This is a genomic window from Bacillus rugosus (genome assembly GCF_023238245.1).
GTDB lineage: Bacteria > Bacillota > Bacilli > Bacillales > Bacillaceae > Bacillus > Bacillus rugosus.
This window is the reverse complement of the sequence record NZ_CP096590.1, coordinates 1,910,287-1,967,764: the sequence shown is the minus strand read 5'-3', so window position 1 is coordinate 1,967,764 and position 57,478 is coordinate 1,910,287. Positions and strand designations below refer to the sequence as shown.

The window sequence follows — 57,478 nt, the reverse complement described above, 5'->3', positions numbered from 1 at the left end:
CCTGGATGCCGTCACCTTTTGGTGTTACACTGTATAGTAAGATGATAAACGCTGTAGACGTACATACGATAAATGTATCGAAAAACACGCCTAATGTTTGAATAAAGCCCTGCTTTGCCGGATGCGAAACATGAGCTGTCGCAGCAGCATTAGGCGCACTACCCATTCCCGCTTCGTTAGAGAAAAGTCCGCGCTGTGCACCAATGACGATGATTGCTCCCAGTCCTCCGCCGACAACTTGTTCGAATCCCAAAGCATTTTTGACAATTGTCGCAATAACGCTTGGGAATGCAGAAATATTGGTGAATACAACATATAGAGCAATGAGAATATAAAGACCAGCCATGACCGGAACAATCAATTGTGTTACTGCGACTACACGTTTTAAACCGCCGAAAATAATAAAAGCCGTTAAAGCAGCAAGAACAATAGCCACAACTGTTTTGTTCACATGAAATGCGCCTTCTAACGCTCCTGCAATTGTATTGGATTGAACAGCGTTAAAGATTAAACCGAATGATACAGTAATCAAGACAGCGAATACGATGCCGAGCCATCTGATTCCAAGACCTTTTTGAATATAGTAGGCCGGTCCGCCGCGGAAATCGTTTCCGTCCTTCACTTTATAAAGCTGTGCTAACGTACTCTCAACAAAGCTTGAAGCCATGCCTACAGCAGCTACAACCCACATCCAAAATACAGCGCCCGGCCCGCCTGTCGCAATTGCTAAGGCAACACCAGTCAAATTCCCTGTACCGACTCGGGATGCGGCAGAAATAAAGAACGCCTGCATAGATGAAACACCTTTGTTTCCTTCAGGCTTCTCTCCCACTATTCTGAACATTTCAATAAAATAACGGAATTGGATAAAACCAAAACGAAGTGTAAAAAATAATCCAAGTCCTATTAAAATATAAAATAAATATTTCCAGATAAAATCACTTGGAATATTAATCAAACTGTTGAAAAAAGACTCCATATTTACCTCCCGTTTTCATCAATTCATTGTGAATTCATATTTGATGTTAGATTTTTTAACATACTGAGTCTTATTATATCACAATATGTCGAATTAGGAAGTTATTTCGGGAAGATTATTGTTCTAGATTGAAGTTCACGCCTTCGGTCCCCTCTCTATTATTTTCCTATGAATAAAAATATTTCTTGCAAGCTTGTAAAAAGTGTTCTCTTTTAATATGTAAGAATTGCTTTCCTGACCCTTCCCGTTTCCTTTGATACAGTCATAACTCCTAAACAACAAGCATATCTTTTAAAATGTGTTTTTATTCACACCTTAGACCGGGTATACATACACTAATAAAAGAAATTTCTCTTTCAAAAATAAGCAAAAAGATATATACTTAACAAAGTGAAATTTGTTTTTAAATTTAATAAATCAGGTTTACTTTTAGGATGTATTAGGGTATTATTATAAAAATATTCAGTAATATTAAAGGAGGGGGAGATCATTTGAAAAAAGTAACGATACTGAAAGCGTCCATCTTATTTTTGGCGATTGCCAGTTTTCATTTGTTCTCAATTCCCCACGCCTTTGATATCGGCCATCATTATAAAGCCGTAGCCGACCAGCAGGAAATGCATGAGATGAAAGCCGGCCAAAATGCTGATGATGAGAAGAAATCCATCACAGGGGCATTTGCGCTGACTGCTTTATGGGCAATGGCTGTTCTGCTTCTGACCGCTGAAAGCAAAAGTACGGGATATTCCCGCAGGCGCCAGCGGAAAAAAAGCTTTATACTGGCCAAATTTTATCAATCGTCTTATTTCGGCAAACTTCATGTTCAACATCACCCGATTATATAACGAAAATATGAGGAGGCTGTTAAACATGTTGTTTATCTTAAGAATGGTGATTTTAGGCTTATTTTCTTTCACAGCGCTGAATTTATTTGTATGGCAAGGAATCGAATTTGTTCATGCCTTTACAGATCTTTTCACCAGCCATGAAAGCTAATTGAAAAACGAAACCCGCTCATATCACATGAGCGGGTTTTTTATTATTGTTCTGTATGAAGGCGCCAGACAGCTATGACCTTGCCTGATTCCTCTTCATCAATAAAGAAAGAGCCATTGCTGTATCTGTCGTTTGTCCGCAGGTCTTTAGCCTGCAGTTCTTTTCTGTCGCCTTTTTCTGTTTCCACCATAAGTCGCTGTTCAAGACCGCAAGCGAACATTGCTACGACCCGATGAGGGTTCTTCTTCAGTTCCCTTAGCATCACGACACCGCGTTTTGCACGGGATGTTTTTTCAAACTCGGAAAGACTCATGCGTTTCACCGCTCCCCGCTGTGTGAACAATACAATTGAATCAGATTCTTGAAGGATCTCTCCAGAAACAACAAAGTCATCTTCTTTTAAGTTAATCCCTTTGACACCAGCGGCACGCGCGCCAACTACATTTACTTCGTCTTCTCCAAACCATAAGCCATATCCTAGGTGAGTGGCCATAAAGATCTGGCTATCCCCATTTGTTACATGCACATCAATCAGTTCGTCTTCACCCTTCAGATTTAGGGCCACAAGCGCTTTAGAATAACGCTGTGCTTTATAATGGGTGAGCTCTGTCTTTTTCACCATTCCGTTTCTCGTAAAGAACAAAAGATACGCCGACGGATCAAATTCTTTGATCGGTATAGCCTTTACAATCGTTTCATCACGGTCAATCGTGATCATATTTGAAAAATGCTGGCCCATGTCCTTCCATCTGATATCAGGCAGCTGATGAACCGGGCAATAGATGTAGCTTCCTTTGTTCGTAAAGAGCAGCAGCACATCCGTCGTATTCATTTCAAACTGATGCAGCATCCTGTCCGTATCTTTCATTCCGAAATCCTGGCCGTTGGAAGCGGCAAATGAGCGCTGGCTCGTCCGTTTTAGGTAACCATCCTTCGTAACGGTCACATATACATCCTCAGACGCTACCATAACTTCAAGGTTAATCTTAATTTCCTCAATTTTTTCTTCAATCACGGAGCGTCTTGTGTCTGCATATTTCTTTTTCAATGCTTTTAAGCTGTTTGTAATCACTTTTAACAGCTTTTTATCATTGCTCAGAATGGATTCGAGCTCTTCAATTTTTTTGCCGAGCTCTTCTGCCTCTTCCTTCAGTGCTGTGATATCTGTATTGGTTAAACGATATAGCTGCAATGACACGATGGCTTCAGCTTGAGGCTCTGTAAATTCATATTTCGCTATCAAGTTGTTTTTAGCGTCACGTTTATCGCTTGAAGAACGAATTGTAGCAATGACTTCATCCAAAATAGACAAAGCTTTCATGAGACCTTCTACGATGTGATGTCTATCTTTTGCTTTTTGAAGCTCATAAACGGACCGGTTTGTGACGACTTCCTTTTGGTGGCCGATATATGCATCCAAAATAGACGGCAGGCTCATCAGCATCGGACGGCGATTATGGATAGCCACCATATTAAAGTTATAGGTGATCTGCAAATCGGTATTTTTATATAAGAAATTCAAAATGCCTTTTGCATCCGCTTCTTTTTTCAGTTCAATGACCACTCTCAGACCAGTTCGATCCGTTTCATCGCGAACCTCTGAGATGCCCTCAACTTTTTTATCAATGCGGTACTCGTCCATTTTTTTCACTAAGTTTGCTTTGTTTACTTCAAATGGAATTTCCGTAATGACAATTTGTTCACGTCCGCCTCTGATTCCTTCAATTTCAGCTTTTCCGCGGATAATGATTTTTCCTTTTCCGGTTTCGTAGGCTTTTTTTATGCCGTCAACGCCTTGAATAATACCGCCTGTCGGAAAATCAGGCCCTTTAATGACTTCCATCAGTTCATCAACAGAGCAAGACGGCATTTGAATGCGTTTAATGACAGCATCAATGACTTCACCCAGATGATGAGGGGGAATGTCGGTTGCGTATCCTGCTGATATCCCGGTAGATCCGTTGACCAATAGGTTAGGAAACATCGCCGGGAGTACGACAGGTTCCTTGCTTGTATCATCGAAGTTCGGCACAAATTCAACCGTATTTTTATCAATATCCCGAAGAAGCTCAGATGCGATCGGAGATAATCTCGCTTCTGTATAACGCATGGCTGCCGGGGGATCTCCGTCGATACTTCCATTGTTCCCATGCATTTCAATTAATACATTTCGCACTTTCCAATCCTGGCTCATCCGCACCATTGCTTCATAAACCGAACTGTCACCATGCGGATGATAGTTACCGATGACATTACCGACCGTTTTGGCCGCTTTTCTGAAGTTTTTATCAAACGTGTTTCCATCTGTATGCATCGCATACAGGATTCTGCGCTGTACCGGCTTTAAGCCGTCTCTTGCATCTGGAAGCGCCCTGTCTTGAATAATATATTTACTATAGCGTCCAAAACGGTCGCCGATCACCTCTTCTAATGGTAAATCATGAAATAATTCTGGCTGTGACAACATTAAACCTCCTCAGCGACCGATAAGTTTTCATTTTCTAAAATATTGCTTTCTTCATCTAAGCCAAAAGCGACGTTTTTCTCAATCCACTTTCTGCGCGGCTCTACTTTGTCTCCCATTAATGTCGTGACACGTCTCTCTACACGTGCCGCATCATCGATTTTGACCCTAACAAGCGTACGGGACTCCGGATTCATCGTCGTTTCCCACAGCTGGTCTGCGTTCATCTCTCCAAGACCCTTATATCGTTGAATCGTATAGCCTTTGCCGACTTTTTTCAGGACATCATCCATCTCTTCATCAGACCATGCGTATTCAATGATTTCCTTTTTCCCGCTTCCTTTGCTGACCTTATATAAAGGAGGCAGTGCAATGAACACTTTGCCATGTTCAATGAGCGGCTTCATATAGCGATAGAAAAAGGTAAGAAGCAGCACTTGAATATGAGCGCCGTCCGTATCGGCATCGGTCATAATGATGATTTTGTCATAGTTGATATCATCGATTGAGAAATCTGCTCCGACTCCGCCGCCGATCGCATGAATGATTGTATTGATCTCTTCATTTTTAAAGATATCAGCAAGCTTAGCCTTTTCCGTATTAATGACTTTACCGCGTAAAGGCAGAACCGCTTGGAATCTGCGGTCTCTTCCCTGCTTTGCCGACCCGCCTGCTGAATCCCCCTCAACGAGATACAATTCATTTTTTGCCGGGTTTCTCGAACCCGCAGGCGTCAGCTTCCCGCTTAATGTCGCTTCTGATTTTTTTCGTTTTTTGCCGCTTCTTGCTTCTTCACGGGCTCTGCGTGCCGCTTCGCGTGCCTGGCTCGCTTTGATTGCTTTTTTGACAAGAAGCGTTGCAGTATCCCGGTTTTCCTCTAAAAAGTAAGCAAGCTGCTCTGAAACAATCGCATCAACTGCTGATCTCGCTTCACTAGTACCGAGCTTCCCTTTTGTTTGTCCTTCAAATTGAAGAAGCTCCTCAGGAATCCGAACAGAAATAATGGCTGAAAGCCCTTCCCTTATATCGGTGCCTTCCAGGTTTTTATCCTTTTCTTTCAGCAAAGCCACTTTTCGCGCATATTCATTAAAAGCACGTGTCATCGCTGTTTTTGCACCTGACTCATGAGTCCCGCCGTCTTTTGTTCTGACGTTGTTAACAAACGATAAAATGTTTTCAGAATAGCCGTCGTTGAACTGGAACGCAAAGTCCACTTCTATTGAATGATGCTCTCCCTCAAACGAAACCACTTCAGACAAGACGTCTTTTTCCTCATTTAAGTACGCGACAAACGCCTCTATGCCGTTCTCATAATAAAAGACCTCCTGCTGGTCATTGCGCTCGTCAATCAGCTCAATTTTTAATCCTTTTAACAAAAATGCAGATTCTCTTAAGCGCTCAGAAAGCGTTTCAAAATTATAAGTCGTTGTACTGAACATTGTTGGATCTGGCTTAAAGTGCGTTAGCGTTCCTGTCTTTTTTGTTTTGCCGATCTTTTCGAGAGATGTGACAGGTTTTCCTCCGTTTTCAAAACGCTGCTGATAGACGAAACCGTCCCGCTCAATGGTAACCGTCAGCCATTCAGATAAAGCATTCACAACTGATGCACCAACTCCGTGCAGCCCTCCGCTTGTCTTATATCCGCCTTGGCCGAACTTTCCTCCGGCATGAAGCACCGTTAAAATCACTTCAGGGGTTGGTTTGCCGAGCTTATGCATTCCGGTTGGCATGCCGCGGCCTCTATCCTGTACAGATATACTGTTGTCTTTATGTATTTTGACGATTATGTGATCTCCATGGCCGGCAAGCACCTCGTCGACAGAGTTATCTACAATTTCATAAACCAAGTGGTGCAAGCCTCGTGCGTCAGTAGAACCAATATACATACCGGGCCTTTTCCTGACAGCCTCAAGGCCTTCGAGCACCTGTATGGCATCTTCGTTGTAATCAAATTGCTGTTTTCTAGCCAAACGTACAAACCCCTTTCAAAAACTAACATTGTCTTTCTCTTTTCAGTGTTACACCATCAATTTGTATAAAGTATTTGTTATAAACCTCGCCTCGAGCCGGTACTGCCTTGGACTCCTCATTATAACCAATATGTTTGCAATCGCAACATAGAGCTAACGAATCAGTTCGCAAAACATCGGCTAGTGCTGTTTTCACACTATGAGAACGTATGTTTGTTTATTATATATAAAGCAGCAGACCTTCGCAAATCGAACGGCCGAACCCCAGCTAGACAAGGTATTCAAAAAAAGCTGTTCAAGCTTTATTGTATCTGTTTCACCGTAATACGCAAACAATATCTTAAAATTAAAAAGCAAAAATCCTTGAATTCACAAGGATTTTTGCAGTTCTGCACCTATTTTGTTACAGCGTGCGCCACTTTTATGCACAGATCCATGATAACCGTTCTGTCTTTTTCCTTTAGCATCTGGTAAGCTTCCTCGTTTACCAGCCCCTGCTGTGCCCAAAATACTGGAGCATCTGTCTCCAGAAACTCTTTCGCTACGCCTGGCAGCTGCTCTGAGCGCCGGAATACATTGACAATGTCAATCGGGCCGTCAATCTCTTTTAAAGATGAAACGGCTTTGACACCTAGCGCCTCATCAATTGTAGGATTGACGGGAATGATTTCATAGCCCGCATCCTGCATCGCTTTTGAAACCATATATGACGTTCTATCCGGGCGGTCTGAAAGCCCCACCACCGCGATTCGCTTGCTTTGATCAAGAATCTCTTTAATTTCCGTTTTGGATGGGTTTTGCATCATGTACCACTCCTTTTTTATTTATTCTACACGATCAAAATGAAAGAAATCAAAATATGATGCATGTTTGATTAGATTTGTAAGTAAACTTTATAAAAAACTTATCATCAGATCATGACATCTCATGTTAAAATAGAAAGAAGGGATTTTGAAAAAGGAGAAATGTAGATGTTAATTGCTTTATTGATTATTTTGGCCTACTTGATAGGCAGCATTCCATCTGGCTTAATTGTGGGCAAGCTTGCCAAGGGAATTGATATTCGGGAGCACGGAAGCGGCAACTTAGGCGCTACTAATGCATTCCGTACGCTGGGCGTAAAAGCTGGTTCGGTTGTCATAGCCGGAGATATTTTGAAAGGGACGCTGGCAACTGCATTGCCTTTCCTCATGCATGTTGATATTCACCCGCTACTAGCAGGGGTCTTTGCGGTCTTAGGCCATGTGTTTCCCATTTTCGCTAAATTTAAAGGCGGCAAAGCCGTGGCAACGTCCGGAGGCGTTTTGCTATTTTACGCACCTTTGTTATTTATCACGATGGTCGCGGTATTTTTCATCTTTTTATACTTGACTAAATTTGTTTCTCTGTCATCGATGTTAACAGGGATCTATACTGTTATATATAGTCTCTTTGTCCATGATAAGTATTTATTGGTTGTCGTTACCCTGCTCACTATTTTTGTGATATACAGACACCGGGCGAACATTAAACGAATTATCAATAAAACAGAACCTAAAGTGAAATGGTTATAAACCTTCTCTTTTGACACAGAATAGCCTAATACGTTTATAATAGAGAAAATTCAAATGAAGAACAAAGGGGTGTTCTGTTATGAATATGACAATTAACAAAGACGCACTGAACTGGTATAAGGAAGAGCTCGATTTAGAAAGCGGAGACCAGGTTCGCTTTTTCGTCCGCTACGGCGGCTGCAGCAACGTTCAAAAGGGATTTTCCCTCGGAGTGGCGAAAGACGCCCCGCAAGAGGCTGGAGCCACTACAGAAGCCGGCGGCATCACCTTCTTTATTGAAGAAAGTGATCTATGGTACTTCGATAACCACGACCTTCTAGTCAGCTATTCAGCAGACGCTGATGAACCGGTTTTTGAATACCAATAAAAAAAGAACGCACGTTATGTGCGTTCTTTTTTTATAGATGAAATCGGGCAAGATGATCTGTCAGGTTTTCTTGTTCCAAAATATATTTTTGCGTCTCACCCAGCAGATCAAAGTGAGGAAATTCACTTTTTTTATGTATCCATTCTTTTTTTAAACCATACGCCGCTCCCCACTGAATCAGCTTATCAATATCTGCACAGCCTGCTTTTGTCACAGTTTTTGCTTCCGGAAACCGGTCATCCAGCCAGTAATGTGTTAAAAATGCGATTTCTCCTCTTTTTACTGCTTGTTTCCACCGGTTGAGTTCCTCACGTTTCACTCCAAACGCCATATCTCGTTCACTTCCCTATTTTTTGGCCTTTTCATATGCTGCGTGCCAATCAGGGAAAGCTTTACGGAACTGTATAGGCTTAAAGCTTTCTTTATCTACACAAATATGAGATGAGGTGGCTTCGATGGAAAGCTCATCGGCCGGATTATAAATGTGATAACCATAGACGGTTTTAAAGCCGTTGTATTGCTCTATCCATGTGTGCACAACCGCAGTTTCTCCGTAATGAAGCGGCTTTTTATAGGAAATATTGATATCAACGACTGGAGACAGAACGCCTTTCTTTTCCATATCACTGTATAAAAAGCCTAAGTCCTTAATGAGGGCGGTTCTGCCGACCTCCATCCACACAAGATAATTTGCGTGATAGACAATCCCCATTTGATCTGTTTCTGCATAACGCACTTCTATTTCTGTTTTTGATACATGCAAGATTACTCTGCTCCCTTAACGTCAATTTAGCCCCATTTTACCATAATCAAATCAGAAAGAAAAAAACCAGGTTTCCCTGGTTTTTATGAACGGTATCCGTTTTGTCTCGCTGCGGATTCGTCTTGAATTTCATTACGAAACGCTTCGATACTCTGTTCGCGTCTTTCATTTTTTTCTTTGATACGCTGTTTATCTTCTCCTGAAGCAAACTCCATTGATGCTTCTGCTTCTTCTATGTTTTCAATTGTATTTTGAACCATATCCTGCAATTTTTCTACGTTATCAGAACGATCATCAGGATTAGGCTGTTGATATTGATTTTGATTCTTTGTCATTCGGATGTACCTCCTAGAAAAAATAAACTCGATTCGGCGTTACTCGCCTTTTGTCTGCATGATGATTGGCTGCTGTCCGGAAGTATCATGCATTTTTTCCCCTTTATTGGCTTTATATTTTACAGGCTTAGTACCCAAGTGGCTTGGAGCATATTGAGGCTGACCGTTTTTCTTGTTGTTTCCCATGTTTATCCCTCCTCAACAGATAGGATTCTCAAAAGGAGGGGTAAACATGAATACAAATTAAAGGTTATTTTTGCTTAAATCGCTGTTCAAGCTTTTCCTCAAGCTGATTTAAATACTCCGTATTGGTCATCAGCTCTTTTTTGTTTTCCATGACGAGCTCATGAAAAGAACGCTTTCTCATCTTCTTCACTCTTCTCACCTCCGCATATTCTTTTATTTTCTCCAATTCTGAAAACTTGTAAGCATATCTGAACATAAAAAAACTGAATCTAATCAAGATCCAGTTTTTGTTCCATTTCTTTTTTTGTCATGGTGCCAATGTGTATGTCTTGTATGACGCCTTTTTCATCTAAGATATACGTCGTTGGGTATGACAACACATTATAGTCAGCATTAATCCCTTTTTTATCAATCAGGATGGGAAACGTTAAGTCATACGTATCAGCAAACGCCTGAACCTGTTTTTCGCTTTTCTCTGCTGAAGTGAAATTAACCGCAACAACCGCAAGTTCGTCAGCGTGCTCTTTTTGCAGCTGTTCCATCGCAGGCATTTCCTGACGGCACGGTTTACACCAAGTTGCCCAAAAATTGAGCAGCACTTTTTTGCCTTTTGTGTCTTGCAAGGAACGTCCCTCTCCTGATAGCGTTTTCAAAGAAAAATCAGGTGCTTGCTGTCCCTCTTCAATCCCGATTTCTTTTTTGCTGTATGTTTGATACAAATTCCATCCCATATAACCGGCAAGCATGATAAGCAGGATCCCTGCGAGCCATTTTTTCAGCATATGCCACCTCCGCAGCACACTTTGTCATAAAAAGAAGAGAAAGCTTAATGCCTTCTCTTCATATTGATTCATCAGGACTGCTTCATTTTATCGCGAAGCACCATTTGCAGGATGCCGCCATGGCGGTAGTAATCAATTTCAACTTCACTATCAAAGCGGACAAGTGCTTCAAATGTTTTTGCATTTCCGTCTTCATCAATTGCTCTTACTGTAACGATATCACGAGGGCGTACGCTTTCATCAACATCTACCTCGATGACTTCTTTACCAGTTAAGCCGAGTGTTTCCGCATTTTCACCTTGTTTAAATTGAAGCGGCAGCACACCCATGAATACAAGGTTGCTTCTGTGAATTCTTTCAAAGCTCTCAGCAATTACCGTTCTGATGCCAAGAAGGTTTGTTCCTTTTGCAGCCCAGTCACGTGAAGAACCCATACCATAGTCTTTTCCAGCTAATACGACAAGACCTGTTTTATCTTCTTTGTATCTCATGCACGCATCATAGATGGACGTTACTTCACCAGTCGGCCAGTACGTTGTAAATCCGCCTTCTGTACCCGGTGCAATTTGGTTTTTGATGCGGATGTTTGCAAATGTTCCTCTCATCATAACTTCATGGTTTCCGCGGCGGGAACCGTAGGAGTTAAAGTCACGAGGAGAAACACCTTTCTCTTGCAAATACTTTCCGGCAGGCGTATCTTTTCCGATTGCTCCCGCAGGAGAAATATGGTCAGTTGTGACTGAATCGCCGAATTTACCGACAACACGCAGACCTTTTAAGGGCTCAACCTTACCTGGCTCAACGGACATTTCTTCGAAGAATGGCGGGTTTTGAATGTAAGTTGACTCGTTATCCCATTTATATAACGCTTCATCTGTTGTTTCAATCTCGTTCCAACGCTTGTTGTCATCAAATACTGTTTCATACTCTTTGCGGAAGAGCTCAGGCGTAACAGTTTGCTTAACAAGTGAATTGATTTCGTCCATTGAAGGCCAAATATCGTTAAAGTATACGTTTTTACCATCTTTGCCCACACCGATCGGATCGGTTTTCAGGTTAATGTTAACCGTTCCAGCAAGCGCATATGCCACAACTAGCGGCGGAGAAGCAAGATAGTTGCCCTTAACAAGCGGGTGAATACGCCCTTCAAAGTTACGGTTTCCGGAGAGAACAGACGTAATCAGAAGATCATTTTTTGCAACCGCTTCTTCGATTTCTGGGGAAAGCGGACCTGAGTTTCCGATACATGTTGTACATCCGTACCCAACGAGGTTAAAACCAAGTTCTTTCATGTATGGAAGAAGGCCTGAATTCACAAGATACCCTGTAACGACTTTAGAACCCGGTGCAAGTGACGTTTTTACGTAATTAGGCACTTTAAGCCCTAACTCAACCGCTTTTTTCGCTACAAGTCCGGCGCCGATCAGAACGTACGGGTTGGAAGTATTCGTACAGCTTGTAATCGCAGCAATGGCGATCGCACCCGTTTTCATAACTGTTTCTTCGCCGTTAAGGAGTTTAAACTTAATTTCTTTTTCTTCTTCATCAGCATTTAAACCGAATCCTTGGTTACCCGCAGGGCTGACCAAATGCTTTTTAAACGTTTCCTGCATAGCAGAAAGCGGAATCAAATCCTGAGGGCGTTTTGGACCTGATAAGTTTGCTTCAATTTGAGACAGGTCAATTTCAACCACATCAGTAAATTGAGGGTCTTCCGCATCTGGTGTGTAGAACAAGCCGTTGCTTCTGCAGTATGCTTCTACTACATCAATATGTTCAGGATCACGACCTGTCAGGCGCAGGTAGTTTAGCGCTTCTTCATCTACTGGGAAGAACCCGCATGTAGCACCGTATTCCGGAGCCATGTTCGCAATTGTTGCGCGATCTGCAAGCGGCAGTTCAGCAATTCCCGGTCCAAAGAACTCAACAAACTTGCCGACAACACCTTTTTCACGAAGCACCTGTGTCACTTTTAACGCCAAGTCAGTAGCGGTTGTTCCGTTTGGAAGCTTTCCGACAAGTTTCGCGCCGATTACCTCAGGAACCGGGAAGTAAGATGGCTGTCCAAGCATTCCCGCCTCAGCTTCAATTCCGCCGACACCCCAGCCGAGAACGCCAATACCGTTAATCATTGTGGTATGTGAGTCTGTTCCGACAAGCGTATCAGGATATGTTACAAGTTCGCCGTCTTCTTCAATGGCATGAACGACGCTTGCCAGGAACTCTAGGTTTACCTGGTGCACGATACCTGTTGCAGGCGGCACTGCCTGATAGTTATTAAACGCTTTCTTTGCCCAGCTTAAAAATTTGTAGCGCTCTGCATTTCTTTCGAATTCCAAGTCCATATTAATAGCTAACGCATCTTCTGTGCCCGCTTTATCAACCTGTACAGAGTGGTCGATAACGAGATCAACAGGAATTTCAGGGTTAATTTTATCAGGATCTCCGCCGACAGCTGCCATCGCTTTACGCAGTGAAGCAAGGTCTACTACTGCCGGAACCCCTGTGAAGTCTTGTAAAATAACACGAGACGGTTTAAATGGAACGTCGATTTCCTTTAATTCGGCAGTTCCCCATTTTGCCAAATTTTCCACGTGTTCTTTTTTGATAACGAATCCGTCAACTTGACGCAATACTGATTCTAAAAGAACTTTGATGGAATAAGGAAGTTTCGAAACCTTTCCGATACCTGAATCTTCTAACGCCTTTAAAGAGTAGTAATGATATGTTTTCCCATTAGTAGTAAACGTTTTTCTTGCTTGGAAAACGTCTTTTGCTGCAGTTTTTTGCTCGTTTGCCATTCTCCAAAATCCCCCTTCAGATCAGATCATTCTCAGATGAAGTAAATTCCATCACAATTTTCTCACAATTTCATATTAAAACAAAATCATACATAAGTAAATATCAATGTTTTTATTAAATACAATAAGTTCGGCTTATCGGACAAATGTACCGGTAATTATTACTGTTTATGCTCTCTCATATAACGCAACAAAAGGAGCCATATTATGATTGAGGTGATAATGATGGTCAAAAGAAAAGCAAATCACGTAATTAACGGGATGAATGACGCGAAAAGCCAAGGCAAAGGCGCTGGCTACGTCGAAAACGACCAGCTTGTACTGACTGAAGCTGAACGCCAAAATAATAAAAAAAGAAAAACCAATCAATAACCGGACTCTTTTAAGGAGGTTCTCATTTTATGACCAATAAAAATACAAGTAAAGATATGCATAAAAACGCCCCTAAAGGACACAATCCGGGTCAGCCGGAGCCTCTCAGCGGAAGCAAAAAAGTGAAAAACCGAAACCACACAAGACAGAAGCACAACTCAAGCCATGATATGTAAAAAAAAGCAGACCTTAGTGTCTGTTTTTTTATGCGTTCACCCATTTCTGATATTCCGCATATGATGTAAAGCAAGGTTGATATGTGGAGGAATGCTTCCATGACCCATTCAAAACGTAATGATGCTAATGATTTCGATAGTATGGATGAATGGCTTCGGCAATTTTTTGAAGACCCCTTCGCCTGGTACGACGAAACATTGCCTATTGATTTATATGAAACAAGTCAGCAGTATATTATTGAAGCAGATCTGACTTTTTTACAGCCGACACAAGTAACGGTTACCCTGTCTGGATGCGAGTTCATTTTAACAGTCAAATCGTCAGGGCAGACTTTTGAAAAACAAATGATGCTTCCTTTTTATTTTAATGACAAAACCATTCAAACCGAATGCGAAAATCAAATACTCACAGTTGCAGTGAATAAAGAAACAGAGAATGGTTCTTCTTTTTCTCTTCAATTCCCTCTTAGCTAACATAAAAAGTCACTTTCATCCCCTATTATGAAAGTGACTTTTTTTCCGTCCATTTATCGTCAAATACCCTCTAGTGACTCTCCCATGGCCAAATAGCAGATTCACTATACAATAGAATATGATCTACTATCTCTTTTGACTAGACGTCTATCACTTTTTCTATTCTTTTTTTACTGTGTTCTTCTAATCTTTCTTCGTATACAATATGGTTAGAATAAGGGGGGAATGATTGATGCTGAAAGGCTGGTTTTTGTGGTTTATTCTGTTTTGGGTAATCATGATGGTTGTCTTATTATCAATCGGCGGTTTTTTTATGTTTCGAAAGTTTTTAAAGCGTTTACCGAAAGAAGACGGCAGGTCAGAGCTTGATTGGCAGGATTACTATATTGAAAACAGCAGGCATTTGTGGAGCAATGAAAACAAACAATTTCTTAATGAATTGGTATCGCCGGTTCCGGAGCTGTTCAGAGATGCAGCAAAAGCGAAAATCGCAGGCAAAATCGGTGAACTTGCATTAGAAGAAAAGGTATCAAAGATTGATCAGCAACTGATGATCAGAGGCTACATTCTCGCAACTCCTAAAAGAGACCACACCTTCTTAAAAAGACATCTGCGGGACAAAAAAATTGATCTCGAGCCTTATCAGACTCTTCTTAAATAAAAAACCTTTCCTGATAGGAGGAAAGGTTTTTTAATTCATTTGAATATTAGCTGACTGCAGCTCGTTATGAAGTTTTCGATATGATAAATACATGGCGATTCTCCACGGGACGATCATACCGAATGCCAGAATCCAAAACATTCCACTCAGTGCGCCGTAGTCAATTGATGTGCTCAAGATCGATTTCATCGCGATTCTGATCACCAAAAGGCCGACTAATATAAATACGAATGCTTTAGAGCGTTTCATGTAAATTTCATTATTTTTAATTTCAAACTTAGAAGTTTTGATGAGAAAAATAGAGAAAATCACGCCTAAAGTGATTGATTCTAAAAACTCTGCACCAGTGACCCAAAATACCGGAAATAAAAACATTAACGCTCCCGTACTCATAAAAATCGGCGGAAGAATGATTTTTTTCGGTGAAACGGGCTTGTCAGAGGACTTTATTCTGACCACCATCACAGCTACAGCCATTAACACAGCAATAATCGATGAAACTATAATCATCATACTTATCATTCCTTTGTTTCTAGGAGTGTTGATACTATATACTATACTCCAAAACAATAAAAAAAACCATTTTGAAAAGAAATGACGTTAATATCCCATAACGCGGCTGACAGCTTCCAACACTTTTGTTTCCTCGAACGGCTTGACAATAAAGTCCTTTGCCCCCAGCTCAATCGCTTCCGTTACAATTCTTTGCTGGCGCATGGCGGTGCACATGATGACCTTCGCTTTAGGATCAAAGGTTAAGATATCACGTAGCGCCTTAATGCCGTTTTTCACTGGCATTGTAATATCCATTGTCACGATGTCTGGCCGCAGTTTTTTATACAGTTCCGCTGCTTGCTCACCGTCTGCCGCTTCGCCTGCGATTATGTAATTTGCCTCTTCCAAGATCTCTCTGATTTTCACCCTCATGAACTTGGCGTCGTCTACAACTAAAACTCTTGTCATATTCCCCTCCAACAATCGATTTCCACATATAATAGTCTTATTGTACCAAAAACAAAAGGACTAATAGTAGTACGAAAGTAATTTACCGTCAAAAACCAGTAAATCCTCCAAAAAGATCTGACAGCAAAATAATAATCAGGCTCATCCAATTAAAGAATAACAACACACCGATCACAATCATCAAAACGCCGCCTGCTTTCATGATCAAAAGCTGGTTCTTTCTTATCCACTTCAGCTTTGTGATGAAGAAAGACAATAATAGAAACGGGACAGCAAAACCAAGTACATATAACATCATGTACGGCACCGCTGAGCCTGGATTTGTGCTTGCAAGTGTGATCACAGCAGCCAATATCGGACCTGTACATGGCGTCCATCCCGCCGCAAATGCCATTCCGATTAAGACGGAGCCTAAAAATCCGCTTGGTTTATGTTTAAAATGGATTCTCCGCTCTTTCATCATGGCCTCAGGCCGGAACACACCAAGCGTAATGAAACCGAACAAAATAATAAGCAATGCGCCAATTTGCCGAATCGCATCGTGATAATCCCTAAACAGGCTGCCAATAAAAGATGTTCCATAGCCTAAAGCGATAAAAATGACTGAAAAGCCAAGCAAAAAACATAAAGTATGAAACAAGCTTCTTTTCTGCAGCAACAGCTTTTCTGTTTTCACATCATCCATACTGACTCCTGTAATATATGACAAGAAAGCTGGGTAGAGCGGCAGGCAGCAAGGCGAAATAAAGGATAAAAATCCCGCCCCGAATGTCAAAAAGTAATTCACGTCTCCCATGTCATCATCCCTTCATGATTTGACATTCCTTCAAGTTATGACAAAATCATTTCATTTTTTTAACACTTTCACTTGAAGGATTTCTATTTTCAAAAAAAACTTATATAATTTAATTTGACATTGAGATATTGTACTCCTTCTCATTTGAAAATTAGTATAAATATGGATATAATATAAACATTCACTTTGAAGATCTAATGTATGAAAGGATACATCCCTGTGATTAGAGAGCATCTATTAAATGAAATTGAAAAAAAAAGAGCAGAGCTGCTGCAAATTGTCATGGTGAACGGAATGACATCTCATATTACGATAGAGCTCAGTCAGGAGCTTGACCATCTTCTCATACAATATCAAAAGCAGCGCCTTCGAGCAGTAGCGGGTGATGAATGATTGCAAAATAAAAAACCCGTATAAGGGTTTTTTATTTTATAACCATGTTTCTCTATATCATAATCTTTACGTATTATTTCGTTTGATTATTCATGGCTTTCATCATTTGATTGATTTTCTTTTGAGAAGGTTTCATTCCCATTTGCATCATCATCATGCGTAACATTTGTTCATTAATAGGCGGATTCTTTTTAAGATAGCTCATCATATATTTACGAGCAATAAAAAACCCGAGTGCAACACCTATGAGCAATGCAACAACGCCCACTAGGATGCCAACCCATAAAGTCATTTTATTTCCTCCTTCATGTTGTCTAGTTTAAAGTGTACTAAACCAAAAGCTATTATACAACATTTACATCTCTTTTTCTTCGGTTTTAGACAAAATTTCTTTCTTTCACCGGATTTAGCCATCCATAACGCTTCGAATTGAAATCCATAGCCAGAAAGCAAGGGCTTACTTTTCTCAATACTTCAAAGAAAATCGTTTCTGCCTCGTAATCCCCCGAAGCCACTATTTCTATCATATGCTCCTTCATCATAAGCGTAGCGTGGCCTTTTGCTTTCGGCAAAGCTAATCTATAAATATAATCCAGCTGCCTGTAATCCGTATTGTTTAAATTCATTTTTAATCGCTGATGCATATGTAAAATCGGGATTGGCTGTGTAATATATTGAATCTGTTTCTCTGTCATTTGATACTGCTGCTTTGTCAGGCTAGTCCAATGATAGTCTTGAAACAGCTCAAACATAACCGATTCCCGCCCGAAATAGTGATTAGCAAACTCCTCTTTTATCAGGTGCGTATAGTAGTGACGTTCCATCTTTTCATCCCCTTTTCCAGCAGCATTTCATTTGCTCTCTATTATACAAAAGAAGAAAAGAAAGAATTGTCTATTACTGTTAAACAGCCAATACTATTTTTGTCGGATAAACAAGAAAAAGAGGATGATTTGACTCATCCTCTTTAAAAGACTCTTACTTATTGATTAATGCTTTAACTCGGCTCACTACGTTTGGAACTGAGAAGCCGTATTCATTGATGACGGTTTCACCAGGAGCAGATGCACCGAATCGGTCTATGCCGAGCACGTCTCCTTCAAGCCCTGTGTATTTGCCCCATCCAAATGATGCGCCCATCTCAATCGCAAGACGTTTTTTCACCTCTGCAGGAAGAACAGAGTTTTTGTATTCATCAGATTGTTTATCGAAACGGTCCATTGAAGGCATGCTGACAACAGAAACATCAATATTTTCTTTAGCCAATTCAGCCTGTGCTTCAATCGCAAGACCTACTTCAGAGCCAGAAGCGATAAGAAGAGCGTCAGGTGTTTCGTTTTTAGATTTAGAAACGACATATGCACCTTTTTCTACTCCTGCCAATGCTTCTTCAGCTGTTTGATCGATCGTAGGAAGGTTTTGGCGTGTCAATACTAACGCTGTTGGCTGATCAGTGCTTTGCACTGCAAGCTTCCATGCTGCCGCTGTCTCGTTGCCGTCTGCAGGACGCATCAAGGAAAGATTAGGCATCGCACGGAGTGAAGCAAGCTGCTCAACAGGCTCGTGAGTCGGGCCGTCTTCACCTACAGCAATACTGTCATGTGTGAAGACATAAGTGACAGGAAGACCCATTAATGCTGCAAGGCGAATCGCCGGACGCAGGTAATCAGAGAAGACAAAGAAAGTTCCGCCGAATACACGAAGTCCGCCATGAAGCGCCATACCATTTAAGGCTGCACCCATTGCAAATTCACGAACACCAAACCAGAAGTTTTTGCCTGAGTAATCAACCGCTGTAAAATCACCGGCATTTTTAATTGTCGTTTTGTTTGATCCCGCTAGGTCAGCAGATCCTCCGACAAAGAAAGGAATTTTTTTCGCAAGTCCGTTGAGAACTTCACCAGAAGATGCACGTGATGCCAGGCTGCTTCCTTTTTCATAAACAGGAACCTCTTGATCCCAGTCCTTTGGAAGCTCTCCTTTGATTGCAAGCTCAAGCTGTTCAGCAAGTTCAGGATAAACTTCTTTATATTTAGCGAATTGGGCTTTCCATTCCTGTTCCTTTTTCTCGCCTGATTCTTTAACCGCTGAAGCGAAATGCTCATATACTTCTGACGGAACGTAGAAATCTTCTTCATACGTCCACGCGTAAGCTTCTTTTGTTAACTTGCTTTCCTCTTTACCAAGCGGAGCACCGTGAACACCAGATGTGCCGGCACGGTTAGGTGAACCGAATCCGATTGTCGTTTTCACTTCAATTAATGTAGGTTTCTTTTCATTTTGGCGTGCTTTTTCGATAGCCGCTGTTAATTCTTCAATATTGTTTCCATCCTCAACATAAAGAACTTCCCAATTCATTGCTTCAAATCGCTGTTTCACGTTTTCAGAGAATGAACGGTCGAGATCTCCATCGAGAGAGATGTCATTAGAATCGTATAATACGATCAGACGGCCAAGCTGAAGATGGCCTGCGAGTGAAGCGGCTTCAGAAGAAATACCTTCCATTAAATCACCATCACCGCAAATACTGTATGTATAATGATCGACTACGTTAAATGAATCACGGTTGTAAGTTTCAGCTAAATGGCGTTCAGCGATAGCCATTCCGACTGCCATGGCAATTCCTTGGCCAAGCGGACCTGTTGTCGCATCAACACCGGCAGTATGTCCGAATTCCGGATGTCCAGGTGTTTTGCTGCCCCACTGGCGGAATCCCTTAAGATCTTCGATGCTAAGATCAAACCCGCTTAAATGAAGCATGCTGTATAAAAGTGCTGATCCGTGTCCAGCAGATAAAACAAAACGGTCACGGTTAAACCAGCCAGGGTTTGCTGGACTTACGTTCATAAATTTTGTCCACAGCGTGTATGCCATTGGAGCGGCCCCCATTGGCATCCCTGGGTGACCAGAATTTGCTTTTTCAATAGCGTCTATTGACAGTGTGCGAATGGTAGCAACTGATTTCTTTTCAATTGTATCCATAAAAATCCCCTTCCTTATGTGTTGTACCCTTACATCATAAATGTCTGACGACTTTTTCTCAACTGTTTCAGCTTAAATTTGAGAGAAACTTGTTGAATTTTGTCACATAAGAGTTTTGCTTATAGTATATGCAAAAGAGGAATACGATATTTCCGTATTCCTCTTATATTAGTGAAGTTTGTTATTTCTTTGTTCTTTTTTTAGCTTTTCTGGTGTTACATCATTGCCTTCAGGGTCAATGATTTTCACACTTTTTAATGTGTTTTTCATAGAAGAGCGAAAACCTTTCAGGTACTCTTGACGAAGCTTTTGCTGTTCGGCTTTTTCTTCTTCAGTCATAACGCCAGCTTTAGCTTTCGCAGCAAGTTCATTAATTCTGGCAATTTTTGCGTTTGAAATCATGTTAAACTCCTTTATTGCATTTTGTCTATATAGTACTAGATCAAAAAGAGTTTTACAACTGATTCACTCGGCTGTCTCGTCATTCTCTATGTATTCCTGAAACCGCCGGTGGACGGTCGCTTTAGACACATCATAGCCAAACCCTCTTAGCGTAGCCGCGATTTCTGCGAACGTCAGTTTATTCGCTCTTAGACGGACGATCTCTGAGATTGGGACCTCTATTCTTTCTTTTCCGCTGTTTTCATGTTGATTTTTCAGGTTTTTTTGCGGTTTAAAACCATTTTTTACTGCACGCTTCATTCCCCGCTTGATTTTCATGTTGTGAATTTTCCGCTGGTATTCCTCCACAATGCTGACGATCTCCAGCACCATCGAGTCAGCCTCCGATAGCTCCAGCTCACCTCTGTGAGCCGTTGTATAGACTTTCACACCTTCTCTGTAGATACAATGAAGCAATGCGATTTTTGCATTTCCCCGCCCGAGCCTTGTCTCATCCTGAACCAAAATGACATCAATTCCAGAATTTTTGATCTCATCAAGCAGTTCAAATACACCGTCCCGATCCATTTCGTATCCGCTGGCTTTTTCAGAAATCACTTTGAGGACTTCCATGCCGTTCTCGGCTGCAATGGCCGTAAGCTCCTCCTCCTGCCGCTTTAATGAAGTCTCCTGCTGTTCTTTATTTGTGCTTACGCGGGCATAAATGAGTGCTTTCATTTTTTCTATCTTTCCTCTCTATCTTACAGTTGCCAATTCATATGCATCCTGATGCTTCTTTTTCAACGGAATCACCAACTCATCTCCCGGCTGGATATCAGACGTCTGAAGATGATTGTTATCAGCTACCCATTCAATAAAATCATTTTTGTTTATCTTTTTTGTATCTGCTACCTGATCAGCAATTGACCAAAGTGTGTCGCCCTGCTGGACTTCTATTTTAACATACTGATTAAGCTCCTGACCGCTGCTTGTATATGATAGCAAAAGGATAACCGCGCTCAAAATCACTGTGAACAGACCGACAAAAATAATAGATTCTTTACTCATGATCATAACCTCCAACAGGAATGTTTGTTCGCTTTTTTATAATTTCAGTATATACGAACAAACGTTTCTGTCAATTGTTTTTTCGAACCTATGTTTGTACTGTAAGGAAAATCATGCTATAATCTACTTAAAATCGACGTTTTGAGGTGCGAAAAATGACGAAGCTATCAAAAAGGCAACTTGATATCCTCCGTTTTATTAAAGCAGAGGTTAAATCAAAAGGATATCCGCCTTCCGTGAGAGAAATCGGAGAGGCTGTCGGGCTTGCGTCCAGCTCAACTGTACACGGCCATTTGGCCCGTTTGGAAACAAAAGGGCTGATCAGACGGGATCCGACAAAACCTAGAGCAATAGAAATACTTGATGAAGAAGTAGACATTCCGCAAAGCCAGGTCGTAAATGTACCAGTCATTGGGAAAGTCACGGCGGGATCTCCTATTACAGCAGTAGAAAATATTGAAGAATATTTTCCTCTTCCTGACCGTATGGTTCCTCCTGACGAGCACGTGTTTATGCTGGAGATTATGGGAGACAGTATGATTGAAGCTGGTATTTTCGATAAGGATTATGTCATCGTTAAACAGCAAAATACAGCGAACAACGGGGAAATTGTAGTGGCGATGACAGAAGATGATGAAGCTACGGTAAAACGTTTCTATAAAGAGGATACTCACATTCGCTTACAGCCTGAAAACCCAACGATGGAACCTATCATCTTGCAGAATGTCAGCATTCTAGGGAAAGTGATTGGCGTGTTCAGAACCGTCCATTAACCTATTGATCTATCAGATGCATGAAAAACCCCCTCTTCCTTTACGGAGAGGGGGTTTATTGTACGAAAAAAGCAGGCTCGCCCTGACTTTTGGGTGCGAGCCTGAATAGGAGGAAAAAGAACATCATGTTTACACCATAATTATCCACTAAATAATTGTTGAAGTCAAGAAATTTTCTTTCCTTCAGGAAACTTTTATCATAATAATGTCCGTTTAAAACATTAGACGTTATCTCCTTAAAAATGTTTCATTTTCTTAGGTCGTGGAATGATGTTGCTTCATGTTTATGTAAGGAGCGCGGCAATTGAGTTTCAATGAAAATTTAGTACATTGTATAGTTGGTTCAACATTTTCCAAAAAAACAGCTCACTTCTCTTGATCAACGTGAGCTTCAATTAAAATGAAACATATTGTATACCATAACTGCCCTTTACCCGAACACTTGTACAGTCTTCTGAATGTTCTTCTGCAAATATACGGTAACGGTGAAATGAATCGATAGCAACCTTATCCTGAGCACTAAAATCAAACCAGCTGCCGCTGAATTGCCTCGTACTCAGTGTTGTATATTCTCCCATAAGCCCCATCCGCTGAAGTTTAACCTCAACTGAACAAGTATTGGCTCCCAATATGGTAAACTGATAGCCTAAAAATTAGTCGATCGCCGGAACATCACTGATATTTTCCAGAACAAACGTTTTTGTGCTGTCATTTAAAATAAAGTCTGTTTTGTAATCAAAATCTAAAGCTGACGCATGGGTACTGCTAATGCTAAAAAAACAATTCAAAACTGTTGTTAAGCCTAGGATTTATATTTTCAATCACATCCCTCCCTTACCATATTTTAACCATACATGATTTTTATGTATATGTTCTGTGTAGTAGCAAGAGGTCGTCTCAATCATAAAAATTCATATGCGTTTTTTGCTGTTTATAATAACGAAGCCTGTCTTGAAGGGTTCCGGTATGAAATTCAAATTTATGGCCGTCAGGGTCGGTAAAATAAATTGATTTTCGATCGCGTTCATCTCGTTCTCTGCCAGGCAGAATATTGACATGAAGCCTTTTTAATTTTGCTGACATTTCCGCAAACTCATGATCTTCAATAGTAAAAGCAATATGTGTATAAGACGCCTTAATGTCATTTCTCGGAATGTCAGATTCTTCATTAAGCGCAAGCCAGATGCCATTTAAATCAAAATATGCTGTTGTTCTTCCCTTTACCAGAAGCTTTGCATCAAACACTTTTTGATAAAAATCAATTGATGTATCCAGATGAGAAACTGAAAATAACAAGTGATTGATTCCTTTTATCTTCACAAATCATCCCCTCCTTGAAAGCTGATCATTCATTTGTACGACTTTTTTCCAAGAAAGTTTCATCCAGCCAGAAAAAAATACCAGTGTAAACAAAATCGGATTGTTTAAAATAATGACTGTACAGCGATGGCCTTTTATGGGTTCGATTTGAATAATTTGTTTACTGCCAAGGGTTTTCTTCAAAAATAACAATTTAGGTGGTCAAATGAAACATATCATTGCTCTTGCTTCAAAGGTTGCTTTTACTCTCGCCCTTTTATATGTGATTTTGGACAGATTCTATCACGCGCCCTTTTTAAGTGTGATGTTTATTGCACTTTTCTTAGGTTTTGTTTCCTATCTATCCGGTGACATACTCGTCCTTCCCAGAACAAACAATATTACAGCTTCATTGGCTGACTTTGGACTTTCATTCGTTATTCTTTGGGTCTTTGTTTTAACCCAAACAAGAAACGGTTTCTCACCATTTGCAGCTGCTCTGCTTTCCGCTGCCTGTCTAACTGTTTTTGAATACTTTTTTCATCGGTATTTGCTAAAAAATGTGCTGGATGAAACCTTCCGAAATGAACTGCCAGTCAGAGATAACACGCTGCAGTATCAAATAGAAGCCTCAGACGAGCTATTTCCTGACGTTACGAAAGAGCAGCATGAGGAATAGGAGGCTTAGTGCCTCCTATTTTTCAGTAGCTATTATTGATAAAACGGGACATTACCTCAGTAAAATCATAAAACCTTTCATTTTGAGTAACAGATCTGCTTCTTAAAGAAAAAATGCCAAACAAAGATCTTCTAAAACCTGTGCTCATTTCTAACTGGATGCTCAAACCTGTTTTTGATTTATTTGCAATGTTATTCGGACTTACACCTGCATGCGGATGGTCTGTACTGAGCAATACAGCTGGAAAACCCTCATTTTGCAGTTTTTCAACTAAATCTGCCGCTCTTATGCGATCTGTACCGCCGACTTCGATCTGCTGATCTTCTTCTGCATACCCATGCAATGAAATGACATATTCATGACTTCCTGTCATCTTCAGAGCCCGAGGCTCATCAAAATGCGTGCTTGTAATATGAAGCACTGAGTTTCCTGAAGATTTTAAGCCTTCAAATAAATACATTGAGTACTCTTTGCTGAGCTCTCTTGCTATTTCACTTGTCCCGCCTTCAATACCTCCTCCGTGAATCGCTAAAACAAGGACAGGGCTGCCGGCTTCCTTCGTAACAATGCCGTAATCAGAAGGGTCTTCATTGTGTTTTAATTCCTCAAAATTCTGATATACATCTTCAGCATATATTGAAGAAATCGGAGTAAATACCATAAAAACAAACAATAATTTTACAATATTAAGAGTTGATGGAAAACGTTTGGCTATGTTACAATCAACATGCTTCAAGGAATGGAGCAAACGGCGGAGCAGGGATACTTTGGCCGGTTTCATCTACTCCGCCTCTAAGTCCATATCAACAGGATGTCGGTTTCTTTGAGGCTTTAGCACGAATTTCTCGTCCTCCTTGTTAAATTTTTGTTAAATTCACAATATTATATACCATTAGCCCGGGCGCTGTTCTTCCCATTTCTGAATTTATGAAAAGTAAGTTGGAACCACCTTCCTTTTTCCCTATTCTCATATCAAACCAAAAAACGCACCTGCCCTTTGGCCTGTGCATTTTTATTTTCTTTTCATTCTTCTTTTCTTTTCTTTATTCAGTTTCATGATGTTTTTTTCAATTTTCCTTATTTTTTGCCTTTGCGGGATTGTTTTCACTTCATAATAAACAGCGATAAACCCGCTTAATGTCACTGCTGCGATGTAAAGGACACGCTGATTGATCATCCGGTCAGCGCGCCCATGATTACCCGCTTCTTTTTCCAGTCTTTCGATCACGTCTTTATCGAACAGCTGATCGACATACACTTGTTTCATTCCCACTGTAAACCCCGCAGCTAGCCAAAGAATCAGAAAACAACTGATATAAAACATCATAATATCCTTCCTTTCCTGTCTAGATGCGCAGAATGGGAATGAGGCTGATCGATACGCAAACAGATGTCAGCCGGAGCCTCTTCTTTGTGTTAGGTTCTTTCATTTGGGCGGGCAATATGTGTAATACTGTAATGAACAGTTAGAAATTTTATTCCAAACAGCCACATATGATGAATAGCGGTTAATCTGTTGTCATACGCAGCTTCTATCAGAAAGGTTTCAGATAAAGGCAGCGGACAAGTTCCCGCTATTGTTTGCAGATAAATCCCCTCATCCCCGGCTCCGCTTTTTCTCCGCCTGCTTGTCAAAACCAGCCTCTCCTGATGATGATAAGGCTTTAAAATGCCTGTCATGCTGCTGAATGGAAGCGGGAGAGAGATGTTCATATACCCTTCTCCATTTGAACGATACACTGAATATAAAGCTGTAAAAATGGTTTCGTCTTTTTCATTTGTTCTGATCCAGGCACGCACTTTTTTTCTTCCGTCTTTTTTCGTTTCAACACCCTTTATCGAGCTGGACATCCTATACCAGTCAGGGTTCGTCGACAGATGTATTTGGCCGGTTCTTCTGCTGAACCATTCGTAAACAATTGCAAACGGCCGAAACCATGTGCTCCACGTCACTTTTGCCTTTACATTATAATCAATGGTTTGTTCATAAAACGATAGGATGAACGGCGCCAGATTTTCCGGTAAAAAATCTTTTGAACGAAGGCTTCCCATATCATCCACAAGCCCTCTGTACGGTACGTTATTTTCAGCTTGAATGTTAGCTAAAAAGTCTTTTCCAATCCTTCTTTTTCCGTAGATACGGCTGAATGCCTTTCCGCTGTCTGCATCAAAGGGCTTCGGATCTTCTATTCTCCATCCTATGAGAGCGGGCAATATAACAAAAAACGCGTTAACAAAACCGTGAATCCAAATCATCTGATTAATGGTTAGTGTAACGTCTTGCCGAAATACACCAAATGAATAAACCATCGAGAAAGTGATCGTTATCATTAGTACGGCAGAAGAAAGCCGAATAAGAAATTTCCCTGTCGTGCTTCGAAAAGCTGTGGTGAACACCAAAAATGTGTGAAGATAAAGCGCCGCCATATAGATGCCAACCGCAATGATATCAAGTGTTTTTGAATATGTGATGCCAAGCGCGATAAGAAGGGGCGAAATTAAAATCACCCATGTTATCCACCTGTACAATATCCGATTTTTTCTGGTGATTCTCCCGAGCAAGCCATTAAAGATCGGGATAAGAAAAGCTGAATAGTGAAAGTGGACAGCAGTCAGCAAAATGATGAGAGGGCCGAATTGCATGATCTGCAAATGTGCAGTATAAGCAAAAAACCAAAACCCTCCGCCCGCCAAATAGATAAGCCCGAACAGAACTGATGTCTCTTCGATTCTATGTATCTTTGTTTGCCAGAGGCGAAGAATCGCATATAACGCCATAAATACTGTGTACATCCACCAGATCAGCGCGAAACCCCCGATGTCTGTCACAAGAGCCAGCACCGCAAAGATAGCTGCTGCCGGATAGCACTTCATTAACGCAGATTCTAGAGATTGAGCAGCCCGAAACTGAGGTTGATGAAAGACAAAAGGAAAAATTCCCGGTACGAAAATAAGAATGGATAACAAAACAAGTGCCTCTGCCACTGAGATATGGGGTGTTTCCGCCGCAAGAAATCCTATAAAGCAAAGCGCACTGACCATGCCATTTCGTTTCAGCATGATTCTAACTCTTCTTCCTGAAACGTTCCTTTATAAAAGAAAAGAGTCCCGAGAATTGTATTTTGGACATGCACTTGAATGGTGAAGCAATTTTTGCTTTCGTCAAACGTTTCGCAAACAACGGATGTACCGGTCAGCCATTTTGGTAGCGGTATTCTTTTTCCGCATATCAATAGCCATTGCTTTCCCGAAGTAATCGTTAGAGAGCCGTCAGGAGATGCCTCGAATGCTAAAACAGACAGCAGAAGATGAGGTTTGCCGAAGAAATCAAGCATTCTATCTTCTTTTTCGTCGTATACCATGATCGCGTCAAAGAAACGTTTTTTGCCTGTAAAGAAAAATGTACGTTTCCATTCTATTCCGGTATGTTCCCGATTCAAAAGACAAGTTCTATTTTTTATCATAAATGGGATGTCTTTGCCTCTTTCTGAAAAGAAGCACCTGAAAAAAACACCCAGCTTTAACAGCATTCTGACCAGAAAAGAGCCTCCGCTTATTTCTGACATCGTTCCTGTCCCGCTGAATGTATGAGATTCGTCTAATTGATATCGTTTTTGCAGCTTGGGATGCAGCAAATGATAGTTCTTGATCGTTTTTTCATATATCGAACTCACAATGTCACTTCTTTCTCTTTCGTTTTGTATGCCGGGCACTGGGGAGCTGCAGACTAAGAATGCCGCTTGCCGCAGAAAAAACACTTAACAGAATCCATAATAATATCTCAGAACCTAGAAAAGCGAATCCAGCAAAAATACAAGCCTGGACAACATGAATGATCCACTTTCTCTTTAATGGAATCAGCCACAAAATACCGCATCCTATCTCAGCTGTTCCTACTAAAATGCTTGTTTCAAAACCTGTAAAACCTTGATAAATCCAAAACAGACTGAAAAACAGACACATTAACACATAGACGATAGCAGATCGAATGGAGTGTTTCGGATGTTTATTTTGCTCAATCCAAAGTCTTAAAGCATCGAAACTCCATGCAGTCGCCCAGCCAAGAAGCGGCCGAAATAATAAGCAATCGATCCATCTTCCCGGCACTCCGTAGGCTGTTTTGTATTGGTACTGTGTTAAAAACGTCATTTTCCCGTTGTCTCGTTGTATATACTTCCAGTACCCGCTGCCATGCTGAATCAGAGATAACGGATGATCAGAGCTAAAAGCCAGTGAGGAAACTCTTTCAGATGAACATTTGTCGAATACACCGACTGTTTCTCCTGTACCCGATACCTTTAAACCAAAGCCTATCCTTGTTTCGTAAAGAAACTGCTGCCTTTCGCAAGGCTGCTTATGCAAATACGTGATGTTTGAAAACCGGAGGTCCCACTCTTTATGCAACGATGGGTTTTGTGTATATTCCCAGAGCTTATCCAGATCAGATCTCATTTTGATTTCTACATAAATCGGTTTCTGTCTCATAGCCCCTCCTCCCTTCTATTTGAAGCAATTCCTATATTAGCATATTGATCGTTTTTAAAAATACATCTTCCTAAAAAAAGTATTTTAATCCTGAAAAATGCATAGAAAAAGAAGAGATATTCCCCTCTCTTCTTTTTAAGCATCTATTTATTTCATCACTGAGTTTTAACCGTTCCATAATGATTAATTGTGGCGTTTACGCTGTAAGTGATGTCAGCCTTACTGAAGGTGTCATCCCAGTTATTTTTCATCTTTTTCCATAAGCCCGGATGCTCAAGTCTTAAAGATTCATCAAAACCCGCAACATCTACTTTATATTCATGCTGGATTTTTTTTAATACATTATCGACTATTTTCTTTACTTCATTTTCAGTATTGGTTTCAATACGTTCTAAAAACTGAGTGTCCAACGTCTCTTTTGTGTTCCAGTTTTCAACCAAATCTCCTTCTGATTTTATATCGACATGGAATGAAATATCTGTTCCTTTTACTATCGGCTTGATTTTGCTTTTTATGTTATTGATATCATAAGCAATCACCTGTTGGCTCTTTTTATCATAGCTTTTGACAACTCCGCCTTTTCCCTCCCCGGCAATCCATGTAATCCCCTCCGTTTCATATTCATTTAAAGTGCCGATCATTTTTTTAGACTTCCCGTTGATTACCGCTGCTCCGGAAAACTTGACCGCTCCATTTGCCGAGACCACATTTTGCAATAAAAAACTGCTGCCGGAATGCAGTTTTCCGATTAGTTTCGCGAGTGTCACAGGGGGAAGAATTCGTGAAACTTTATGTTCATTTTCGCCTAATCCAATCAGCCGAAATGCAGGAATTTCACCGCTCTCTTTCAGCTGAAGGGCATCTCTCGCCTGCCCTTTTGCAGATAAAACAAGACAGCTCAGCCTGATTTCATTATCACGAAAAAGCTGATCTAGCATTTTGTCGATAGGATATGTACGCAGCACATCTTCACTCATGACCACAACTTTTAAATGCGGGCTAAATACTTCACGGTCCCTTCTTAACGCAACCTCACTTCCAATCTGCTGTAACGAATCCCCCGTTTCACTAATATTAATATACGCTTTTTGCGCCCCTTGTGCGCCACCGCCTCCTCCGCTTGTACCCGCGCCTGCCGCTTTTTCATTAACAAATTGATAGGTCAGCGTAATGTTGTCTTTTTTCGGATAGCTCCCGCCCTCTTCTTGTAACTCTTTTTCAGTGTTTGTTTCTCTTCCTTTATCAATTGCGATAGCGAATGTGAGACCCAGCTCTTCTATTTCCCGGCTGCTCCAGCATCCTGTTACGCAAACCATCAGCAGACATACTATGACAATAGCGGACACTGGATGTTTTATGTTACTTTTCACCTCTTTTCCTCCATTTCGATATGACTAAAAGCAAAATCGGCAAAGCGCCAAATATATACAAAGCCAAATGACTGACCATATCGCCCAAAATAAACACGTCATTTTCATTTTTTGGCATGCAAGAGAAGATATAAATAACAGGAAGCAGCCCAAACATACAAGAAAGTGGTTTCTTTTTGAAAACTTGCGAGACTCCCAAAGAAGCTGCATAAAAAGTGATAATAAATGTCGCAAAAAGCTGCATAATCCAAATGACAAGCAGAAATGATTCAAACCGTTCAAATATTAAACCAGGTATTTCAAAACTTCTCATCAGGTCAAGTCCCGGCCATGTTCTCGTCACAACTCCATCAACTGATAGTGCACCGATAACCATAATCAGCGTAATGATATAAAAACAGCTCACAACACCTGTCCCGAACACAACGGCTTTCATTGCATTCTTTGGTTTTTTCATAAACGCCACTAAAATGAGCATAATTTCCGAACATGTAAACGAAAGGGTCGTTGTCTTTACTCCTTTGAGAATCGGCATTATTCCATCCCCAAATACAGGGCGTAAATTGTTGATCTCAAATATCCCTATGCTCATGAGGGCTATCGTTAAAAAGATGATGACCGTAATCGGAAAGATCATTTCAAAAAGCCGGGCAATCGGATCAAGCCCTTGTGTAATCGAATAAAGCCCAATCCAAAGAACTATCATAATAATGGCCCAAGACGGTGTCCCTTCAAGGAGAAAAAACTCCACGATTTCGGACATGACTCTGACTTCAAATGCACCGAGCACCAAAAAATAAGCAATGAAAACGATACTGATCAAACCGCCGATCCATTTCCCTACAATATGTCTGGAATATTCATAAAATGTTTCCTTAGGATACTGCTGGCTTAATTTAACTATGATGATCCCGGCTATTACGGCGATGACCCCGCCTAATAAAACTGAAATCCATCCATCAGGAGATTTCGTTTGTTCTGTTACTGTCCGAGGGAGCGTAAGAACTCCGGCAGCAAGCATATAATTAATGATGATAATCGTTGCTTGAGCGGTTGTAATTTTACTGGTTGGGCTGAACATGAGACTTTATCACCATCCTGTTGAGTTCATCACTTCACCCGTTTTGTATTATCTGTATTCATCATTTTAGGCCGGCGCTTCATGACTAAAAGAGGCATTCTGATGACGAAATCTTTCCAATCTTTCAGGTGATAAGGCACTGCCGGACTTGCGTATGGGACACCAAAACTCTTTAGCTTTACGACATGGCTGCTTAGCAGGAGATAATACATAATGACACCAAATAATCCAAACACCGCCGCGCAAAACATTGCACCAAACCGAAGCATTCGAAGTGCTATCCCTGTACTGTAATGCGGGATGGCAAATGAAGAGATTGCTGTGAGCGCAACGACAATGACCATGATAGGACTGACAATCCCCGCTTGCACTGCTGCTTCCCCGATAATTAATCCGCCAACTATTCCTATTGCAGGTCCGATCGGTTTTGGCAGACGAAGCCCCGCTTCCCGTAAAATTTCGATCGCAATTTCCATAAATAAGGCTTCAATGAGGGATGGAAATGGAACACCCTGACGCGTCCCAGAAATTGAAATAGCCAGTTTGGTCGGAATTAACCCCGGATGAAAAGAAATAAATGATATATATAAAGCCGGCGCAAATAACGTTATGATTGCCGCAATGAACCTCAGCAATCTGATGAGCGAGCTTGGGAACCATCGTTCATAATAATCTTCAGGCGATTGAAGCACCATGCTGAAAGTAACCGGAACAAGCAAGGCAAACGGCGTGCCGTCAAGCAGAATGGCTACTCTTCCTTCCATTAATCCGCTTATGACTCGATCAGGCCGTTCTGTACTCTGTACTTGCGGGAATGGGCTCAAATAATTATCCTCAATTAGCTGTTCAACGTAGCCTGATTCCGGCAAATGATCGATCTCAATCCCTCTTACTCTTTTTTTTACTTCCTCGACCACTTTGGGATCTGCAATGTCATTCATATAAGCAATGATCAAATCCTTTTTTAGCCGTGTCCCTACTTCAAATTTCTGCAATGTTAATTGATCATTTTTTCCTTGCTGTCTTAAAAGAGCTGTATTCGTACTCAACTCTTCTGTAAAACCCGTGCGCGGCCCTCTGACAAGTGCTTCTGAAAGCGGCTCCTCGATACTTCTATTTTGTTTTTTTACTGTTCCCAGAAGAAAGGCCTGCGGCATTCCGTCAATAAGAAGCGCTGTTGAACCCATAAAAACATTCAGCACGATTTCACTGATTTTCTCTGATTCTATGACATCACCGATTGATCCGATTTGATTCTTTATATACTGCGAAGTCAATATACCTTTACCAGATTGGGAAATTTCGTCACTTACCTGATGAGGCTGATTCATGACTAACGCTGATAGTCCTTTATTGACCAAATCCTGATCAGACAGTCCATCAACAAAGATCAATGCTGCTTTCACATGTAAATGAGTGATCTCAAGTTCACGGAAATGAACGTCTCCGTTATGTCCGATTTTCCTTTTTAGATGCTCAATGTCATATCCGGCATTACCGGTTAACACATCATGATCCTGCTTTTCAGTGTTTGTATGATCTGATTCTTGATGCTGCTTCTGTGTTTTGTACTGATTGCTCCGCCACCTCATAATTGCACCTTCTTATATATGAATCCAAGTAAACACTTTATAGATTGCATATGGAATGAGAAATACAACTAACGCTTGAAACCACACAATCCAGTCAGTAAGTGTTGATATCATGTTATCCATCTGCCAATTCCCTTCTGTCTAATAGGATTATTTTTCCCGCACATCTACTTTTTATGTTCGTCTTTTTTTTCAATAAAAAAAAGCATGATGAACGTCTTCATCACGCTTTAAAGGAATCAAATTTATAGAAGGTTCAGAAGAAATCCGCCAATCACACCAGTGCTTACAATCACCCAAGGAGGCAGCTTCCAATAAGCAAGCATACTGAACAATATGGCCGCAAATGCAAAATCAATCGGATTCAAAATCGCACTTGTCCAAATTGGAAAATAAAAAGCTGAAATTAAAATTCCGACTACCGCTGCATTCACTCCTGCAAGAGCTCCCTTTAGGTTAGGATTTCTCCGCAAAACATCCCAATAGGGCAACGCACCTAAAATCAGCAAAAACGCAGGCAGGAAAATGGCGATAGCAGCTAACATTCCGCCCTGCCAGCCGCCCATGACTGCACCCAGATAGGCGGCAAATGTAAATAACGGACCCGGCACAGCTTGTGCTGCACCATATCCTGCTAAAAATGCTTCTTTGCTGATCATTCCGGATGGTACAAATTCCCGTTCCAATAACGGCAATACAACATGTCCCCCGCCAAAAACCAAGGAACCAGCCCTGTAAAAGCTGTCAAACATAGAAAGCCAGCGCAAATCCGCAGATTCTCGCAGAACAGGCAGGAGAACAAGCAAGACGAAGAATAATGAAAGACACACTGTTCCGAATGTCTTAGAAATAGGAAAATGGAATGCTGATTCTTTTTTGTCGATAGAGTCTTTAAACAGTAAAAAACCAATTGCTGCTGAGATGATTATAATACCTGCTTGGGCAAACGCGGTTTGCCCTAAAAGTGAAACAACCAATGCAAACAAAGCAATCGTTTTTCGCTTAACTTCAGGCGTCAGTTTTTGAGCCATTCCTGTTATAGCATGTGCAACAACTGCAACCGCCACGATTTTTAAACCATGAATCCAGCCGGCTTGCTCTATATCGGTACTTTTTAACAAAAGGGCGAATAAAATAAGTGCCAAAACAGAGGGTAGCGTAAAGCCAAGAAATGAAACGATACCGCCAAGTAACCCGCCACGCATAACACCAATCCCAACTTGGCTGCTCGCCGGTCCAGGCAGAAATTGGCATAAAGCAACCAAATCAGCATAGCTTTTTTCATCCAGCCATTTTCTTTTGCGAATATATTCTTCATAAAAGTAGCCCAGATGAGCAATGGGACCTCCGAATGATGTAAACCCAAGCCTTGTTGAAATAATTAAAATTTCTATCAGAGTTTTAAAGCTGTTGCGCTTATGTTTGTGCATTGCTCCCTCCCATGTTCTCAGCATTTTTAAAAAGCAGAAACACTCCACTTAAGTATAAAAAACTGAAACATGTTTGCAAGCGCTAGTTTGAAATGATAACGAATCTTAACTTTATTATCATAAAAAGGCTCAAATCGAGCTTTTTTTGCAGTCCGGAATAAACTAATATTCCAGTTTGAAGCTTTCTGCCTGATCTGACACTTCCACAGGTATTCCCATTATCGTTTTTGGTTTGGAAACGTAAACAAAGCGCATCTCTTTCTCTAGTTGCTGAAACGTTTTTTCACTAACTACGATTCTAGCCGGCTTTCCTGGACTGTTATCAATGGCTGCTTTGATTTTTCCAAGCATAAAAAACCTCCTGTTTTAGATTAATATAACCATTATGAAATTGATGACAGCTAAAACTCCTGAAACATAGCTATACGTTTATTCCTTCTCCAGAAAAACAGCACATTAGCTAATAAAACAAAACTGATGAACGCATCAAATCCGCGCAGAACGATTTGGCTGAACAGGATTTCCGGTTCAAAAATAACCATCGCCGCTGCACAAACAATCAGGAATGAAAAGACTAAGATGTACTCTCTCTCCGTATTTTCTTTCTCGTACACCCAGAACAACCCCTTTCACAGATCAAACTGGATGACTGAGACAATGTTCACCAACAGGCTCCAGCATAAATCATGCAGGCTATGGACATGATCTTATTAGTTATTATATGATTTAATTGAAAAAAACATCATATGCCAAGAGGTAAGCAGAATGAATCAAAAACACGAAAATACATTACCGGATATTACAAAAAATATGATCCTGGAGGCACCTATTCAGAAGGTCTGGGAAACAGTCTCCACTTCAGAAGGCATCGCCAAGTGGTTTATGCCCAATGACTTTCAGCTGAAAGAAGGACAAGAATTCCACTTACAATCACCGTTTGGGCCGTCTCCTTGTAAAGTTTTGACTGTTCAAGTTCCCACTGAACTTTCATTTGAATGGGATACAGATGGCTGGGTCGTTACCTTTCAATTAGAAGACTTGGGAGAAAAGACGAGGTTTACCCTTATTCACGGCGGCTGGAAGGAGCCAAATGAAGTGATCGGCAAAGCAAACGAGAAGAGCTCTATCATACGCGATAAGATGGATGGAGGCTGGACAGGTATTGTAAATGAACGACTTCGTAAGACTGTCGAAGAATAGACAAAGAGAGAGGTGTCTCTCTCTTTTGTTTTCAAAAGTCTAAGGCCATCAATCATAAAACGTAACGGTTTTTGATTTACCAGAGTAATCGGTAACAAAGAACTCGGCCTTGTTATTGCTCCCATCTACAAATTTTCCAATACTGCTAAAGGTATGGCATTCTCCGGGCGAAAAATAGTTTGACCCTACATAATCATCAGGATTGTCACCGCCATCATCCTCATATAAGTGCAGCGAAACAGAAAAAGGAGTGCTTCCTGAAAGGCATACTCTAAAATCTCCTCCGCTCGAATATACCGTCGGACTTGAATAAGTATATGTGTAAGTCCCTAGCTTATCCCACTCTCCAGCTCCTGCAGTCCCCGCTTGTTCTGCTTGTGCTGTTAATGGAAAAACCGCAGCGAATCCTAAAACAGACAGGAATCCAATTACCTTAGTAAATCGCATCATCCAAATCTCTCCTCTACTTCAATCATATCAAGTCATAGTACTATACGTATCATTTCTTTGAATTCGATTCTGATATGCCTTCCCGTATGGCCGATATGATCTCAATACTCCTTACCTTGTTCGTAAAACCTATAGATACTAGCCAGCGTCAACCACATTTAATCCAGCTCAACCCTCCCCGCTTTTTTTTGCAAATGGCATTGGACATTATATTCAGCTGCAGCAGTATTATGAATCCCGCATGTGATTTCGTTGCGCCAGCTGCCGGTTTTTAAAATGTTCAAAATAAACGCATTTTCATTTTAACCGTCATCTCTTATCATTTGTTTAGCTGGTTATTCTTCAGCAAGAGAGCATGGAATTAAACTGCACAAATTTACTCGTTATTTTATTTGTAAGGTTTTTCGTATTTGGACATGATAAACTGCCCGCGCTTGGCTGTTATGCAGGAAAAGCCTTATCAGAATGTAAACAAGTGACCAGCTGACTGACTAAGGATGTGAGAAAAAGTGATTTCAGAAAACAAAGAAGACAAACTAATATAAGATAAATGATTGGGCCGATGAAAAATCGGCTTTTATTTTGATTTGTTTCTGTGTCATCTGCCTCTTTTTCTATGATTTGGACAGCCCTTTTTTTCTTCTATGATTTTAACTGTCCAAGCCGCACAATCAATTCGCCATATAATAAAGCGTATCAACAATAAAGGAGGAGTAAATATGGGTTATTACAAAAAATATAAAGAAGAGTATTACACTGTCAAAAAAACGTATTATAAGAAGTATTACGAATATGATAAAAAATACGATCACCATGATAAAAAATATTACGACTGTGATTATGACAAAAAATATTATGACTATGATAAAAAATATTATGATCACGACAAAAAAGACTATGATTATGTTGTTGAGTATAAAAAGCGTAAGAAACATTACTAAACTCCATTAAACATCTCCTCGTTTTCACTTTTTCCCCGGCTAATGCCGGGTTTTTTTGTTTGACCTACTGTTGGTATAATCTGAAGTTTTCCTTAATGACTGAATCTAAATTCATGTTGAAAATTTAGTACATAGTTTAATTAGTTTATGTAAGTGCGATTGGTTCTGCTTCCAAGTATTGTTGTTATAAAGGAACTTTTGTAAGCTTTTTAAGGGTCATATATAAAATGAGAGATTCTTTGTCTAAAAACATAGCACTTTATCTCATGTTACTTTGCCTATTTATATCAATTGCCATGAAAAACTTTGATGTAATAAAAACGATTGCCAATGTTAGCTGCTTTGTATTCGTTTTGCTGTATGTTAAAGAGGAATTGAAAACATATACACGTAACTCGTTGGCGATCCTAAGTATTTGTTTTCTTTTTTTAGTCGGTATCTGTTCTTTTATGATTTTGCATGGACAAGCAGTTATTAAAGATCATCCCTTCTTTATCGGCTGGAAAACAATGGCGGTCATTCTTTTGATTATCATTTCTTTAAGCATTTGTGCTTTTATTTTGAGGAAGATTTCAAATCGGTTAAAACGATAGTGAGCTAATCATTTGATCTAATAAATGTATAAAGTTTCAGATTGGAAGAGCAGTTTCGCCATATATAAACAATCCAACATGAAATTTACTGGCAAATGAAATATTTTGTCGATTTATATACATAAACACAATTCCAAAATAAGGTATAATGAATAGCGAAACCACTATCAAAAGGGGGAATTTTGTTGAAAAAAGTATTGATTGCAGGTGCAGTAGGAACAGCAGTTCTTTTCGGAACACTTTCATCGGGTATTACAGGCTTGCCCGCGGCAGACACTCAAGTCGCAAAAGCAGCTTCTCAGCTGCCTAAAGGCATCGGCGGTCGCGCCTACCTGAACAGTACTGGCCAAGTTTTCACAGCTAAAATCAAGCTTCCGGACACGGTAAAACATGAAGACTCGGTCTCCACTCCTTATATTTATTCAGGATTTAGCGCAACTAATGGAACTGAGGCGGATATCGGGCTTCAGTACAGCAAACAATACAACGTCTGGAAGCCCCTCATGAAGGTGGGGTCCAAAAATGAAGAAACGTACATCGAAGGAAAGGACAAATTCACATACACTAAAGGCTTCCGTCCAGGAAGCACAGTCCAAATGACAATCTATAAAAATTTGAATGGCAATACACGCATGACCCTTTGGGGAACGAACAATGATGGTTATACCGGGCGGATTATCACAGAAATCCAAGGAACCAACATCGGCACGATTTCAAAATGGAAAACACTTGCTACCGCGGCGGTATCTTATGAAAGTCAGCGTAATTCCATCAAAACAACTTTTTCAACTGCTTTTAACAATATTACAATTGACAATAAAGCCGTCACACCTGTGGTAGATACACAGGATTCCGCAAAGGTTTCTGTTTCAGGAAATAACGTTACGATTTCTGTTAATAAATAAAGAAGCAGAAAAAGGCCGCCGGCATTGCCAGGCGGTATTATTAGGACAATTACACAAAAAATAGCATGCTGTTCATAGCTTGGTTTATTTTAGAAATAATCATCAGAATCTTCAGCTCATTTGTTTGTTATATCATATTTTAATTTAGGGTGGAAATTGTATGAAATATGGAAAGACAGGTCCTATTGGAATGCTTTTGGTTATTATAGCGCTTCTAATATCAATGTATTTTATGTTTAATACAAAAGCGTTGATACCTGCTGGATATGATCTCGCCATTCATGGAATTGTAATATCCAGAACCTTAATGATCGCTTTCACTTTGTATTTAGTTTCAAAATTAGGATATTTTCTTCTAAATAAAAAAGATTAACTTTAAAAGTTAATCTTTTTTATATGAGTCTTTAAAATATATATGTATTAATCTTTTTAACTTCTTCGATAATCCAATTTAATTCATCTTCCTGATGTCTTAGAAATAAAATTAAGATCGCCTACTACAATACAGTGATCAATAAAGAGGCAGCATTAAACTGCTACCTCAAATAAAAGCTTGTCCCCATGCTTATAGTTAATTAACTTGAAATCATCAATCGTAAAGTCATAAAAATCTTTGACTTCAGGATTGATCCATAATTCAGGTGCTTCAAACTGTTCTCTTTCCATTTGAATTTTCAAATTGTCGATATGACGTGTGTACACATGGCAATCACCAATGTTAAAGATATATTCACCAAGCTCATAACCCGTCACTTGAGCAATTATGCGCTGCAAAACATTATACTGGAATACATTAAATGGATTCCCCAATGCCATATCATTACTCCGTGCTCTTACCTCGAGATGGAGCTTACCTTGCTTAACATACCATTGAGTTTCGTATACACATGGTGTTAATGCCATTGCGTCTAGTTCATCAGGATTCCACAGCATTGTAATGTGTCTGCGTGAAGATGGATTGTTCTTCAATTGATGAAGGAGATGATCAACCTGATCCACTTTTTCTCCATTTAGATTTCTGTTTTTCTTCCCCAGCTGAAATCCATATGCATTTCCGATAGTGCCGTTTTCTTGTTTCCACTGATCCCAAATATGTACGCCCATTTTGTTTAATTCAGTAACATCGTTAGATTTTAACTGCCAAATCCAAAGCAATTCTTTAATAGCTGTTTTCCAGGCTACCTTTTTTGTCGTTAAAATAGGCACTTCTGAGTTGTCAAACCTCATTTGCTTACTGATGACGCTAAGTGTATGAGCCGGTGTTCCATCAGAGTCCCACTTGGTTCTGACATTGAATTCTTCATCTGAGATTCCATTATTCATAATGTCCTTTATGATTGAATTGTATTGTTTATCGAATTGAGTCATGACTATTCATATCCTTCTTTCATTTTCAGTTCCTTGGCATAATGTATTACGAAAACAATATTAACGCAAATACTAAGCACGTGCAGTGCATATAAATCGAGATTTTTATTCCAATCACTGTAAAAGAGGAGTTAGCCCCCTCTTTTACACCTGTATATCCTCATAGCACAGTCTGCCACATAGCTCATAGTTACCGCCTGTTTGATACATACACCGTTGATAACATTGTTGAGGATTATAAGAAATGATTTGATATTGAGGCACATGAAAATTTAAATAGTAAGGTGTTTGTGTATACCAAATTGGATATTGTCTAAACACATTATATCCTCCAATCGCTCCCTCTGTTTAATGCATTGTATTTTACCTCCATATCAATTGTCATTTGTCCATGTGCAATTGGGCTTTCTTTAAAACAAATTCCCTATCATTTTATTCATTTGATCATTGACCTTTCTTTTATGATATTCTGACCGGTTCTGCTGTTTGTTGAGGTCTAACATTAAATCTTTTTAAAGGCAGCATCAAAATAACATCATAGAGCTCTTGAATTTTCGAGACGTTCAAATATCCCTCTTTATGAATCTTCTGCATACACTTTATGATTTTATACTTATTTACAGTTATTGAGTCCTTTCGCCTTTTAATAAGCAGTTAATCTGTTTTGTTTTTCAGAAAGTTTTTTTAAACAGCCTCTTTTTACTATTATTATTTCATTTGACCATACCATATTATTTAAACCTCATAAATTAATTTCGAATGAAATAAAAGGAGGAATTTAATTGGGTTATTATAAAAAATATAAAGAAGAGTATTACACTTGGAAAAAAACGTATTACAAAAAGTATTACGACCATGATAAAAAGCATTATGATTGCGACAAAAAATATTATGATCATGATAAAAAACATTATGATTACGACAAAAAGTATTACGACCATGATAAAAAACATGATGATTGCGACAAAAAGTATTATGATGATCACGATTATCATTACGAAAAAAAGTATTATGATGACGATGAGCATTATTATGATTTTGTCGAATCGTATAAAAAACATCACTAAATCGCTTAAACATCTATTTATCCCCGGCGACATACCGGGGGTTTTTTTATGCTATTTTTCGACGATCGCAGATTTTTTTGTGAAGACTTGTGTCTCATTTCATCTTATATTTTGAACTTGACCCATAGCTGCTCTAAATTCAATTATTAATCAAAACATGTTATTTAACCTGGCTAATAATTAGCGTCATTATTTGTTTTTAGTTGCCTTCTCCTACCTATAAAAATCTAGATAAAAGTATTCTGTTATTTAATATCCCCCCTGCAACCTCTCCTAATATGTGTTAAATTTAAAATGACTGTTTATATAAGGAGTGTTATTTTTTGCTTAAACTTATTAAGATCTGTTGTTGCCTCATTCTTTTAATGTTATTAATCTATTCATTTTTCAACTATAACCCTAAATTTTTTTCTTATGTTCAACTGATTTTTGTTGCACTTTTTATTTACTTTGGGATTGATTCTTTTAGGAAAAAACAAAGATATCATGGAGCTCTTTATTTTATTATTGCGGGATGCAATTTTTACTTAAATATTGGAAATATAGTCTGAGCATAACATTTCGATTTATGCGTATGATGATATGTACCCTGGCTGAAACCTCCATTGTTCAGATCACAGCATGAATACAGCCAAGTTTTTATTATTTACTTTCTTCCAGTTGAACCGTGTCCGCCTCTATCTTGATTCCCTAAACGCCCAACTTCAATTAATTCAAGTGCAGGCATCTTTTTCATGATTCTGAACTGGCAGATCCGATCCCCTTTCTTAATCTCTGTGTCACGTAACGCATAAGCAGGAAAGAACCAGAAATCGTTGTCTCCCTTGTACGACTCATCGATAACACCCATTGAGTTTGTTTGAATAACGCCAAAGTTCTTATATGTACTTGAACGAGGAACGACATGAGCTTCGTAACCTTCAGGCAATTCCATTGCTACACCTAATGGGACAAGTTTAAATTCACCTTTTTTGATTGCTACATCTTCAGCAGCTCTAAGATCAATCCAATCCCCTTGCTCAATTTTGCTGATTCTTGTTTGTGTTTCATCTATATATTTGATTTTAATTTGCATTGTCATATGTATTACTCCTTTAACTTTATTGAATGATCATACGGTAAGGCCTGTTCTTGCGTCGTTTTCATCAGTTATAAATTGAACTTCCCCAAAATCATTCTTTATTGCATTGAAGTATAATTTTTCAATCGTATTTTTGTTTTTACAGTATATCGAAACATAACTGTTATCAGCTATCAATAGGACAAATTCGCAATCACTGTCAACAAACTCTTCATATGTCTTGACTAGATCAACTGTTTTTCCAAATGGAAATGCTTGCAGTTCAACAAAAATGGTATAGTACTGATTTGTTTTTAATCGATTCGCAAAGTCAGTCCCTTCTACAATGGCGTAATCATTAAAGAGCTCCTCATCACCTAGCTCTCCGTCTACAACAAAATAGGATTCTCCACTCGCTTGCCACAAATAATTAGCTATTTCAAATGGCTGCAGTATTCTCCATAGATAATTTCCATATTCATTCGGTATTTGAAAACTTACTCCCCTTTTCATGTATATCCCTCATTTAAATGATTCTCAATATGAATTTAATTATATACTCATATGTTCGATTTGTGGAACAGGACGTTTGATACCGATCTTCTTTTACGAATTTTCTCAGTCCTTCTTATTTAAAAAGTTCTTCCAATATTCAGTAACATAGGCATTCCCCTTTCTTTATCAAGAAGAATTAGCCCGGCCAGCACCTTCATATAAATGTCCTGCTTATTTTTCCCGAGCACTTCTACGCGGAAGATTTCCGGTTAATGGAATCTTTCCGGAAGACAGAACCGTTTCATGTTTGGGTTATAGATCACTGAAAGCAAGTTATTTATGTACAACTTCGGCATCGGTAACATCTTGTTTACCATAGATTGGCTGTTGAATGATTTCAAATGAAGTTGAATAAAATAAGATGGAAAGTATCCAACAATTAACATTTATGTTTGCGGCTAAATGCGGTTTTTACTATTCCATAAGAAGGAAGGAAGCGTTAATGACAAAGCTTTGCCGAGAAGTTTGGATCGAAGTCAATCTTGATGCCATAAAAAAAAATTTACGAGCGATTCGCCGTCATATTCCAAATAAGAGCAAAATTATGGCTGTCGTAAAAGCGAACGGTTATGGTCATGGGTCTGTAGAAGTGGCGCGTCATGCACTGGAACACGGGGCGAGTGAGCTCGCTGTTGCCAGCGTGGAGGAAGGAATCGTTTTACGAAAAGCGGGGATTACAGCACCTATCCTTGTGCTTGGTTTTACCTCCCTTAGTTGTGTGAAAAAGTCAGCAGCTTGGAACATAACATTATCAGCATTTCAGGTTGATTGGATAAAAGAAGCTAACGAGATATTGGAAAAAGAAGCGAGTACTGACCGGCTGGCTATTCATATTAACGTGGATACTGGCATGGGGCGATTAGGTGTACGCACAAAGGAAGAGCTATTAGCAGTAGTGAAAGCACTAAATGCAAGCAAATCCCTCAGGTGGGCAGGGATATTTACACATTTTTCAACCGCCGACGAAGCAGACACTACACTAACCAAGCTGCAGCACGAAAAGTTTATTAGTTTTCTCAGCTTTTTAAAACATCAGGGCATTGAACTGCCCACCGTGCACATGAACAACACGGCGGCAGCTATCGCTTTTCCGGAATTTAGTGCTGATATGATTCGTTTAGGCATAGGCTTATATGGTTTATATCCTTCAGCCTATATCAAACAACTAAACCTCGTGAAACTTGAACCTGCATTAAGTTTAAAGGCGCGTATCGCTTATGTGAAAACGATGCGGACAGAACCTCGAACCATTAGCTATGGTGCTACATACATTGCAGAACCCGACGAAGTAATTGCTACACTCCCGATCGGATATGCTGACGGTTATTCTCGCGCGCTTTCCAACCGCGGGTTTGTTCTTCATCGAGGGAAACGAGTGCCAGTGGCGGGAAGAGTGACTATGGATATGATTATGGTTAGTTTAGGAGAAGACGGTGAAGGTAAACAAGGAGAGGAAGTCGTGATTTACGGTCAGCAAAAAGGAGCTGAGATTTCAGTTGATGAAATTGCTGAAATGCTCAATACGATTAACTATGAAGTGGTGTCTACATTAAGCCGCCGCATCCCTCGTTTTTATATAAGAGATGGCGAATTTTTCAAGGTATCAACTCCAGTACTATACGTGTAGGTTTGTACTTGCAGTTTTTTATAAATACATTAAAATTCCTCTTTTATGCTGAATCAAAATTCCTCTACCGGAGGGATTTTGATTTTGTTTAAAAAGTTTATGATTTTCTCAATCAAACAAAAAAGCCTTCCTATAAGCAGAGAGAGAGATAGATAATTAAACCTCAATAACTGATTTTTCAGGGGTATCTTTATCGTGCTGAGATCGGAAGAGCTCTTCTAGTTCTTCAAGTGTACGCCCCTTTGTTTCCGGCATGAATTTATACACAAAACCGATTGCCAATACACCCAACGCGACGAATATAAAGAATGTAAAAGATAAACCTACAGAACTAAGCAATATCGGAAAAGCAAAGCCGATCATAAAGTTTAAAATCCACAGAAAAAAACACTTATTCCGGAACCAAGTCCTCCTTAATCTTTGAGGGAATATTTCCGCAATGACCAGCCAAGTCACAGGCCCTACGCATCCTTGCATAAAGGCAAGAAATAAAACGGTCAAAGAAAGTACAACATAAGGGAGTGCTGCAGATCCATCAAGCACGATTGAGAAAGTTGCTATTAATAAAAGTGCTGTAGTCGTTCCCGCCAAACCAATCAATAATATTGGACGCCGGCTCACTTTTCCGACCAGCCAAATCCCAAATATAACTGCTATAACCGATATCAACCCATTCCCAATATTAGCGATTAAAGCCGGTTTTGTACCAAAGCCAGATTCTTTAAGGATTTGAGTGCCATAATACATAATTGAATTAACACCTGTAATTTGATTCACGATAGCAATACCGATTCCAAGCAGTAAAAGACGGCGCAGCCATGGTGTAGAAAAGTACTTGAGTGATGCTTTCTCTAGGTCTGTATCTTTTTCTACCGCTGCTTTAATTTCCCTAAATTCAGCTTCTGCACGTTTATCTTCTCGAATTTGTTTAAGAACACGCAGCGCCTCACTTTTTTTGCCTTTGGAGGTTAGCCATCTTGGGCTTTCTGGTATCATGAGCATGCTCGCAAATAACATTAATGCCGGAACAGCACAAAGTACAAGCATGTATCTCCAAACATGTCCGGTATTTGCCATTGTAACACCAAGAACCGCATTAAAAACATATGCTAAAAATTGCCCGCCGACAATCATTAGCTCATTTTGGGTTATCATACGCCCTCTCTTCTCATGCGGTGCCATTTCTGCCAAAAAGGCCGGTACCATCGCTGAAGCTCCCCCAACAGCCAGCCCGAGCAAAAAACGAAAAACCGCCATCGGTGCACATAAGCTATTGTTATGTTGTAGTGATATTTTTGTCACATTATTGCCATTTCTGATATTATCATAATTCCAAAAGCATTTTCAGTCAAAATCATTTTCATAATCCTTTGTTTTTGTTATGTCATAAGTATATTTTAGTCACTTCAATGTGAAGTTTGCAATCTTACTGTAAGTATTTTCAGTGTATTTATCCTCCTTAGTGTAATGGACATTTTTCATTCACAAAAAATGTCCATATCGTTATAATGATGATGTTCAACCAATCAAAAGAGAGCATCATGAACTTACATTCTAAAGAGGGAATCCAATGAAAAAAGTATTGGTCAGTATGATTGCAGTTTTGAGTATTACTTTATCAGCTTGCGGATCAAATCACGCAGAGAAAAGCCATTCAGATTCTAATAAGACAGAGCAAGCCTCTCATGATACTTTATCTAATGAAAATAACCAGCCAGAGCAAAAGGATGGCAAATCTCATTTAAAAGATCACAAGAAATTGGTCGATGTTACATTAGATAAAGTAGTTGATGGGGATACGATTAAGGTTAGGTACAACGGAAATATAGACACAGTGCGCTACTTGCTCATAGACACACCTGAGACGAAGAAACCAGATTCATGTGTTCAACCATATGGCGAAGATGCATCTAAGCGTAACAAGGAGTTGGTTAGCAGCGGTAAGCTGCAGCTGGAATTTGATAAAGGCGATCGCAGAGATAAGTATGGAAGACTGTTAGCTTACGTTTATGCAGATGGCAAATCTGTTCAAGAGACATTATTGAAAGAAGGATTGGCCAGAATCGCGTTTGTATATGAGCCAAACACAAAATACATAGACCAATTTACGAAAGATGAGCAAGTAGCAAAATCAGAAAAACTTTTAATTTGGAGCAGGAATGGTTATGTGACTAACAGAGGATTCAAGGGTTGTGTGAAACAGACAAACATTTAGGTTGAAAAAGCATCAACGTATCTGAATGCATCCCCAAAGAATTGAGTGAAACTTCCAATGCAAATGAAAATGAAACCTCTTCTGCCCCTGCGTCAATTGGAGGATCTGGTTTCCATTCTGCTTATCAATCTAAAATAGATAGGGAAAAAAACGCCCCGTCACGTTAATGTGAGGGGTACTTTGCATGTAAACATTTATCGTAAATCAAGAATTTGGACTGATACCAAATCAGGATTTGACTCAAAAAAGGGTTATTTACTTTTCCCTCCAATAGTCAGTACATTTGTTGGCGGCCCCATGATCCTTCCACAATTCATAGTCATAGCCACTCTGGGAGCCAATTTGATTTGAGGTGATAGTCGTTATCGCCTGTGCTGACCATGTTGGTAATGTTAGCGCTAAACTAAATAAAACGGCTAAGAAAAACTTCATTTTTTTTGTTTCAACTGGCATTCCTTCTGTTTGATTGGATTGTATTTGGTCCTTACCGTACTGTCGTGATGTCATCAAAGGCCTTTGATGCCTTGTCGTTAATGTTTCTTTCGTTGATCTCCTGAACACACTCCTTACAAGCACTTATCATTAGTATTTTCGAAAGCTCTTCAACGCTGTATTTAAATCCTTTGTGTGAGTGTAAATTTTCTTATACAAATCAAATAGTGTTTTATATTTTTGAGCATTTTCTTCCTTTGGATAATATGCCGCAGTCTCACGAATGAACTGCTCTGCACATTCTTCAAGGGATTCAAACCACCTGCTTCCAAAAGCAGCCAGCATAGCAGCCCCCATGGCTGGGCCTTGTTCATTTTTCAACTTAATGATCTTCGCATTGAAAATATCAGCTTGCATTTGAAGCCACGGTTCATTTTTAGCTCCCCCACCAATAGAAACAACAGTATGAACTGATTTTCCCGCATCGCGGAATAGCTCAATTGATTCATGTAAAGAGAATGTGATGCCTTCCATTACTGCCCGCAAAACATGCTCTCTTTTGTGGGCTCCATCCATTCCGATCAAACTTCCCCGAATAGAAGAATCAGCATGCGGCGTTCTTTCACCAACCAAATAAGGAGTGTATAGCAGTCCATTTGCTCCTATCGGAATAGATTCCACCCCCTGCAATAATTGCTCAAACGATTCGTTTGGTGCAAACATTCTCCTAAACCAGTTTAGGCTGTATCCCGCAGCAAGCGTGACTCCCATCGTATAAAAAGAATCCTGTTTTCCATGATTAAAAAAGTGAACTTTCCCTTTAAAATCTCTTTCTTTTTCTTCTTCGTGGGAAAGTATGACCCCTGACGTCCCAATACTGCATAATGTTTTTTCGGAAGAAAGAATACCAGCTCCAATAGCACCGCAAGCATTATCCGCTCCCCCAGCGTACACTTTTGTTTTTTCCAACAGCCCTGTCTCCGCCGCAACGTTCGGAAGCAGCGATCCTGCACAATCATGAGATTCAACAAGCGGAGGACAAATATCTACAGGAATGCCAAATTGATTGCAAATCTCATCGCTCCACTCCTTGCGGGTAATATGTAAAAGTAAAGTTCCTGCTGCATCGGAGTATTCGGTGTGAATCGCACCAGTCATACGGAATCTCAAATAGTCTTTCGGAAGCAAAAAAACAGCAGTTTTTTTAAAAAGTTCAGGCTCATGTTCCTTCACCCATAACATTTTAGGTAGTGTAAACCCTTCCAGAACACGGTTTTTTGTGATATCAAGCAGATGATCGCCATATGTCTCGGTCATCCTGATACATTGAGGTGTCGTTCTGGTATCATTCCAAAGAATGGCATGACGTAACACCTGATGATCTTGGTCAAGCAGTACTAACCCGTGCATTTGGCCCGAATAGCTTATCCCGTCAATATCTTTGGCTTGCACATCGGAGATAGAAACCAATTCAGCCAATGCTTTAATTGTTTGCTGCACCCAATCTTCAGGATTTTGCTCACTATATCCCGCCTTCTTTTGAATGAGCGGATAACTTTTGGACGTCTCTGCACAAACCTTGCCGTTTTGGTTAACTAAAATGGTTTTAACAGCACTTGTTCCAAGATCTATTCCAATGACATACTTCATTTTTCCACTCCTCACCATCTAAATAAATCCCAATTCCCGTCATAACAACAAAGAAAAGGAATCATGACGGGTAATTCGGGAGAGAGACCTGGCTTTCCTGATATACTATTTTATAGCATCTTTCATCTGTTATACTTCTAAAATGTATTGATTCAATATAGCTTTTAATTGCTCCTGTCTTCCAGATTCATTTTTAATTTGTTTATTATTAAGCGCATATTGCTCAAGTGTTCTGAAATTAGCTCTTCCTTCTATAATTTCAAGACCAATCCCTTCAGTAAAGCTGCGATAACGATGTTGAATCACATCTTCAAACACACGGTCCTCGATTAATTTGTGGGCGACTTTCAATCCTCTTGCAAATGCATCCATCCCTGCAATATGGGCATATACTAAATCATCAGGCTCAAAAGAAGATCTTCTGACCTTCGCATCGAAGTTTAATCCCCCGCTTCCAAGGCCGCCATTTTGCAGGATTTCATACATTGCTAATGTCGTAGAATATAAATCTGTCGGAAATTCATCGGTATCCCAGCCTAAAAGGGGATGACCCTGATTTGCGTCAACAGAGCCAAGAAGGCCATGTACTCTTGCAACCCGTAATTCATGTTCAAATGTATGACCGGCTAATGTGGCATGATTGGCTTCGAGATTTAATTTAAAATGATTGTCTAAACCATATTGCTTCAAAAAGGCAATGGTTGTTGCTGCATCTGTATCATATTGATGAGTGGTCGGCTCTTTTGGTTTTGGTTCAATTAAAAACTGTCCTGTATACCCGATTTCCTTCGCATAATCCACTGCCATATGCAAAAATCTCGCTAAATTATCAAGCTCCAATTTTAAATCGGTATTTAACAATGTTTCGTATCCTTCACGGCCGCCCCAAAATACATAGTTCTCGGCGCCAAGCTCTTTTGCTGTTTCTAAGCCTTTTTTCACTTGTGCTGCAGCATACGCAAACACATCTGCATTGCAAGAAGTCGCAGCACCATGGACGAAACGGGGGTTCGTAAACATGTTTACGGTATTCCATAATAGCTTAACGTTGCTATTTCTCATGTAATCTTTAATCATGCCAATGATCATATCTAAATTCTGATTTGTCTCTTTTAACGTACTTCCTTCTGGTGCAATATCTCGGTCATGGAAAGCGAAGAATGGTACATCTAGTTTTTCAAACAACTCAAATGCTGCTTCTACTCTCACCCTCGCGAGATCCATGCCTTTATAATGATCCCATGGTCTTTGCATCGTAGCTGCTCCAAAAACGTCTGTGCCATCAGCGGTAAATGTATGCCAATAGGCAATAGAAAATCGCAAATGCTCTTTCATCGTTTTTCCGCTGATTACTTCTTGGGAATTATAATATTTAAATGCTAAAGGATTCGTGGAATCTTTCCCTTCGTAAACCACTTTGTTTACGCTTCCAAAATAGTTAACTGAATTAGAATGAGATTGAGCCATGTGATTTCCCCCTTAAAAATAAATTAAAAACATAATCCTTCAAAAGCAGGTGCATTTTTTGTAAGCTGATAAGTTAGTTTATTGCCCAAACAAACTAACTCATTTTCATCTTATATAACCTCATCAGTATTTTCAATATTTTTTTAGTTTTTCATAAACACATTAGATATAATAAAGGTAAGATTAGCTATATACTATGTCATATCTAAAAACAAAAAATAAACTTAATCTAAAGATGATACAAATGGAGTGGATGAAGTGGATAGCGCTGATCAAACCTTTGTCAAAAAAGTAAATCAAAAGTTGTTATTAAAAGAAATACTTAAGAATTCACCTATTTCTAGAGCAAAATTATCTGAAATGACTGGATTAAATAAATCAACTGTTTCATCACAGGTAAACACGTTAATGAAAGAAAATCTTGTATTTGAAATAGGTCAGGGACAATCAAGCGGCGGACGAAGACCTGTCATGCTTGTTTTTAATAAAAAGGCCGGATATTCCGTAGGAATAGATGTTGGTGTAGATTATATTAATGGCATTTTAACAGACCTTGAAGGCACGATCATTCTTGATCAACACCACCATTTGGAATGCAATTCTCCCGAAAGAACCAAAGACATTTTAATTGATATGATTCATCACTTTATTTCACATATGCCACAATCTCCGTATGGGCTTATAGGTATAGGCATATGCGTGCCTGGGCTTATTGATAAAAATCAAAAAATTGTTTTTACACCGAACTCCAACTGGAGAGATATTGACTTAAAATCATCCATACAAGAAAAGTTCGCTGTGACCGTTTTTATTGAAAATGAGGCAAATGCTGGCGCATATGGTGAAAAAGTATTTGGTGCGGCAAAAAATTACGATAACATTATTTATGCTAGTATCAGCACAGGGATAGGGATCGGCGTTATTATCAATAATCATTTATATAGAGGAGTAAGCGGCTTCTCTGGAGAAATGGGACATATGACAATTGACTTTAATGGCCCTAAATGCAGCTGCGGAAACCGAGGCTGCTGGGAATTGTATGCTTCAGAGAAGGCTTTATTAAAATCTCTTGAGACGAAAGATAAAAATGTGACCTATCAAGATATCATAGACCTTGCCCACCTGAATGATATCGGCACCTTAAATGCATTACAGAATTTTGGATTCTATTTAGGAATAGGCCTTACCAATATTCTAAATACTTTCAATCCACAAGCCGTCATTTTAAGAAACAACATAATTGAAGCGCATCCTATGGTTTTAAATTCAATTAGAAGTGAAGTGTCTTCCAGGGTCTATCCTCAATTAGGCAATAGCTATGAATTATTGCCTTCTTTCTTAGGAAAGAAGGCACCGGCATTAGGAATGTCCTCTATTGTTATTGAACAATTTCTGGACATGGTTACAATGTAATTTTTATTAAATGCACAACTCATCTTTAAAGATGAGTTTTTTGTTTTAGAAGTATGCACATAGGGCATCTTGTAATAGGAAAAAGGAGTTCCAAAAAAAGAATTCTCCTTTTTCATGTGCACATTATTTTTCTTTATAACGAAAATATTTAAAGTCGGCCGGAATATGATTTCCACTAGTATCTTGACATTGCATCCCTACAAAGGCTCCCGTGAAGAACCCTCCACCACGTATGTAATCATCAGATAATTTTTTCGATTCCAATGTAATGTCAATTTTGTGCCAATTTTCCTTGTTAAAAGAATAAAAATAATAATACTTCTCCTGTTCAATATTTGCTCTTAAATATACATACTTTACTTCACGAGGAATAACAATTTTATTTTTTAATGGTTGTGAAAAAGCAAAGTTATCACATATTGTTAAATAAAGAATACGACCAAGTTCTTCATCATACGTGACTTGAAGAGCCGTCCAGTTCTCTGTATTGTAATAATTCACCAATCCAGCGGCTTGTTGAAAATTTTCCGGATAAAACTCAACAGCAGTTTCGGCTTCAAAATGGAGACTTTGCCAGCGTCTGGCTACAAATGCCTGAGTAAATGTCGAGGTTAATGATTCATGACCGAATAATCGTAAATGATTTGGCGCTTGAGTCAATGAACCTAATTCATTCGTGAATGGAATCCTTAAAGTTTGAAAATTTATATTTAATTTTGAATCCTCAAATTCATCAACTTCCGGGTACGTTGCTTCAAACATGGTTTCGGGTATAGAAGGTGCTTCTACCTCCAAGCTTCCTTCTTTTCCACCTTCTACATAGGGCCATTCATCTTTCCAGTAAAGTTTTTGAATAGCTGTTTCTCTGCCCAAAGGACAATATCCTCTCTGCTGAAAAATTGAATCATCGTCAGGGTGAATAGGACGTCCCGTTAAATGAGCTAAATACCACTCATCTGTATGTGTTTGAACAATGGATGCATGTCCACATTTTTGCAATGGATTTCCTGGGTCATGCCATGACGTTAAGATTGGATTATCGGGATGAACTTCATATGGTCCCTCAATATTTGTAGAACGGGCAATTGTAGCAGCATGTTCGAACCGTGTTCCTCCTTCTGCAGTTAATAAATAATAATAGTTCCCGATATGATAAAGGTGCGGAGCTTCTGTCAGTTTTCTATCAGTTCCTTCAAATATAACTTTTGGTTTACCGATTAATTTTTGCTCTTTATCAGAATATTCCTGTATAACAATTCCTCCAAATGAGTGCCGATCAATACGGTGATCCCATAACATATTTAATAAATATTTTTTTCCATCCGTATCATGGAACAAAGAAGCATCAAACCCCGAGCTATTTAATGTAATCGGCTCCCCCCAATCACCATTAATCGTTTCACAAGTAACTAAATAATTGTGACAATCTTTCCATGCGCCATCTACTACCTTAACATCCGTATAGATCAGCCAAAACTTCCCATCACTATAGCTTAAACATGGTGCCCAAACCCCACCTGAATTTGGATTTCCTTTCATGTCTAATTGTGAAACTCTCTGTAATGGATGTGCAACTAAGTGCCAATTTACTAAATCTTTTGAGTGGTGTATCTGGACTCCCGGAAACCACTCAAATGTAGATACAGCGATATAATAATCCTCTCCTACCCTACAAATACTTGGATCGGGATTGAATCCTTTAAGTACTGGATTGGTAATCTTCATTTGGGACTCCTCCTCAGTTTATTTTCTTTTTTAAGCTTTGAAATCATCAATATGATCCAAATAAACTTTGTCTCTTTTCTCTAATTCTCTAACCATGTTTCTATATTTTTGCTCATCTAAGTTATAAAAGTGAATATCAATTAAAGCTAGAGCCAGCAAGAACACGGGAATAATGGTTGTTGTAATTAAGATTCCAGTTAATGCCTCCGGAGTTTGTGCCTGATTTGCCACATATCCAAACTTATCTAGAACCAACCCCGGGACAATCCCTCCCAAGGCCATGCCAAATTTAAAGAAAAATCCGATAATAGCATATATGAGCCCACCCATTCTTTTCCCAGTCCTGTACTCCCCATATTCTATTGTTTCAGGAATGAGCGCCCACATATATCCGCCGGCAGTGAGACTTCCAGCAGCAGCGATTAACCGAAAGAAAAGTATGAGGTATACATGATTTGGCGGAACAAACAGTAAAGCTAAGAGGCCGATCATATTCAGTAATAATGCGTAGTTTAGTAATTTCTTCTTCCCCAATAATTGATGAAGCCTCGGAATAAACGGTAAAATGACCAAAGCGGGCAAACTTCCTATCAAACCGTACCACTTCACCAAATCCTCTCTTTCTAAATTATACGTTACGTAATAAATGCCCACCGAATTACTGATTGAATTCACTCCAAAAATAATAATAAAGAATATACTTAATACAACAAGTGGACGATTAACACGAAATTGCTCAAATATATCCGAAAATTTAATTTTCTCTTCAGATTTTTGAAGAGTGACACGCTCTTTTGTGCTTTTAAAACAAAAGATTAAAAGGCACCCGCCTATCATTCCCAAAATACCCATGGTTAGTTGCCAGCCAAGAGATTCGTTGCCGGAAGTATCGCTTAAATAAGCAGCCAGTAAGGGAACAAAAAATGCAACGACAAGTCCCCCAAGATTGGCAAATAACATACGCACAGATGTTATACTAACAACTTCTTGATTATTTCTGGTCATTGCAGAAGTTAACGCGCCATATGGAACGTTTATCGTTGTGTATGTAAGTGACAAGCCAACATAGGTCAAATAGGCATATATTAATTTCCCCATATCCGAAAAATCCGGGGTTGTAAAACAGAGTATTGCCAGTACGACAAATGGAAATGCTCCGAATAAGAGATACGGTCTAAAGCGCCCAAACCTGCTATTCGTTCTGTCAACTATTGTTCCAATAAAAGGATCAGCGAGAGCATCGATTATTCTAACCACTAAAAACATAGTACCAGCTGTTGCTGCCGGTAAACCAAATATATCTGTATAGAAGAACAAAAGATAAGTAGACACTGTTGCATAAATTAAATTGCATGCAAAATCTCCAGACGCATATCCAACTTTTTCAACCATGCTAATCTTCTTTACATTTTCACCGAGCATGATTTCTCCCCTTTTCAATCCTTTAATATGGAACAATGGGAAACGATATGAAAATTTCCTCAAACGCACAGGAAGAAAACGCTTTCAAAAAAGCGTAAAAGATTATAGTGGTTTACTTCCAAAGAGTATTTTCATCATTTAAATGATAATCAGCAAGCAGGAAATTCATCTTTTTTCGCCATACCTTATATGTCTGGAAAAATCAAGCCTCTCATCCCCCCTTTATCCATATTTGTTTAAGCCTAAATCTTATGGACAATAAAAGTTCATCCATTTAGTTTGTTGCTTAGACAAACTAACTTGACTTAATATTATATAATCCTTTTGACTATTTCAATACATTTTTTCAGAGAATTTAAACAAGGGGTAAAATAAATATTGATTTTTGACTTCTTTCTGTATACTCAGTGTGCCAATATTTAAGAATCAGAAATAACGCCCACTCCTTTTAATTTAGAGTAAGAATGGTGTGACTGATGAGAATTTAATAACTGTGATATTTATCTTTATAATAAATTAAATCCAAGCAAATTCCATGTTGTTATTTTCTTACACTTTGTTTTAAAAATGAACAAAAGAGAATACAGAAATTCATTCTGTATTAGTTTATTCAATATGCTAATTTTACTTTGATCTTTATGATTCTTCTTTATTCTTCTATAACCATCTAATAAAGACTATTATAAACTTAAGATAATCATCAATAGTTAGCAAATGATATTTCGCTCCATCATCCTCAATAGTCTACAATGCAAATGGCTTTAAATCTTCAAGCATTCTCATTTTAATACGACTCCATTAAATTTATAGGGAAAGTTATAAACCTGAGGGAGAATACCCTACCTCCAGCAATGCCAAGGCCGTTCGCCTAGTAGAAAACAACCTTTAACCATCACTAAGGCATATATTGGAATTTCAACTAAGAGACCGTCACCTCTTACTAACTCACAATTACAATGATTATTGATTTCTCAAGGATCAGCAACCCGTTAGCTACCCCTGATTAAAGATGATCTGTTACCACACTGTTACGTTAGAACTTCCACTACTTTGATATCCCTCTGTCGCTAAGACTTGGTAAGACCAATTACTACCCAGATTCATTCCATATCTCTTCCATGCGTTAACGTGATTACTGAAAGTGATTGTAGCGTTGCTTCCAGTTGGTCTCTTCGACTGGCGAACACTCCAGTACTGCGTAAAAGTAGTTTTATCGCCATCAATGGAAGGTGCATTATAACGTGTAGTTGTATATACGTCATATGTACCCCCATCACTGTAAACCGTACCTTTATACGTTCCAGTAGGTCTATAAGTCCCCCATGAATCCACTACATAATATTCTATGAGAGGTGATCGCGTCCAACCATATAAAGTCAAATATCCATTGCCATTCGGCGCCCAAACTCCGGCATTATAGTTTATTGTCCTGAATGGGGAACCTATAGTCCAACCTTTACCAACAACGAAATTTCCGGTATTAGACCAATTCACACTGTAATTCCCGCCAGACCCATTAACAGCGTTTACTGTTCCGCCTCCATCCGTCCAATTTTGCCAGTAGTCTGTGCTAGCTGCAGAGGCGGTTGCGGAAAACAAGCTAATACTCATTAAAGCTGCTGTTAACCCAACTAAGATATTCTTTTTAAACTTAAACATTTGTTACCTCCTATAATATTTTTTCTGACTTTGACATGAGGTAGCACTCGTATATATTTAAAACATTCTTAATTACTACCCCCCAAAGCTTTTGATCGTCCCCTTCAATATAATACCATGAGTTCACGAGTGAATATTACATATATTTGTAATTTAATTACAAGGACCCAAAAATTACATTATAGGTAATCTTGTTTCACTAACCTAATCCTTTTTTCGTAGAATCGTAATTCTTGTTTCTAAATCTGATGGAGTAATATCTGCGTTAATCCCCATTTGAACCATTCCATATAAAGGAGATATACATTAGAGAGTGTGAAGTCATTTTAGCTGCCCCAGGTGGCGCTCCTGACTTTGAAGCTGTAATGGAACGTTTCGTGTCCATAAAATCAGCTCATAAGGTTGTTTACTGTGTCTTCAAATGTTATCTATAAAGACGGTCAGTCAATAGCAGCTAAGCCGCTCGCTGAGCGTAAGACAGTTTTAAATTCACTTGAACTGAATCATCCAAATGTCTTTGTTATCGAAGGATTCAAGGAAACGAACACTAGCTTACTTTGCCTTGGCCAGCACAGTTTTAAGACTAAGCACGGTAAAAATCGCATGCCTTCCTTTGAATCCTGGAGAGTATAATCTCTCCGTTACATCACTCCTTAGTGCCAAGCAATTAAAACCAAATGAAAATTTAGTCCATGGATCAATTTGTTGCTCCCTGTTGAATCAATGTTTTATTTTGACAAATCTCATTTCACCTTTATTAATGAAAGCAGCCATATGAATGTCATATAAAAGAGAGTTCATTTTTCAGCTCCTTGAAATCTAAATAACATCACGATTTTAAGTTAAGTGAGTATCATCTTGAGAAACTCCCCTTTAATTGTGCAAGGGTTTTCAGTAAGTGGTTGGTTGACTCACGAGATTGCTATGGCTTGTCTATTTATATTTCTAATAATTTATAATTTTGAACATGCTAAGGATTTCTCTAAAAAATCTCTAATAGCATTAGGAGCAATCTTTATAACTCTAATGCTAGGTATTTATCAACTCCTTTCCTTGACCGGTGATTACTTTGATAGCCACAGCGTAAATAGTAAATAACGACAAAGGAAAATTAAATTCGATTCTAAATTATTTAGAATTAAAGTCAATGTTTTCAGACGCGGAGGATTTAGCAGCAGATGCAGCGAAGTATTACAATGAAAAAGAAGACCATAAAGTGGCTGTTGCTTATTATGAGAAAGTGCTTTATGCCCGCAACCAAATTCAGAGAGGGGATTGTCTTTATAAAACTTAAACATGCATCTGTCTTTATTTTAGCCATTGTTTTAATTGGATTTGTAAGCATTTATTTAACTAACACTCAAAAAGATGTCCAAGAAGCACGCAGAGGACATACAGCAAGTGTTGGTTATTTCACTGATGGACATTCATTTGAAATTGCTAGTAGAGGTCATACTTCTTAAATCTGTATCATTTCCCCTTCAAATTTTGAAGGGGGTTATTTTTATGATTTATGTCTCCCAGTAAGTCCGGCTCTGTGAAGCGCAGTTCCTGCAGG

Annotated in this window: 63 protein-coding genes and 8 pseudogenes (2 of these 71 running past the window's edge); 24 read left to right on the top strand and 47 right to left on the bottom strand. The window is 39.4% G+C overall.

Features of this window, described 5'->3' with window-relative positions:
• On the bottom strand, positions 1–979 hold the 5' portion of the coding sequence (locus M0696_RS09795) for an alanine/glycine:cation symporter family protein (RefSeq protein ID WP_166852453.1). 419 nt of this gene lie to the left of the window's left edge; 979 of the gene's 1,398 nt are visible here — the first part of the coding sequence; its start codon is at positions 977–979; its stop codon lies off the left edge, out of view.
• A gap of 491 nt (positions 980–1,470) precedes the next feature.
• On the opposite strand from M0696_RS09795, the gene M0696_RS09790 reads away from it, so the two are divergent.
• Positions 1,471–1,824, top strand: coding sequence for a hypothetical protein (locus M0696_RS09790; RefSeq protein ID WP_014113949.1), 354 nt, complete (start codon positions 1,471–1,473; stop codon positions 1,822–1,824).
• A gap of 25 nt (positions 1,825–1,849) precedes the next feature.
• Positions 1,850–1,975: a hypothetical protein gene (locus tag M0696_RS21005; RefSeq protein WP_014113948.1), complete on the top strand. Its 126-nt coding sequence runs from the start codon at positions 1,850–1,852 to the stop codon at positions 1,973–1,975.
• A gap of 43 nt (positions 1,976–2,018) precedes the next feature.
• Here M0696_RS21005 and parC read toward each other — a convergent pair whose 3' ends face one another.
• From parC to M0696_RS09775, 3 genes are all read right to left on the bottom strand, one after another.
• The gene (gene parC / locus M0696_RS09785; RefSeq protein ID WP_166854664.1) at positions 2,019–4,439 is read right to left on the bottom strand and encodes a DNA topoisomerase IV subunit A; all 2,421 of its coding nucleotides are present in this window, start codon (positions 4,437–4,439) and stop codon (positions 2,019–2,021) included.
• 2 nt (positions 4,440–4,441) lie between these two features.
• Positions 4,442–6,409, bottom strand: a complete 1,968-nt coding sequence (gene parE / locus M0696_RS09780) for a DNA topoisomerase IV subunit B (RefSeq protein ID WP_166852456.1) — start codon at positions 6,407–6,409, stop codon at positions 4,442–4,444.
• Positions 6,410–6,804: 395 nt separating this feature from the next.
• Positions 6,805–7,212: a CoA-binding protein gene (locus tag M0696_RS09775; RefSeq protein ID WP_166854665.1), complete on the bottom strand. Its 408-nt coding sequence runs from the start codon at positions 7,210–7,212 to the stop codon at positions 6,805–6,807.
• A gap of 168 nt (positions 7,213–7,380) precedes the next feature.
• Between M0696_RS09775 and plsY the strand changes: the two genes are divergently transcribed.
• Together plsY and M0696_RS09765 are read left to right on the top strand one after the other, a co-directional pair.
• Complete coding sequence (plsY, locus tag M0696_RS09770) at positions 7,381–7,962, top strand: glycerol-3-phosphate 1-O-acyltransferase PlsY (RefSeq protein WP_166852458.1); 582 nt, start codon at positions 7,381–7,383, stop codon at positions 7,960–7,962.
• Between the two features lie 79 nt (positions 7,963–8,041).
• Positions 8,042–8,329 carry a HesB/YadR/YfhF family protein gene (locus M0696_RS09765; RefSeq protein ID WP_222142907.1) on the top strand — a complete coding sequence of 96 codons (288 nt, stop codon included), beginning with the start codon at positions 8,042–8,044 and terminating at the stop codon, positions 8,327–8,329.
• A gap of 31 nt (positions 8,330–8,360) precedes the next feature.
• Here the strand turns inward: M0696_RS09765 and M0696_RS09760 are convergent, their stop codons facing one another.
• The 7 genes from M0696_RS09760 to acnA form a co-directional block, all read right to left on the bottom strand.
• A complete protein-coding gene (locus M0696_RS09760) occupies positions 8,361–8,660 on the bottom strand; it encodes a hypothetical protein (RefSeq protein WP_222142906.1) in 300 nt (99 codons plus the stop codon).
• A gap of 15 nt (positions 8,661–8,675) precedes the next feature.
• Positions 8,676–9,092 (bottom strand): YbgC/FadM family acyl-CoA thioesterase, encoded by a 417-nt coding sequence (locus M0696_RS09755; RefSeq protein WP_222142905.1) that lies wholly within the window; start codon positions 9,090–9,092, stop codon positions 8,676–8,678.
• An 83-nt stretch (positions 9,093–9,175) separates the two neighbouring features.
• Positions 9,176–9,427, bottom strand: coding sequence for a small acid-soluble spore protein Tlp (gene tlp / locus M0696_RS09750; protein ID WP_166852466.1), 252 nt, complete (start codon positions 9,425–9,427; stop codon positions 9,176–9,178).
• Positions 9,428–9,466: 39 nt separating this feature from the next.
• A complete protein-coding gene (sspN, locus tag M0696_RS09745) occupies positions 9,467–9,613 on the bottom strand; it encodes an acid-soluble spore protein SspN (RefSeq protein ID WP_003221249.1) in 147 nt (48 codons plus the stop codon).
• 64 nt (positions 9,614–9,677) lie between these two features.
• The gene (locus tag M0696_RS09740) at positions 9,678–9,803 is read right to left on the bottom strand and encodes an FbpB family small basic protein (protein ID WP_003244964.1); all 126 of its coding nucleotides are present in this window, start codon (positions 9,801–9,803) and stop codon (positions 9,678–9,680) included.
• Positions 9,804–9,882: 79 nt separating this feature from the next.
• On the bottom strand, positions 9,883–10,395 hold the full coding sequence (locus M0696_RS09735) for a redoxin domain-containing protein (protein ID WP_222142902.1): 513 nt from the start codon (positions 10,393–10,395) through the stop codon (positions 9,883–9,885).
• A 71-nt stretch (positions 10,396–10,466) separates the two neighbouring features.
• Positions 10,467–13,196 carry an aconitate hydratase AcnA gene (acnA, locus tag M0696_RS09730; RefSeq protein ID WP_166852471.1) on the bottom strand — a complete coding sequence of 910 codons (2,730 nt, stop codon included), beginning with the start codon at positions 13,194–13,196 and terminating at the stop codon, positions 10,467–10,469.
• 225 nt (positions 13,197–13,421) lie between these two features.
• Here acnA and sspO point away from each other — a divergent pair, with 225 nt between their 5' ends.
• The 4 genes from sspO to M0696_RS09710 all read left to right on the top strand — a co-directional run bounded on the left by sspO (position 13,422) and on the right by M0696_RS09710 (position 14,879).
• Positions 13,422–13,568: a small acid-soluble spore protein SspO gene (gene sspO / locus M0696_RS09725; protein WP_003221239.1), complete on the top strand. Its 147-nt coding sequence runs from the start codon at positions 13,422–13,424 to the stop codon at positions 13,566–13,568.
• Positions 13,569–13,597: 29 nt separating this feature from the next.
• Complete coding sequence (locus M0696_RS09720) at positions 13,598–13,744, top strand: small acid-soluble spore protein P (protein WP_003221237.1); 147 nt, start codon at positions 13,598–13,600, stop codon at positions 13,742–13,744.
• 81 nt (positions 13,745–13,825) lie between these two features.
• Entirely contained in the window at positions 13,826–14,218 is a 393-nt protein-coding gene (cotM, locus tag M0696_RS09715; RefSeq protein ID WP_166852473.1) for an outer spore coat protein CotM, read from the top strand.
• Positions 14,219–14,450: 232 nt separating this feature from the next.
• Positions 14,451–14,879: a DUF2621 domain-containing protein gene (locus M0696_RS09710; RefSeq protein WP_248602721.1), complete on the top strand. Its 429-nt coding sequence runs from the start codon at positions 14,451–14,453 to the stop codon at positions 14,877–14,879.
• A 30-nt stretch (positions 14,880–14,909) separates the two neighbouring features.
• On the opposite strand, the gene M0696_RS09705 is transcribed toward M0696_RS09710, so the two are convergent.
• The 3 genes from M0696_RS09705 to ccdA form a co-directional block, all read right to left on the bottom strand.
• Positions 14,910–15,401, bottom strand: coding sequence for a CcdC family protein (locus tag M0696_RS09705; protein WP_072566335.1), 492 nt, complete (start codon positions 15,399–15,401; stop codon positions 14,910–14,912).
• 78 nt (positions 15,402–15,479) lie between these two features.
• On the bottom strand, positions 15,480–15,842 hold the full coding sequence (locus M0696_RS09700; RefSeq protein ID WP_166852478.1) for a response regulator: 363 nt from the start codon (positions 15,840–15,842) through the stop codon (positions 15,480–15,482).
• 88 nt (positions 15,843–15,930) lie between these two features.
• Positions 15,931–16,638: a cytochrome c-type biogenesis protein CcdA gene (gene ccdA / locus M0696_RS09695; protein WP_148961714.1), complete on the bottom strand. Its 708-nt coding sequence runs from the start codon at positions 16,636–16,638 to the stop codon at positions 15,931–15,933.
• 219 nt (positions 16,639–16,857) lie between these two features.
• Between ccdA and ynzD the strand changes: the two genes are divergently transcribed.
• Positions 16,858–17,031 (top strand): aspartyl-phosphate phosphatase YnzD, encoded by a 174-nt coding sequence (ynzD, locus tag M0696_RS09690; RefSeq protein WP_075746460.1) that lies wholly within the window; start codon positions 16,858–16,860, stop codon positions 17,029–17,031.
• A gap of 73 nt (positions 17,032–17,104) precedes the next feature.
• On the opposite strand, the gene M0696_RS09685 is transcribed toward ynzD, so the two are convergent.
• From M0696_RS09685 to yneA, 6 genes are all read right to left on the bottom strand, one after another.
• Positions 17,105–17,323, bottom strand: coding sequence for a YneF family protein (locus M0696_RS09685; RefSeq protein ID WP_003221221.1), 219 nt, complete (start codon positions 17,321–17,323; stop codon positions 17,105–17,107).
• A gap of 85 nt (positions 17,324–17,408) precedes the next feature.
• Entirely contained in the window at positions 17,409–17,855 is a 447-nt protein-coding gene (gene sirA / locus M0696_RS09680) for a sporulation inhibitor of replication protein SirA (protein WP_248602720.1), read from the bottom strand.
• Positions 17,856–18,009: 154 nt separating this feature from the next.
• Entirely contained in the window at positions 18,010–20,013 is a 2,004-nt protein-coding gene (tkt, locus tag M0696_RS09675) for a transketolase (protein ID WP_222142900.1), read from the bottom strand.
• Positions 20,014–20,181: 168 nt separating this feature from the next.
• A complete protein-coding gene (locus M0696_RS09670; RefSeq protein ID WP_222142899.1) occupies positions 20,182–20,415 on the bottom strand; it encodes a DUF896 domain-containing protein in 234 nt (77 codons plus the stop codon).
• A 63-nt stretch (positions 20,416–20,478) separates the two neighbouring features.
• Positions 20,479–21,132, bottom strand: coding sequence for a YneB family resolvase-like protein (locus M0696_RS09665; RefSeq protein ID WP_166852490.1), 654 nt, complete (start codon positions 21,130–21,132; stop codon positions 20,479–20,481).
• 18 nt (positions 21,133–21,150) lie between these two features.
• Positions 21,151–21,468: a cell division suppressor protein YneA gene (yneA, locus tag M0696_RS09660; RefSeq protein ID WP_166852493.1), complete on the bottom strand. Its 318-nt coding sequence runs from the start codon at positions 21,466–21,468 to the stop codon at positions 21,151–21,153.
• Positions 21,469–21,617: 149 nt separating this feature from the next.
• Here yneA and lexA point away from each other — a divergent pair, with 149 nt between their 5' ends.
• A complete protein-coding gene (lexA, locus tag M0696_RS09655) occupies positions 21,618–22,235 on the top strand; it encodes a transcriptional repressor LexA (RefSeq protein WP_166852495.1) in 618 nt (205 codons plus the stop codon).
• Between the two features lie 897 nt (positions 22,236–23,132).
• Here lexA and fosM read toward each other — a convergent pair.
• Positions 23,133–23,555: a FosM family fosfomycin resistance protein gene (gene fosM, locus M0696_RS09650; protein ID WP_222142898.1), complete on the bottom strand. Its 423-nt coding sequence runs from the start codon at positions 23,553–23,555 to the stop codon at positions 23,133–23,135.
• A gap of 205 nt (positions 23,556–23,760) precedes the next feature.
• Between fosM and M0696_RS09645 the strand changes: the two genes are divergently transcribed.
• Positions 23,761–24,213, top strand: a complete 453-nt coding sequence (locus M0696_RS09645; protein ID WP_166852500.1) for a YndM family protein — start codon at positions 23,761–23,763, stop codon at positions 24,211–24,213.
• A 22-nt stretch (positions 24,214–24,235) separates the two neighbouring features.
• On the opposite strand, the gene M0696_RS09640 is transcribed toward M0696_RS09645, so the two are convergent.
• The 11 genes and pseudogenes from M0696_RS09640 to M0696_RS09590 all read right to left on the bottom strand — a co-directional run bounded on the left by M0696_RS09640 (position 24,236) and on the right by M0696_RS09590 (position 34,785).
• Complete coding sequence (locus tag M0696_RS09640; RefSeq protein ID WP_222142897.1) at positions 24,236–24,994, bottom strand: poly-gamma-glutamate hydrolase family protein; 759 nt, start codon at positions 24,992–24,994, stop codon at positions 24,236–24,238.
• Between the two features lie 231 nt (positions 24,995–25,225).
• Entirely contained in the window at positions 25,226–25,540 is a 315-nt protein-coding gene (locus M0696_RS09635) for a hypothetical protein (protein WP_222142896.1), read from the bottom strand.
• 89 nt (positions 25,541–25,629) lie between these two features.
• Positions 25,630–27,270, bottom strand: a complete 1,641-nt coding sequence (locus tag M0696_RS09630; protein WP_222142949.1) for a YndJ family protein — start codon at positions 27,268–27,270, stop codon at positions 25,630–25,632.
• Entirely contained in the window at positions 27,267–27,887 is a 621-nt protein-coding gene (locus tag M0696_RS09625; RefSeq protein WP_222142895.1) for a DUF4166 domain-containing protein, read from the bottom strand. Before M0696_RS09625 ends, M0696_RS09630 begins: the two co-directional genes overlap by 4 nt.
• 4 nt (positions 27,888–27,891) lie before the next feature.
• Positions 27,892–28,698, bottom strand: coding sequence for a hypothetical protein (locus M0696_RS09620; protein ID WP_222142894.1), 807 nt, complete (start codon positions 28,696–28,698; stop codon positions 27,892–27,894).
• Between the two features lie 155 nt (positions 28,699–28,853).
• Positions 28,854–30,014, bottom strand: coding sequence for a Ger(x)C family spore germination protein (locus M0696_RS09615; protein WP_261311357.1), 1,161 nt, complete (start codon positions 30,012–30,014; stop codon positions 28,854–28,856).
• Between the two features lie 43 nt (positions 30,015–30,057).
• Positions 30,058–31,149: a spore germination protein gene (locus M0696_RS09610; RefSeq protein ID WP_166852514.1), complete on the bottom strand. Its 1,092-nt coding sequence runs from the start codon at positions 31,147–31,149 to the stop codon at positions 30,058–30,060.
• Positions 31,150–31,178: 29 nt separating this feature from the next.
• The gene (locus M0696_RS09605; RefSeq protein ID WP_222142948.1) at positions 31,179–32,744 is read right to left on the bottom strand and encodes a spore germination protein; all 1,566 of its coding nucleotides are present in this window, start codon (positions 32,742–32,744) and stop codon (positions 31,179–31,181) included.
• A gap of 242 nt (positions 32,745–32,986) precedes the next feature.
• Positions 32,987–34,171, bottom strand: a complete 1,185-nt coding sequence (chrA, locus tag M0696_RS09600; protein ID WP_248602719.1) for a chromate efflux transporter — start codon at positions 34,169–34,171, stop codon at positions 32,987–32,989.
• A 162-nt stretch (positions 34,172–34,333) separates the two neighbouring features.
• Positions 34,334–34,522: a hypothetical protein gene (locus tag M0696_RS09595; RefSeq protein WP_148961729.1), complete on the bottom strand. Its 189-nt coding sequence runs from the start codon at positions 34,520–34,522 to the stop codon at positions 34,334–34,336.
• Positions 34,523–34,537: 15 nt separating this feature from the next.
• A pseudogene (locus M0696_RS09590) lies at positions 34,538–34,785 on the bottom strand (hypothetical protein).
• A gap of 151 nt (positions 34,786–34,936) precedes the next feature.
• Between M0696_RS09590 and M0696_RS09585 the strand changes: the two are divergent.
• Entirely contained in the window at positions 34,937–35,371 is a 435-nt protein-coding gene (locus tag M0696_RS09585) for an SRPBCC family protein (RefSeq protein ID WP_166852521.1), read from the top strand.
• A gap of 48 nt (positions 35,372–35,419) precedes the next feature.
• On the opposite strand, the gene M0696_RS09580 is transcribed toward M0696_RS09585, so the two are convergent.
• Both M0696_RS09580 and M0696_RS21135 read right to left on the bottom strand, forming a co-directional pair.
• On the bottom strand, positions 35,420–35,818 hold the full coding sequence (locus tag M0696_RS09580) for a hypothetical protein (protein WP_222142947.1): 399 nt from the start codon (positions 35,816–35,818) through the stop codon (positions 35,420–35,422).
• Between the two features lie 161 nt (positions 35,819–35,979).
• Entirely contained in the window at positions 35,980–36,105 is a 126-nt protein-coding gene (locus tag M0696_RS21135) for a hypothetical protein (protein WP_376768341.1), read from the bottom strand.
• 71 nt (positions 36,106–36,176) lie between these two features.
• On the opposite strand from M0696_RS21135, the pseudogene M0696_RS09575 reads away from it, so the two are divergent.
• The 5 genes and pseudogenes from M0696_RS09575 to M0696_RS09555 all read left to right on the top strand — a co-directional run.
• Positions 36,177–36,305 (top strand): annotated as a pseudogene (locus M0696_RS09575) (twin-arginine translocase TatA/TatE family subunit); the annotation flags it as partial.
• 235 nt (positions 36,306–36,540) lie between these two features.
• Positions 36,541–36,762 (top strand): spore coat protein CotC, encoded by a 222-nt coding sequence (gene cotC / locus M0696_RS09570; RefSeq protein ID WP_166852527.1) that lies wholly within the window; start codon positions 36,541–36,543, stop codon positions 36,760–36,762.
• Between the two features lie 227 nt (positions 36,763–36,989).
• Positions 36,990–37,355: a YoqO family protein gene (locus tag M0696_RS09565; RefSeq protein WP_376768340.1), complete on the top strand. Its 366-nt coding sequence runs from the start codon at positions 36,990–36,992 to the stop codon at positions 37,353–37,355.
• A 182-nt stretch (positions 37,356–37,537) separates the two neighbouring features.
• Positions 37,538–38,260 (top strand): YrpD family protein, encoded by a 723-nt coding sequence (locus M0696_RS09560; RefSeq protein ID WP_166852530.1) that lies wholly within the window; start codon positions 37,538–37,540, stop codon positions 38,258–38,260.
• Between the two features lie 160 nt (positions 38,261–38,420).
• Positions 38,421–38,633, top strand: a pseudogene (locus M0696_RS09555) (hypothetical protein); the annotation flags it as partial.
• Between the two features lie 155 nt (positions 38,634–38,788).
• Here M0696_RS09555 and M0696_RS09550 read toward each other — a convergent pair.
• Both M0696_RS09550 and M0696_RS09545 read right to left on the bottom strand, forming a co-directional pair.
• Positions 38,789–39,628: a thymidylate synthase gene (locus M0696_RS09550; protein ID WP_222142890.1), complete on the bottom strand. Its 840-nt coding sequence runs from the start codon at positions 39,626–39,628 to the stop codon at positions 38,789–38,791.
• A gap of 272 nt (positions 39,629–39,900) precedes the next feature.
• A pseudogene (locus M0696_RS09545) lies at positions 39,901–40,013 on the bottom strand (hypothetical protein).
• 397 nt (positions 40,014–40,410) lie between these two features.
• On the opposite strand from M0696_RS09545, the gene cotU reads away from it, so the two are divergent.
• Positions 40,411–40,695, top strand: coding sequence for a spore coat protein CotU (cotU, locus tag M0696_RS09540; RefSeq protein WP_166852539.1), 285 nt, complete (start codon positions 40,411–40,413; stop codon positions 40,693–40,695).
• A gap of 646 nt (positions 40,696–41,341) precedes the next feature.
• Here the strand turns inward: cotU and M0696_RS09535 are convergent.
• Together M0696_RS09535 and M0696_RS09530 are read right to left on the bottom strand one after the other, a co-directional pair.
• A complete protein-coding gene (locus M0696_RS09535) occupies positions 41,342–41,776 on the bottom strand; it encodes a dUTP diphosphatase (protein WP_248602717.1) in 435 nt (144 codons plus the stop codon).
• 30 nt (positions 41,777–41,806) lie between these two features.
• Positions 41,807–42,268, bottom strand: coding sequence for a DUF2691 family protein (locus M0696_RS09530; protein ID WP_166852545.1), 462 nt, complete (start codon positions 42,266–42,268; stop codon positions 41,807–41,809).
• A gap of 484 nt (positions 42,269–42,752) precedes the next feature.
• On the opposite strand from M0696_RS09530, the gene alr reads away from it, so the two are divergent.
• Positions 42,753–43,937 carry an alanine racemase gene (gene alr, locus M0696_RS09525; protein ID WP_222142889.1) on the top strand — a complete coding sequence of 395 codons (1,185 nt, stop codon included), beginning with the start codon at positions 42,753–42,755 and terminating at the stop codon, positions 43,935–43,937.
• A gap of 156 nt (positions 43,938–44,093) precedes the next feature.
• Here the strand turns inward: alr and M0696_RS09520 are convergent, their stop codons facing one another.
• A complete protein-coding gene (locus tag M0696_RS09520) occupies positions 44,094–45,194 on the bottom strand; it encodes a sugar porter family MFS transporter (RefSeq protein ID WP_396021414.1) in 1,101 nt (366 codons plus the stop codon).
• 313 nt (positions 45,195–45,507) lie between these two features.
• Here M0696_RS09520 and M0696_RS09515 point away from each other — a divergent pair, with 313 nt between their 5' ends.
• A complete protein-coding gene (locus M0696_RS09515; protein WP_222142888.1) occupies positions 45,508–46,152 on the top strand; it encodes a thermonuclease family protein in 645 nt (214 codons plus the stop codon).
• A 294-nt stretch (positions 46,153–46,446) separates the two neighbouring features.
• Here M0696_RS09515 and M0696_RS21065 read toward each other — a convergent pair.
• The 3 genes and pseudogenes from M0696_RS21065 to xylA form a co-directional block, all read right to left on the bottom strand.
• Positions 46,447–46,605: pseudogene (locus M0696_RS21065) on the bottom strand (glycoside hydrolase family 11 protein); the annotation flags it as partial.
• Positions 46,606–46,734: 129 nt separating this feature from the next.
• On the bottom strand, positions 46,735–48,234 hold the full coding sequence (gene xylB / locus M0696_RS09510) for a xylulokinase (RefSeq protein WP_222142887.1): 1,500 nt from the start codon (positions 48,232–48,234) through the stop codon (positions 46,735–46,737).
• A 129-nt stretch (positions 48,235–48,363) separates the two neighbouring features.
• Positions 48,364–49,701: a xylose isomerase gene (xylA, locus tag M0696_RS09505; protein WP_248602716.1), complete on the bottom strand. Its 1,338-nt coding sequence runs from the start codon at positions 49,699–49,701 to the stop codon at positions 48,364–48,366.
• Between the two features lie 258 nt (positions 49,702–49,959).
• Between xylA and xylR the strand changes: the two genes are divergently transcribed.
• Positions 49,960–51,114, top strand: a complete 1,155-nt coding sequence (gene xylR, locus M0696_RS09500) for a transcriptional repressor XylR (protein ID WP_166852560.1) — start codon at positions 49,960–49,962, stop codon at positions 51,112–51,114.
• A gap of 123 nt (positions 51,115–51,237) precedes the next feature.
• Here the strand turns inward: xylR and xynB are convergent, their stop codons facing one another.
• From xynB to xynA, 4 genes and pseudogenes are all read right to left on the bottom strand, one after another.
• Positions 51,238–52,839: a xylan 1,4-beta-xylosidase gene (gene xynB / locus M0696_RS09495; protein ID WP_222142886.1), complete on the bottom strand. Its 1,602-nt coding sequence runs from the start codon at positions 52,837–52,839 to the stop codon at positions 51,238–51,240.
• 30 nt (positions 52,840–52,869) lie between these two features.
• Entirely contained in the window at positions 52,870–54,261 is a 1,392-nt protein-coding gene (locus tag M0696_RS09490) for an MFS transporter (protein ID WP_248602715.1), read from the bottom strand.
• Between the two features lie 593 nt (positions 54,262–54,854).
• Positions 54,855–55,035 (bottom strand): annotated as a pseudogene (locus M0696_RS21060) (hypothetical protein); the annotation flags it as partial.
• A gap of 243 nt (positions 55,036–55,278) precedes the next feature.
• Positions 55,279–55,920 carry an endo-1,4-beta-xylanase XynA gene (gene xynA / locus M0696_RS09485; RefSeq protein WP_222142884.1) on the bottom strand — a complete coding sequence of 214 codons (642 nt, stop codon included), beginning with the start codon at positions 55,918–55,920 and terminating at the stop codon, positions 55,279–55,281.
• 317 nt (positions 55,921–56,237) lie between these two features.
• Here xynA and M0696_RS09480 point away from each other — a divergent pair.
• The 3 genes and pseudogenes from M0696_RS09480 to M0696_RS09470 form a co-directional block, all read left to right on the top strand.
• Positions 56,238–56,488, top strand: a pseudogene (locus M0696_RS09480) (ATP-dependent DNA ligase); the annotation flags it as partial.
• Positions 56,489–56,766: 278 nt separating this feature from the next.
• A complete protein-coding gene (locus tag M0696_RS09475) occupies positions 56,767–57,018 on the top strand; it encodes a YoqO family protein (RefSeq protein WP_222142883.1) in 252 nt (83 codons plus the stop codon).
• Between the two features lie 80 nt (positions 57,019–57,098).
• Positions 57,099–57,383 carry an aspartate phosphatase gene (locus M0696_RS09470; RefSeq protein ID WP_248602714.1) on the top strand — a complete coding sequence of 95 codons (285 nt, stop codon included), beginning with the start codon at positions 57,099–57,101 and terminating at the stop codon, positions 57,381–57,383.
• A gap of 41 nt (positions 57,384–57,424) precedes the next feature.
• Here M0696_RS09470 and M0696_RS09465 read toward each other — a convergent pair.
• A pseudogene (locus tag M0696_RS09465) lies at positions 57,425–57,478 on the bottom strand (DNA polymerase) (its annotated part continues 123 nt past the right edge of the window); the annotation flags it as partial.

Bases quoted from the DNA above. Each gene is read 5' to 3' on its own strand.
- M0696_RS21005 (WP_014113948.1), top strand. From the start codon at position 1,850: ATGTTGTTTATCTTAAGAATGGTGATTTTAGGCTTATTTTCTTTCACA.
- M0696_RS09775 (WP_166854665.1), bottom strand. From the start codon at position 7,212: ATGCAAAACCCATCCAAAACGGAAATTAAAGAGATTCTTGATCAAAGC.
- plsY (WP_166852458.1), top strand. From the start codon at position 7,381: ATGTTAATTGCTTTATTGATTATTTTGGCCTACTTGATAGGCAGCATT.
- M0696_RS09765 (WP_222142907.1), top strand. From the start codon at position 8,042: ATGAATATGACAATTAACAAAGACGCACTGAACTGGTATAAGGAAGAG.
- M0696_RS09760 (WP_222142906.1), bottom strand. From the start codon at position 8,660: ATGGCGTTTGGAGTGAAACGTGAGGAACTCAACCGGTGGAAACAAGCA.
- tlp (WP_166852466.1), bottom strand. From the start codon at position 9,427: ATGACAAAGAATCAAAATCAATATCAACAGCCTAATCCTGATGATCGT.
- sspN (WP_003221249.1), bottom strand. From the start codon at position 9,613: ATGGGAAACAACAAGAAAAACGGTCAGCCTCAATATGCTCCAAGCCAC.
- M0696_RS09735 (WP_222142902.1), bottom strand. From the start codon at position 10,395: ATGCTGAAAAAATGGCTCGCAGGGATCCTGCTTATCATGCTTGCCGGT.
- acnA (WP_166852471.1), bottom strand. From the start codon at position 13,196: ATGGCAAACGAGCAAAAAACTGCAGCAAAAGACGTTTTCCAAGCAAGA.
- sspO (WP_003221239.1), top strand. From the start codon at position 13,422: ATGGTCAAAAGAAAAGCAAATCACGTAATTAACGGGATGAATGACGCG.
- M0696_RS09720 (WP_003221237.1), top strand. From the start codon at position 13,598: ATGACCAATAAAAATACAAGTAAAGATATGCATAAAAACGCCCCTAAA.
- cotM (WP_166852473.1), top strand. From the start codon at position 13,826: ATGTGGAGGAATGCTTCCATGACCCATTCAAAACGTAATGATGCTAAT.
- M0696_RS09710 (WP_248602721.1), top strand. From the start codon at position 14,451: ATGCTGAAAGGCTGGTTTTTGTGGTTTATTCTGTTTTGGGTAATCATG.
- M0696_RS09705 (WP_072566335.1), bottom strand. From the start codon at position 15,401: ATGATAAGTATGATGATTATAGTTTCATCGATTATTGCTGTGTTAATG.
- M0696_RS09700 (WP_166852478.1), bottom strand. From the start codon at position 15,842: ATGACAAGAGTTTTAGTTGTAGACGACGCCAAGTTCATGAGGGTGAAA.
- ccdA (WP_148961714.1), bottom strand. From the start codon at position 16,638: ATGGGAGACGTGAATTACTTTTTGACATTCGGGGCGGGATTTTTATCC.
- M0696_RS09685 (WP_003221221.1), bottom strand. From the start codon at position 17,323: ATGACTTTATGGGTTGGCATCCTAGTGGGCGTTGTTGCATTGCTCATA.
- sirA (WP_248602720.1), bottom strand. From the start codon at position 17,855: ATGGAACGTCACTACTATACGCACCTGATAAAAGAGGAGTTTGCTAAT.
- tkt (WP_222142900.1), bottom strand. From the start codon at position 20,013: ATGGATACAATTGAAAAGAAATCAGTTGCTACCATTCGCACACTGTCA.
- M0696_RS09670 (WP_222142899.1), bottom strand. From the start codon at position 20,415: ATGATTTCAAACGCAAAAATTGCCAGAATTAATGAACTTGCTGCGAAA.
- M0696_RS09665 (WP_166852490.1), bottom strand. From the start codon at position 21,132: ATGAAAGCACTCATTTATGCCCGCGTAAGCACAAATAAAGAACAGCAG.
- yneA (WP_166852493.1), bottom strand. From the start codon at position 21,468: ATGATCATGAGTAAAGAATCTATTATTTTTGTCGGTCTGTTCACAGTG.
- lexA (WP_166852495.1), top strand. From the start codon at position 21,618: ATGACGAAGCTATCAAAAAGGCAACTTGATATCCTCCGTTTTATTAAA.
- M0696_RS09645 (WP_166852500.1), top strand. From the start codon at position 23,761: ATGAAACATATCATTGCTCTTGCTTCAAAGGTTGCTTTTACTCTCGCC.
- M0696_RS09640 (WP_222142897.1), bottom strand. From the start codon at position 24,994: ATGAAACCGGCCAAAGTATCCCTGCTCCGCCGTTTGCTCCATTCCTTG.
- M0696_RS09635 (WP_222142896.1), bottom strand. From the start codon at position 25,540: ATGATGTTTTATATCAGTTGTTTTCTGATTCTTTGGCTAGCTGCGGGG.
- M0696_RS09620 (WP_222142894.1), bottom strand. From the start codon at position 28,698: ATGAGACAGAAACCGATTTATGTAGAAATCAAAATGAGATCTGATCTG.
- M0696_RS09615 (WP_261311357.1), bottom strand. From the start codon at position 30,014: ATGGTTTGCGTAACAGGATGCTGGAGCAGCCGGGAAATAGAAGAGCTG.
- M0696_RS09610 (WP_166852514.1), bottom strand. From the start codon at position 31,149: ATGTTCAGCCCAACCAGTAAAATTACAACCGCTCAAGCAACGATTATC.
- chrA (WP_248602719.1), bottom strand. From the start codon at position 34,171: ATGCACAAACATAAGCGCAACAGCTTTAAAACTCTGATAGAAATTTTA.
- M0696_RS09595 (WP_148961729.1), bottom strand. From the start codon at position 34,522: ATGCTTGGAAAAATCAAAGCAGCCATTGATAACAGTCCAGGAAAGCCG.
- M0696_RS09585 (WP_166852521.1), top strand. From the start codon at position 34,937: ATGAATCAAAAACACGAAAATACATTACCGGATATTACAAAAAATATG.
- M0696_RS09580 (WP_222142947.1), bottom strand. From the start codon at position 35,818: ATGCGATTTACTAAGGTAATTGGATTCCTGTCTGTTTTAGGATTCGCT.
- cotC (WP_166852527.1), top strand. From the start codon at position 36,541: ATGGGTTATTACAAAAAATATAAAGAAGAGTATTACACTGTCAAAAAA.
- M0696_RS09565 (WP_376768340.1), top strand. From the start codon at position 36,990: ATGAGAGATTCTTTGTCTAAAAACATAGCACTTTATCTCATGTTACTT.
- M0696_RS09550 (WP_222142890.1), bottom strand. From the start codon at position 39,628: ATGACTCAATTCGATAAACAATACAATTCAATCATAAAGGACATTATG.
- M0696_RS09535 (WP_248602717.1), bottom strand. From the start codon at position 41,776: ATGACAATGCAAATTAAAATCAAATATATAGATGAAACACAAACAAGA.
- M0696_RS09530 (WP_166852545.1), bottom strand. From the start codon at position 42,268: ATGAAAAGGGGAGTAAGTTTTCAAATACCGAATGAATATGGAAATTAT.
- alr (WP_222142889.1), top strand. From the start codon at position 42,753: ATGACAAAGCTTTGCCGAGAAGTTTGGATCGAAGTCAATCTTGATGCC.
- M0696_RS09520 (WP_396021414.1), bottom strand. From the start codon at position 45,194: ATGGCGGTTTTTCGTTTTTTGCTCGGGCTGGCTGTTGGGGGAGCTTCA.
- M0696_RS09515 (WP_222142888.1), top strand. From the start codon at position 45,508: ATGAAAAAAGTATTGGTCAGTATGATTGCAGTTTTGAGTATTACTTTA.
- xylB (WP_222142887.1), bottom strand. From the start codon at position 48,234: ATGAAGTATGTCATTGGAATAGATCTTGGAACAAGTGCTGTTAAAACC.
- xylA (WP_248602716.1), bottom strand. From the start codon at position 49,701: ATGGCTCAATCTCATTCTAATTCAGTTAACTATTTTGGAAGCGTAAAC.
- xynB (WP_222142886.1), bottom strand. From the start codon at position 52,839: ATGAAGATTACCAATCCAGTACTTAAAGGATTCAATCCCGATCCAAGT.
- M0696_RS09490 (WP_248602715.1), bottom strand. From the start codon at position 54,261: ATGCTCGGTGAAAATGTAAAGAAGATTAGCATGGTTGAAAAAGTTGGA.
- xynA (WP_222142884.1), bottom strand. From the start codon at position 55,920: ATGTTTAAGTTTAAAAAGAATATCTTAGTTGGGTTAACAGCAGCTTTA.
- M0696_RS09470 (WP_248602714.1), top strand. From the start codon at position 57,099: ATGCAGCGAAGTATTACAATGAAAAAGAAGACCATAAAGTGGCTGTTG.